The 57,671-nt window shown below is 74.0% G+C and carries 47 protein-coding genes (1 of these 47 running past the window's edge); 20 read left to right on the forward strand and 27 right to left on the reverse strand.

Annotated elements, in window-relative coordinates:
- Positions 1–177: 177 nt before the first annotated feature.
- Genes Mco01_RS27900 through Mco01_RS27930 form a run of 7 tightly spaced genes read left to right on the forward strand, consistent with a single transcriptional unit; the run spans position 178 to position 6,981 of the window.
- Complete coding sequence (locus Mco01_RS27900; RefSeq protein ID WP_204059841.1) at positions 178–1,329, forward strand: inositol-3-phosphate synthase; 1,152 nt, start codon at positions 178–180, stop codon at positions 1,327–1,329.
- Positions 1,326–2,174: an SCO3242 family prenyltransferase gene (locus Mco01_RS27905; protein ID WP_204059842.1), complete on the forward strand. Its 849-nt coding sequence runs from the start codon at positions 1,326–1,328 to the stop codon at positions 2,172–2,174. The genes Mco01_RS27900 and Mco01_RS27905 overlap by 4 nt, the downstream gene beginning before the upstream one ends.
- Positions 2,171–3,028, forward strand: coding sequence for a sugar phosphate isomerase/epimerase family protein (locus tag Mco01_RS27910; RefSeq protein WP_204059843.1), 858 nt, complete (start codon positions 2,171–2,173; stop codon positions 3,026–3,028). Before Mco01_RS27905 ends, Mco01_RS27910 begins: the two co-directional genes overlap by 4 nt.
- Positions 3,025–3,630, forward strand: coding sequence for an EboA domain-containing protein (locus Mco01_RS27915; RefSeq protein WP_204059844.1), 606 nt, complete (start codon positions 3,025–3,027; stop codon positions 3,628–3,630). Before Mco01_RS27910 ends, Mco01_RS27915 begins: the two co-directional genes overlap by 4 nt.
- Positions 3,630–4,481: a TatD family hydrolase gene (locus tag Mco01_RS27920; RefSeq protein WP_204059845.1), complete on the forward strand. Its 852-nt coding sequence runs from the start codon at positions 3,630–3,632 to the stop codon at positions 4,479–4,481. Before Mco01_RS27915 ends, Mco01_RS27920 begins: the two co-directional genes overlap by 1 nt.
- Positions 4,481–5,608, forward strand: a complete 1,128-nt coding sequence (eboE, locus tag Mco01_RS27925) for a metabolite traffic protein EboE (RefSeq protein WP_204059846.1) — start codon at positions 4,481–4,483, stop codon at positions 5,606–5,608. The genes Mco01_RS27920 and eboE overlap by 1 nt, the downstream gene beginning before the upstream one ends.
- The gene (locus tag Mco01_RS27930; protein ID WP_204059847.1) at positions 5,605–6,981 is read left to right on the forward strand and encodes an alkaline phosphatase family protein; all 1,377 of its coding nucleotides are present in this window, start codon (positions 5,605–5,607) and stop codon (positions 6,979–6,981) included. The genes eboE and Mco01_RS27930 overlap by 4 nt, the downstream gene beginning before the upstream one ends.
- 104 nt (positions 6,982–7,085) lie before the next feature.
- Here the strand turns inward: Mco01_RS27930 and Mco01_RS27935 are convergent, their stop codons facing one another.
- Together Mco01_RS27935 and ahcY are read right to left on the reverse strand one after the other, a co-directional pair.
- On the reverse strand, positions 7,086–8,315 hold the full coding sequence (locus Mco01_RS27935) for an adenosylhomocysteinase (RefSeq protein ID WP_204059962.1): 1,230 nt from the start codon (positions 8,313–8,315) through the stop codon (positions 7,086–7,088).
- Positions 8,316–8,413: 98 nt separating this feature from the next.
- Positions 8,414–9,841, reverse strand: coding sequence for an adenosylhomocysteinase (gene ahcY / locus Mco01_RS27940; RefSeq protein ID WP_204059848.1), 1,428 nt, complete (start codon positions 9,839–9,841; stop codon positions 8,414–8,416).
- A gap of 178 nt (positions 9,842–10,019) precedes the next feature.
- On the opposite strand from ahcY, the gene Mco01_RS27945 reads away from it, so the two are divergent.
- Both Mco01_RS27945 and Mco01_RS27950 read left to right on the forward strand, forming a co-directional pair.
- Positions 10,020–10,391 (forward strand): MerR family DNA-binding transcriptional regulator, encoded by a 372-nt coding sequence (locus tag Mco01_RS27945; RefSeq protein WP_036327946.1) that lies wholly within the window; start codon positions 10,020–10,022, stop codon positions 10,389–10,391.
- A 156-nt stretch (positions 10,392–10,547) separates the two neighbouring features.
- Positions 10,548–11,201, forward strand: coding sequence for a response regulator (locus Mco01_RS27950; RefSeq protein WP_204059849.1), 654 nt, complete (start codon positions 10,548–10,550; stop codon positions 11,199–11,201).
- Between the two features lie 12 nt (positions 11,202–11,213).
- On the opposite strand, the gene Mco01_RS27955 is transcribed toward Mco01_RS27950, so the two are convergent.
- The 7 genes from Mco01_RS27955 to Mco01_RS27985 form a co-directional block, all read right to left on the reverse strand.
- A complete protein-coding gene (locus tag Mco01_RS27955) occupies positions 11,214–12,839 on the reverse strand; it encodes a DUF6114 domain-containing protein (RefSeq protein ID WP_204059850.1) in 1,626 nt (541 codons plus the stop codon).
- A gap of 46 nt (positions 12,840–12,885) precedes the next feature.
- Complete coding sequence (locus Mco01_RS27960) at positions 12,886–13,482, reverse strand: DUF6230 family protein (protein WP_204059851.1); 597 nt, start codon at positions 13,480–13,482, stop codon at positions 12,886–12,888.
- Positions 13,483–13,630: 148 nt separating this feature from the next.
- Entirely contained in the window at positions 13,631–14,578 is a 948-nt protein-coding gene (locus tag Mco01_RS27965) for a cation diffusion facilitator family transporter (protein WP_204059852.1), read from the reverse strand.
- Between the two features lie 33 nt (positions 14,579–14,611).
- Complete coding sequence (locus tag Mco01_RS27970) at positions 14,612–15,757, reverse strand: SIS domain-containing protein (protein WP_204059853.1); 1,146 nt, start codon at positions 15,755–15,757, stop codon at positions 14,612–14,614.
- Positions 15,754–15,927 (reverse strand): Trm112 family protein, encoded by a 174-nt coding sequence (locus tag Mco01_RS27975; RefSeq protein ID WP_084369929.1) that lies wholly within the window; start codon positions 15,925–15,927, stop codon positions 15,754–15,756. Before Mco01_RS27975 ends, Mco01_RS27970 begins: the two co-directional genes overlap by 4 nt.
- A 3-nt stretch (positions 15,928–15,930) precedes the next feature.
- On the reverse strand, positions 15,931–17,292 hold the full coding sequence (locus Mco01_RS27980; RefSeq protein WP_204059854.1) for a phosphomannomutase/phosphoglucomutase: 1,362 nt from the start codon (positions 17,290–17,292) through the stop codon (positions 15,931–15,933).
- 92 nt (positions 17,293–17,384) lie between these two features.
- Positions 17,385–17,750: a DUF3499 domain-containing protein gene (locus Mco01_RS27985; RefSeq protein ID WP_036327959.1), complete on the reverse strand. Its 366-nt coding sequence runs from the start codon at positions 17,748–17,750 to the stop codon at positions 17,385–17,387.
- 165 nt (positions 17,751–17,915) lie between these two features.
- Between Mco01_RS27985 and Mco01_RS27990 the strand changes: the two genes are divergently transcribed.
- On the forward strand, positions 17,916–18,389 hold the full coding sequence (locus tag Mco01_RS27990; protein ID WP_372444994.1) for a metallopeptidase family protein: 474 nt from the start codon (positions 17,916–17,918) through the stop codon (positions 18,387–18,389).
- 11 nt (positions 18,390–18,400) lie between these two features.
- Here the strand turns inward: Mco01_RS27990 and Mco01_RS27995 are convergent, their stop codons facing one another.
- The 4 genes from Mco01_RS27995 to Mco01_RS28010 form a co-directional block, all read right to left on the reverse strand.
- Complete coding sequence (locus tag Mco01_RS27995; RefSeq protein WP_204059855.1) at positions 18,401–19,861, reverse strand: DUF5719 family protein; 1,461 nt, start codon at positions 19,859–19,861, stop codon at positions 18,401–18,403.
- Entirely contained in the window at positions 19,858–22,707 is a 2,850-nt protein-coding gene (locus Mco01_RS28000; RefSeq protein WP_204059856.1) for a glycosyltransferase family 2 protein, read from the reverse strand. Before Mco01_RS28000 ends, Mco01_RS27995 begins: the two co-directional genes overlap by 4 nt.
- Positions 22,708–22,944: 237 nt before the next feature.
- Positions 22,945–23,184 (reverse strand): WhiB family transcriptional regulator, encoded by a 240-nt coding sequence (locus Mco01_RS28005; RefSeq protein WP_198167393.1) that lies wholly within the window; start codon positions 23,182–23,184, stop codon positions 22,945–22,947.
- A gap of 206 nt (positions 23,185–23,390) precedes the next feature.
- On the reverse strand, positions 23,391–25,529 hold the full coding sequence (locus Mco01_RS28010; protein ID WP_204059857.1) for a hypothetical protein: 2,139 nt from the start codon (positions 25,527–25,529) through the stop codon (positions 23,391–23,393).
- Between the two features lie 173 nt (positions 25,530–25,702).
- Between Mco01_RS28010 and cofD the strand changes: the two genes are divergently transcribed.
- Together cofD and Mco01_RS28020 are read left to right on the forward strand one after the other, a co-directional pair.
- Positions 25,703–26,641 (forward strand): 2-phospho-L-lactate transferase, encoded by a 939-nt coding sequence (gene cofD, locus Mco01_RS28015; RefSeq protein ID WP_204059858.1) that lies wholly within the window; start codon positions 25,703–25,705, stop codon positions 26,639–26,641.
- A 93-nt stretch (positions 26,642–26,734) separates the two neighbouring features.
- Positions 26,735–28,018 carry a coenzyme F420-0:L-glutamate ligase gene (locus tag Mco01_RS28020; RefSeq protein WP_204059859.1) on the forward strand — a complete coding sequence of 428 codons (1,284 nt, stop codon included), beginning with the start codon at positions 26,735–26,737 and terminating at the stop codon, positions 28,016–28,018.
- A gap of 10 nt (positions 28,019–28,028) precedes the next feature.
- Here Mco01_RS28020 and Mco01_RS28025 read toward each other — a convergent pair whose 3' ends face one another.
- The 3 genes from Mco01_RS28025 to Mco01_RS28035 all read right to left on the reverse strand — a co-directional run bounded on the left by Mco01_RS28025 (position 28,029) and on the right by Mco01_RS28035 (position 31,233).
- Complete coding sequence (locus Mco01_RS28025; protein ID WP_204059860.1) at positions 28,029–29,780, reverse strand: substrate-binding and VWA domain-containing protein; 1,752 nt, start codon at positions 29,778–29,780, stop codon at positions 28,029–28,031.
- Between the two features lie 195 nt (positions 29,781–29,975).
- Positions 29,976–30,608 carry a DedA family protein gene (locus tag Mco01_RS28030; RefSeq protein ID WP_204059861.1) on the reverse strand — a complete coding sequence of 211 codons (633 nt, stop codon included), beginning with the start codon at positions 30,606–30,608 and terminating at the stop codon, positions 29,976–29,978.
- On the reverse strand, positions 30,601–31,233 hold the full coding sequence (locus tag Mco01_RS28035; protein ID WP_204059862.1) for a class I SAM-dependent methyltransferase: 633 nt from the start codon (positions 31,231–31,233) through the stop codon (positions 30,601–30,603). The genes Mco01_RS28030 and Mco01_RS28035 overlap by 8 nt, the downstream gene beginning before the upstream one ends.
- A gap of 135 nt (positions 31,234–31,368) precedes the next feature.
- On the opposite strand from Mco01_RS28035, the gene Mco01_RS28040 reads away from it, so the two are divergent.
- Positions 31,369–32,637, forward strand: a complete 1,269-nt coding sequence (locus Mco01_RS28040) for a sensor histidine kinase (protein ID WP_204059863.1) — start codon at positions 31,369–31,371, stop codon at positions 32,635–32,637.
- Positions 32,616–33,275, forward strand: a complete 660-nt coding sequence (locus Mco01_RS28045; RefSeq protein WP_204059864.1) for a response regulator transcription factor — start codon at positions 32,616–32,618, stop codon at positions 33,273–33,275. Before Mco01_RS28040 ends, Mco01_RS28045 begins: the two co-directional genes overlap by 22 nt.
- Before the next feature lie 6 nt (positions 33,276–33,281).
- Here Mco01_RS28045 and Mco01_RS28050 read toward each other — a convergent pair whose 3' ends face one another.
- From Mco01_RS28050 to Mco01_RS28075, 6 genes are all read right to left on the reverse strand, one after another.
- Positions 33,282–35,984, reverse strand: coding sequence for a bifunctional FO biosynthesis protein CofGH (locus Mco01_RS28050; protein ID WP_204059865.1), 2,703 nt, complete (start codon positions 35,982–35,984; stop codon positions 33,282–33,284).
- 51 nt (positions 35,985–36,035) lie between these two features.
- Entirely contained in the window at positions 36,036–37,013 is a 978-nt protein-coding gene (locus tag Mco01_RS28055) for a DNA-3-methyladenine glycosylase family protein (protein ID WP_204059866.1), read from the reverse strand.
- 67 nt (positions 37,014–37,080) lie between these two features.
- Entirely contained in the window at positions 37,081–38,181 is a 1,101-nt protein-coding gene (gene manB, locus Mco01_RS28060) for a mannose-1-phosphate guanylyltransferase (protein ID WP_204059867.1), read from the reverse strand.
- A gap of 14 nt (positions 38,182–38,195) precedes the next feature.
- Positions 38,196–39,323, reverse strand: coding sequence for a glycosyltransferase family 4 protein (locus Mco01_RS28065; RefSeq protein WP_204059868.1), 1,128 nt, complete (start codon positions 39,321–39,323; stop codon positions 38,196–38,198).
- A 276-nt stretch (positions 39,324–39,599) separates the two neighbouring features.
- Positions 39,600–40,526 (reverse strand): lysylphosphatidylglycerol synthase domain-containing protein, encoded by a 927-nt coding sequence (locus tag Mco01_RS28070; protein ID WP_204059869.1) that lies wholly within the window; start codon positions 40,524–40,526, stop codon positions 39,600–39,602.
- 49 nt (positions 40,527–40,575) lie between these two features.
- The gene (locus Mco01_RS28075; RefSeq protein WP_204059870.1) at positions 40,576–41,427 is read right to left on the reverse strand and encodes a class I SAM-dependent methyltransferase; all 852 of its coding nucleotides are present in this window, start codon (positions 41,425–41,427) and stop codon (positions 40,576–40,578) included.
- A gap of 147 nt (positions 41,428–41,574) precedes the next feature.
- On the opposite strand from Mco01_RS28075, the gene Mco01_RS28080 reads away from it, so the two are divergent.
- Positions 41,575–42,525, forward strand: a complete 951-nt coding sequence (locus tag Mco01_RS28080) for a lysylphosphatidylglycerol synthase domain-containing protein (RefSeq protein ID WP_204059871.1) — start codon at positions 41,575–41,577, stop codon at positions 42,523–42,525.
- Positions 42,526–42,546: 21 nt separating this feature from the next.
- Here the strand turns inward: Mco01_RS28080 and Mco01_RS28085 are convergent, their stop codons facing one another.
- From Mco01_RS28085 to Mco01_RS28095, 3 genes are read right to left on the reverse strand one after another with little or no spacing between them, the layout of a single operon-like run.
- Complete coding sequence (locus Mco01_RS28085) at positions 42,547–43,620, reverse strand: glycosyltransferase family 4 protein (protein ID WP_204059872.1); 1,074 nt, start codon at positions 43,618–43,620, stop codon at positions 42,547–42,549.
- Complete coding sequence (locus Mco01_RS28090; protein ID WP_204059873.1) at positions 43,617–44,549, reverse strand: glycosyltransferase family 2 protein; 933 nt, start codon at positions 44,547–44,549, stop codon at positions 43,617–43,619. The genes Mco01_RS28085 and Mco01_RS28090 overlap by 4 nt, the downstream gene beginning before the upstream one ends.
- 58 nt (positions 44,550–44,607) lie before the next feature.
- On the reverse strand, positions 44,608–46,917 hold the full coding sequence (locus Mco01_RS28095) for a hypothetical protein (protein ID WP_239103962.1): 2,310 nt from the start codon (positions 46,915–46,917) through the stop codon (positions 44,608–44,610).
- A gap of 198 nt (positions 46,918–47,115) precedes the next feature.
- Between Mco01_RS28095 and Mco01_RS28100 the strand changes: the two genes are divergently transcribed.
- From Mco01_RS28100 to Mco01_RS28115, 4 genes are all read left to right on the forward strand, one after another.
- The gene (locus tag Mco01_RS28100) at positions 47,116–48,705 is read left to right on the forward strand and encodes a hypothetical protein (RefSeq protein WP_239103963.1); all 1,590 of its coding nucleotides are present in this window, start codon (positions 47,116–47,118) and stop codon (positions 48,703–48,705) included.
- A gap of 238 nt (positions 48,706–48,943) precedes the next feature.
- A complete protein-coding gene (locus Mco01_RS28105; protein WP_204059874.1) occupies positions 48,944–50,992 on the forward strand; it encodes an LCP family protein in 2,049 nt (682 codons plus the stop codon).
- Positions 50,993–51,299: 307 nt separating this feature from the next.
- Positions 51,300–53,288, forward strand: coding sequence for an acyltransferase family protein (locus Mco01_RS28110; RefSeq protein WP_204059875.1), 1,989 nt, complete (start codon positions 51,300–51,302; stop codon positions 53,286–53,288).
- Positions 53,289–53,376: 88 nt separating this feature from the next.
- Positions 53,377–54,513 carry a glycosyltransferase family 4 protein gene (locus Mco01_RS28115; RefSeq protein WP_204059876.1) on the forward strand — a complete coding sequence of 379 codons (1,137 nt, stop codon included), beginning with the start codon at positions 53,377–53,379 and terminating at the stop codon, positions 54,511–54,513.
- A gap of 96 nt (positions 54,514–54,609) precedes the next feature.
- Here the strand turns inward: Mco01_RS28115 and Mco01_RS28120 are convergent, their stop codons facing one another.
- Positions 54,610–55,782 carry a glycosyltransferase gene (locus Mco01_RS28120; protein WP_204059877.1) on the reverse strand — a complete coding sequence of 391 codons (1,173 nt, stop codon included), beginning with the start codon at positions 55,780–55,782 and terminating at the stop codon, positions 54,610–54,612.
- Positions 55,783–56,280: 498 nt separating this feature from the next.
- Here Mco01_RS28120 and Mco01_RS28125 point away from each other — a divergent pair, with 498 nt between their 5' ends.
- Positions 56,281–57,033, forward strand: a complete 753-nt coding sequence (locus Mco01_RS28125; protein WP_204059878.1) for an acetoacetate decarboxylase family protein — start codon at positions 56,281–56,283, stop codon at positions 57,031–57,033.
- Positions 57,034–57,048: 15 nt separating this feature from the next.
- Here the strand turns inward: Mco01_RS28125 and Mco01_RS28130 are convergent, their stop codons facing one another.
- Positions 57,049–57,671 carry the 3' portion of a glycosyltransferase family 2 protein gene (locus tag Mco01_RS28130; RefSeq protein WP_036328022.1) on the reverse strand. 259 nt of this gene lie beyond the right edge of the window, so 623 of the gene's 882 nt are visible here — the last part of the coding sequence; its start codon lies off the right edge, out of view; its stop codon occupies positions 57,049–57,051.

A 57,671-nucleotide genomic window follows, 5' to 3' on the forward strand; every position in this document is an offset into this window, starting at 1 on the left:
AATAGCGCATCACGCCGGGCGGCGGCCCGCGACATGTCCGCACCATGCGCACCATGTCCACCGTGCCGCACGTGGCCGCACAGTGCGGCACCGTGGCCACACCGTGGCCGCCGCCCGCGAGATCTCACCCGCCATGAACACCCCGCCGTTCCGGCGGACGACCGTGAGAGGAGACAGATGAGTACGGGAGTATGGCTGATCGGAGCACGAGGATCGGTCGCGGTCACCAGCATGATCGGGGCGCTGGCGGTGCGGGCGGGCCTGGCCGAGCCGACCGGATGCGTCCTGGAGTCGCCCGAGCTGCACAGCGACGCCCTGCCCGGCATCGACGAGCTGGTTTTCGGCGGCCACGACATCTCCTCGATCCCCTTGGGGAAGAAGGCCGCCGCGCTGGGCGAGGCGGGAATCGTCCCGGCCCGGCTCGCCGCGGCCGTGCAGGACGCCCTGCTCGAGATCGAGCAGGACGTGCGGCCGCTGCCGGTCCGCGACACCCAAGCCGAGATCGCCGAGTCCATCGGCGCCGACCTGGACGGTTTCCGCCGGCGCCACCTCCTGGATCGAGTCGTCGTGATCAACGTCTCGACCACCGAACCGGCGCCTCGACCACACCCCGCCCACGCCGATCTCGACGCGTTGCGGGCCGCGCTGGACGGCCCGGACCCCGTCCTGCCGCCCAGCGCCCTGGCCGCCTACGCCGCCCTGCGCGCCGGCTGTCCGTACGTCGACTTCACGCCCTCCACCGGCGCCCGCCTGCCCGCCCTCGACGCCCTGGCCCGCGGGCAGGGACTGCCGTACGGCGGCCACGACGGCAAGACCGGCGAGACCCTGGTCAAGTCGGTGCTCGCGCCGATGTTCGCCCTGCGCAACCTGAAGGTGCGCACCTGGTCCGGCACCAACCTGCTGGGCGGTGGCGACGGAGCCAACCTGGCCGAGCCGGCGGCCAACGCGGCCAAGTCCGCCAGCAAACAGCGCGTGCTGCACGAGACGCTCGGTTACACCCCGCAGGGTGACACCCGGATCGACTTCGTCGAGGACCTCGACGACTTCAAGACCGCCTGGGACCTGATCACCTTCGAAGGCTTCCTCGGCACGCGCATGCGCATGGAGTTCACCTGGCACGGCTGCGACTCCGCCCTGGCCGCGCCGCTCGTCCTGGACCTGGCGCGGCTGACAGCGGCCGCTCACGCGGCCGGGCGTACGGGCCCGCTCACCGAGTTGGCCTTCTTCTTCAAGGACCCGCTTGGACAGGTGCCGCACGCACTGGCCGAGCAGTGGAAGGCGTTGCGCGACGCGGTCGCCGCGTTCGACGTGCGGAACACGCGGCGATGACGGCTCCGCGCGACCTGTTCGACCTGGTCCGGGCACCAGCGGCGCTGTCCGTCCCCGGCGATGTCGTCGCCGGGGCGGCCGCCGGAGGGGCGCTGGGCCGCCGCACCGCCGGTCTGGCCTGCTCCTCGATCTGCCTGTACTGGGCGGGGATGGCCGCCAACGACTGGGCCGATCGGCATCTCGACGCGGTGGAGCGCCCCGAGCGTCCCATCCCCTCAGGGCGGGTGTCCGCGAACCAGGCCCTCGGCACAGCGGCGGCGCTCACCGTCGCCGGCCTCGCCGTGGCCGGGCTCACGGGAGGCCGGCGTGCCCTGACGGTCGCCGCCCCTCTGGCCGCCGCCATCTGGGCATACGACCTGGCGGCCAAGTCCACGCCCGCCGGCCCGCTGACGATGGCGCTGTGCCGCGGCCTCGACGTGCTGCTGGGCGCCACTCCCGGTTCCTCCGCCGTCGCCGCGCTGCCTTCCGCCCTCACGATCGCCGCCCACACGTACCTGCTCACCGCGCTCTCGCACGGAGAGGTATCGGGCACCGACCCGCGCCTGCCGGCGGCGACCCTGGCAGGCACCGTCGCGCTCACCGCCGCCACCGTCCGCGGCAGTGCCGGTGCGGCGCAGCCGGCCCTCGCCGGCTGGTACGCCGCCCAGTTCGGGCTCCCCCAGGCGCGCGCCGTCGCCGACCCCTCGGCGATGCGTGTCCGTGAAGCGGTCAACGCGGGCATCGTCGGCCTGCCGGCCCTCCAAGGAGCCCTCGCCGCACGCGGCGGCGCCCCCCGCGTCGCCCTCGCCCTCGCCGCAGTGGTCCCGCTGGCCCGGCGCCTGGTCAGAAAGATCTCCGCGACATGAGGTTCGGCTACGGCACCAACGGCTTCGCCAATCACCGGTTGCCGGACGCCCTCGGCGTCATCGCCGACCTCGGCTACTCCGGAGTGGCCCTGACGCTCGACCACTCCCACCTCGATCCGTACGCCGACGGGCTGGGACCGCGGGTGGCGGAGATCGCCGACCGGCTGCGCACCCTCGATCTGGCGGTGGTCGTCGAGACAGGTGCGCGTTACCTGCTCGATCCGCGGCGCAAGCACGCCCCGACGCTGCTCGACGACGACCGGGACGTGCGGGTGGACTTCCTGTGCCGGGCCGTCGCGATCGCCGCCGATCTGGGCGCCGAGGCGATGTCGTTCTGGTCCGGCGTACGCCCGGACCGGATCGACCGGGCCACCGCCTGGAACCGGCTGGTCGACGGCTGCGGGCGAGTTCTCGACGCCGCTCGGCGCGCCGGTGTGCCGCTGGGGTTCGAACCGGAGCCCGGGATGCTCGTCGAGGCGATCGCGGACTGGCGGACGCTGCACGAGGCGCTCGGCGCGCCGGACGGCTTCGGCATCACCCTGGACATCGGGCACTGCCGCTGCAACGAGCCCGCTCCGGTGCCCGAGTGCGTCGCGACCGTCGCCGGCCACCTGGTCAACGTCCAGATCGACGACATGCGGCGGGGCGTGCACGAGCACCTGGAGTTCGGCGAAGGGGAGATCGACTTCCCGCCGGTGCTGCGCGCGCTCACCGACGCCGGCTACCGGGGCCTGATCTCGGTCGAGCTGCCCCGGCACTGCCACGCCGCGCCCGTCGTGGCCGCGCGTTCGATCGAGTTCCTGCGTGAAGCCGAGAAGGCGTCCAGGCGCGATGCCGAGGGGAGCACGAGGTGACGCCATTGGAGCGGCTGCGAGCCGCGCTGCGGGACACGCCGCAGGACGAATGGGTGGACGCCGCGCTCACGGCGGCGGCCGAGCGGCCCGAGACGATCCGCCGGTCCTTCGCAGCAGCCGGGCGGCGCGTCGGACGGGCGCCGCTGCCCGGCGTCCCCGGGTGGACGGCGGACGAGGCCGCCCGGGCGCTGCTGCTGGCCGCGCTGCCGGCGGACCGGGTGCCGGCCGAGACCGGCGAACTGTACCGCTACGGCGACGCCGACGAGAAGCGGGCCGTGCTCAAGGCCCTGCCGATGCTCGCCGTCGGTACAGCGGGGCTGCCGCTCCTGCACGACGCGATCCGCACGAACGACGCGCGCCTGCTGGCCGCCGCCCTCGGCCCGTACGCCCGCCACCTCGACCAGGCCGCCTGGCGGCAGGCGGTGCTCAAGTGCGTGTTCACGGGCGTCCCACTGTCCGCGGTCAACGGCCTGGGCGAGCGGGCCGACCATGAGCTGGCGGCCATGCTGGCCGCCTTCTCCGACGAGCGCGCGGCGGCGGGGCGTCCCATGCCCGCCGATGCCGCCGCCCTGCTCGACCGTTTGACCCGCGAGGAGGCTTGATGCGCATCTTCGACCCGCACATCCACATGACGTCGCGCACCACGGACGACTACGCGCGGATGGCCGCCGCCGGAGTCCGGGCCGTCGTGGAGCCCGCCTTCTGGCTGGGCCAGCCGCGCACCAACCCCGGCTCGTTCACCGACTACTTCGACTCCCTGATCGGCTGGGAGCCGTACCGGGCCGGCCAATTCGGTATCGTCCACCACGCCACCATCGCGCTGAACCCCAAGGAGGCGAACGACCCCCGCTGCCGGCCGGTGCTGGACCTGCTCCCGCGTTACCTGGACAAGGACCGCGTCGTCGCGGTCGGCGAGATCGGCTACGACTCGATGACCCCGGATGAGGACGACGCCTTCGAACGGCAACTCGCGCTGGCCCTCGAGTACGACCTGCCGGCGCTCGTGCACACCCCCCACCGCGACAAGGCCCACGGCACCCGGCGCACCCTGGAGGTCGTCGCCGCCTCCGGACTCGCGCCCGAGCGGGTCGCCGTCGACCATCTCAACGAGGTCACCGCCGACATCGTGCGCGACTCCGGATGCTGGATGGGCTTTTCCATCTATCCGGAGACGAAGATGTCACCGCCGCGCATGGTGGAGATCCTCCGCCGCCACGGCCTGGACCGGATGCTGGTCAACTCCGCCGCCGACTGGGGGATCTCCGACCCGCTCCTCACCCTGGAGACCGGCAGGGCGATGCTGGCCGCCGGATTCACCGACGACGACGTCGACCGGGTGCTGTGGCGCAACCCCGTGGAGTTCTACCGCCAATCCGGACGCCTCGACCTGACCGCCATCGGCTCGACCGAGCGCACGTTCGCCGGCAGCTCCATCAAGCGCGGCGGCAGCTGATGCGGCTGCGCCATCCGGCAGGAGAGCCGCTGCACCTCAGCTACTGCACCAACGTGCACGCGGCCGAAGACCTCGACGGCATCATCGCCCAGCTCGACACGTACGCGGTCCCGATCCGCGCCCGCCTCGGCACGGACGTCCTGGGACTCGGGCTCTGGCTGGCCGCACCCGTCGCCGCCGCCCTCGCCGCCGACCCCGCGCTCCGTGCCAGGCTCCGCCGGGAGCTGTCCGCACGGTGCCTGGAGGTGGTCACGCTCAACGGCTTCCCCTACCGCTCCTTCCAAGACCCGGTCGTCAAGCACGCCGTCTACCACCCCGACTGGACGACGAAGGACCGCCTCTCCTACACCCTCGACCTGGCACACGTCCTCGCGGACCTGCTGCCGGACGACGCGGCCCGAGGGTCCGTCTCGACGCTGCCGCTCGCCTGGCGGGACCCCTGGGACACCGGCATGGCCGACCTCGTCGCGCGAAGGCTCAGCCGGCTGGCCGACGGCCTGGCCGCCATCGAGTCGTCCACCGGGCGGGTCGTACGGGTGGGGTTCGAACCCGAACCGGGCTGCGTCGTGGAGAGCACCGGACAGGCCGTCGAACGGCTGGCCGGCGTCGACGGCGACCGGCTCGGCGTCTGCCTGGACCTCGCCCACCTGGCCTGCGCCTGGGAGAGGCCCGCCGACGCCCTGGAGGCACTGGAGCGAGCCGGCCTTCCCATCGTCAAGGTTCAGCTCTCCGCGGCACTGGAGACCGCGGACCCGGACCCCCTCCGCGCGTACGCGGAGCCGCGCTTCCTGCATCAGACGCGCAACGCCGCGGGCGACGCCGCGGACGACCTCGACGAGGCCTTCGCCCGGCGGCTTCCCGGGCCCTGGCGGGTCCACTACCACGTGCCTCTCCACGTCTCACCGGCAGCGCCGCTGACCACGACCATCCCGGTGATGCGTGAGGCGCTCGCGCAGCTCGTCGGCGGGCCGCGGCCGCTGTGCGACCACTTCGACGTGGAGACCTACACCTGGGGCGTCCTGCCACCCGCGCTGCGCCCGCAGACCCCTGAGCAGCTCGCCGCGGGCATCGCCGACGAGCTCGACTTCGCCCGTACCGAGCTGCGGGAGCTGGGAGTGAGCACATGACATCGTTGCTGGTCCTGGACGTGGTGGGGCTGACCCCCAGGCTGCTGGCGCACATGCCGCGGCTGCGGGCCGTCGCCGCGGACGGCTTCCAGGCGGAACTCGGGACCGTCCTGCCCGCTGTCACCTGTTCTGTGCAGTCGACGTTCCTCACCGGCGTTCCCCCGGCCGAACACGGCATCGTCGGCAACGGCTGGTACTTCCGCGACCTCGGCGAGGTCCTGCTGTGGCGTCAGCACAACGCGCTCGTCGGCGGAGAGAAGGTGTGGCAGGCCGCCCGCCGCGAGCGGCCCGGCCTCACGGTGGCGAACGTCTGCTGGTGGTACGCGATGGGCGCCGACGTCGACTGGACGGTCACGCCCCGGCCGATATACCACGCCGACGGGCGCAAGGAGCCCGACTGTTACACCGCCCCACCGGAGCTGCACGACGAGCTGACCCGGGCGCTGGGTGTCTTCCCTCTCTTCACCTACTGGGGCCCGGGAGCGGGCATCGCCTCGTCGGCCTGGATCTGCCGCGCGACCCAGCACGTCATGGCGGCGCACAACCCCGACCTGACGCTGGCCTACATCCCCCATCTCGACTACGACCTGCAGCGATACGGGCCGTCCGACCCGCGGTCAGCCGCGGCGGCCGCGGAGCTGGACAACGTGCTGGCGCCGCTGCTGGACGCCGCCGCGGGGCAGGGACGGACGGTGGTCGCCCTCTCTGAGTACGGCATCACCGATGTCTCCCGCCCCGTCGACGTCAACCGCGTGCTCCGCGCCGAAGGGTTCCTCCGGGTCCACACCCAGGCCGGCATGGAGTACCTCGACCCGTGGACCTCGCGCGCCTTCGCCGTCGCCGACCACCAGGTGGCGCACGTCTACATCTCCGACCCCGCCGACGTGCCGGCCGTGGCGAAGCTCTGCGCCGCCCTGCCCGGCGTCGCCGAGGTGCTCGACGACGGCGGAAAGAGAGCGAACGGCCTGGACCACCCCCGCTCCGGCGAACTGGTCCTGCTCGCCGAGCCCGACGCCTGGTTCACCTACTACTACTGGCTCGACGACGCCCGCGCGCCCGACTTCGCCCGCCTCGTCGAGATCCACCGCAAACCCGGCTACGACCCCGCTGAGCTCTTCTTCGACCCGGCGGACCCCGGCGCCGCCAAGCGCAGGGCCGGCGTGGCGCTGCTGCGCAAGAAGCTCGGCATGCGCTACCTCATGAACGTCGTCGGCCTCGACCAGGGCGCCCGCGCGGTACGCGGCTCTCACGGGGTGCTTCCCGCCGACCCCGCCGACGCTCCGGTGCTGCTCTGCTCCGACCCGTCCGCGGCCAGGGAACGATTCGAGGCCACGGACGTCAAGAACCTGCTCCTGCGCCTCGTACTGAAGTGATCACCATGTGACGCGGATGTTCGGCGGCGAGGATCTCCAGGCTCGTGCGGCGGCGCGACTCGCCCGTTCGCCGTTCCGCTCTGCCAGGTCTCGGCCCTGACCCGTCAGGAGCCGAGACGCCAGGAGTGCAGGTAGTCCTCCTGCTCGTCGGTGAGGGCGTCGATGTCGATCCCGGTGGCGGCGAGCTTGAGGCGGGCCACCTCGGCGTCGATGTCCGCCGGCACGTCGTACACGCCGGGTGTGAGGTTCGCCGACTCCGCCGCCAGCCACGTCACGGCGAGCGCCTGGGCCGAGAACGACATGTCCATGACGGCCGCCGGGTGGCCCTCCGCCGCGGTGAGGTTCACCAGCCGGCCCTCGGCCAGCAGCAGGAGCCGCCGGCCGTCCTGCAGGACGTACTCGTCGGTGTTGGGCCGGATGCCGAAGTGCGCCTCGCGGGCCATCTCCTCCAGCGCCCGGACGTCGATCTCCACGTCGAAGTGGCCGGCGTTGGCGAGGATCGCGCCGTCCTTCATCACGGCCAGGTGCTCGGCGCGGACGACGTCCCGGTTGCCGGTGACCGTGATGAACACGTCGCCGACCTCGGCGGCCGCGGCCATGGGCCGCACGTCGTACCCCTGCAGCGACGCGTCGAGCGCCTTGACCGGGTCGATCTCGGTGACGATCACGCGCGCGCCGAGGCCCTTGGCCCGCTCGGCCACGCCGCGGCCGCAGAAGCCGAAGCCCGCGACGACGACCGTGCGGCCGGCGAGCAGGACGTTCGTGGCCCGCATGATGCCGTCGAGGGTCGACTGGCCCGTGCCGTACCGGTTGTCGAACATCCGCTTCGTCCGGGTGTCGTTCACCGCGACCATCGGGAAGCGCAGCGCGTCCTCCGAGGCCATCTGGCGCAGGCGGATGATGCCGGTCGTGGTCTCCTCACAGCCGCCGGCCACGTCGCCGAGCAGCTCGACCCGTTCGGTGTGCAGGATGTTGACCAGGTCGCACCCGTCGTCGAGCACGATGTGCGGGCCGATGTCGAGCGCCTGGTGGATGTGCCGGTAGTAGGCGTCCTTGTCCACCCCGGCGCGGGCGTGCACCTCGATCCCGTACGACGCGAGGGCGGCGGCCACGTCGTCCTGCGTGGACAGCGGGTTGGAGGCGGCCAGGGCGATCTCGGCGCCGCCGGCCCGCAGCGCGCCCATGAGGACGGCGGTCTCGGCGGTCACGTGCAGGCAGGCCGCGATCCGCAGCCCGTCGAGCGGCCTGTCCTGGGCGAAGCCGGCCCCGATGGCCTCCAGGACCGGCATCGACCGGGCCGCCCACTCGATCCGCCGCTCCCCGGCCTCGACCATGTCGGAGACGACCACCCCGGCACCTCTCCCTCTTCCGTGCGCGTGGTCCCGCGGGACGCCCGGCGTGCGGACGCCCCACGGGATCGAGGAGGGGCCGGTCAGTAGCGGTAGTGGTCCGGCTTGTACGGGCCCTCGACGTCCACGCCGATGTACTCGGCCTGCTTCTTGGACAGCGTGGTCAGCTTGACGCCGAGCGCGTCCAGGTGCAGGCGGGCGACCTTCTCGTCCAGGTGCTTGGGCAGCACGTAGACGCCGATCGGGTACTCGTCGGTCTTGGTGAACAGCTCGATCTGGGCGATCACCTGGTTGGTGAACGAGTTCGACATGACGAACGACGGGTGGCCGGTGGCGCAGCCCAGGTTCATCAGGCGGCCCTCGGCGAGCACGATGATCGAGTGCCCGTCGGGGAAGACCCACTCGTCGACCTGGGGCTTGATGTTGTTCTTCACGATGCCGGGGATGCGGCCCAGGCCGGCCATGTCGATCTCGTTGTCGAAGTGGCCGATGTTGGAAACGATCGCCTGGTGCTTCATCTGCGCCATGTGCTCGGCGGTGATGATGCCGTAGTTGCCGGTGCTCGTGACGAAGATGTCCGCGATGCCGACGACGTCCTCCAGGGTGGTGACCTGGAAGCCGTCCATCGCCGCCTGGAGCGCGCAGATCGGGTCGATCTCGGTGACGATCACCCGGGCGCCCTGGCCGCGCAGCGCGTCGGCGCAGCCCTTGCCCACGTCGCCGTAGCCGCAGACCACGGCCACCTTGCCGCCGATCAGCACGTCGGTGGCGCGGTTGAGGCCGTCGATCACGGAGTGGCGGCAGCCGTACTTGTTGTCGAACTTCGACTTCGTCACCGAGTCGTTGACGTTGATGGCGGGGAAGAGCAGCTGGCCGTTCTTGTGCATCTCGTACAGGCGGTGCACACCGGTCGTGGTCTCCTCGGTGACGCCCTTGATGCTCTCGGCGACCCGGGTCCAGTGCTTGTCCTCGCCGACCGTGCGGCGGAGCGTGTCGAGGATGATGGCCCACTCCTCCGGGTCGTCCTCGCCCGCGGTCGGGACGGCGCCGGCCTTCTCGAACTCGGCGCCCTTGTGGACGAGCAGGGTGGCGTCGCCGCCGTCGTCGAGGATCATGTTGGGGCCGGAGCCGTCGGGCCAGCGGAGGGCCTGCTCGGTGCACCACCAGTACTCCTCAAGGGTCTCGCCCTTCCAGGCGAAGACCGGCACACCCTTGGGGTCGTCGGCCGTCCCGTCGGGGCCGACGACCACGGCCGCGGCCGCGTGGTCCTGGGTGGAAAAGATGTTGCAGCTGACCCACCGGACGTCGGCGCCGAGCGCGACCAGCGTCTCGATCAGCACGGCCGTCTGGATCGTCATGTGCAGCGAGCCCATGATCTTCGCGCCCCGGAGCGGCTGCGCGGCGGCGTATTCCTTCCGGGTCGCCATCAGGCCCGGCATCTCGTGCTCCGCGAGGCGGATCTCCTTGCGGCCGAAGTCCGCAAGGGCAAGGTCGGCGACCTTGAAGTCCATGAGAGTGTCCCTCCGTTGTCCGTCCCTGCGAGTTTAGGCGGCCCGGTCACCCCCATGCATTCGCCAGAGTGCGAACCTCACACAAGAATGTGAGAATCGCACACCAGAGGCTGCCGAGGGGCCTCTCGGGTGTCTAGCGTGAACGTCGTCGGCCCTCGCGGGCGGGGAAGGGGGGATCATGCGGATCACCGAGGCGGCCAGGCTGCTCGGCCTGTCCCCCCGCATGCTGCGCTACCGGGAGGCGCTCGGCCTGCTGCCGCCCGTGCGGGACCGGGGCGCCCATCGCCGGTTCGGCCCCGACGAGCTGGAGGCCGTCGGCCAGGCCATGGAGCTGGAGCGCCGCTTCGACGTCTCCCCCGCCGAGCTGGCCTTCGCGCTGCGGGCCCTGTCGGAGCCGGCCGTCGCCCAGGCCGTACGGGATCTGGGGGTGCGGATCGGCCGCATCCCGGCTCCCCGCAGGGCCCTGGACTTCGAGAAGGAGAAGGCCCTGCGCCTCCTCCGCCAGCGCTCGGGAGTCGCTCTCAGGAGTGACGACACCCGGCGGCGATAGCCCCGGCCCAGCCTCGTCCCCCTCCGGCGACCACGGCGACGGGCCCGGCCATGGCGTCATCGGGATGCGGGAACGGGCGACGGCCCTCGGCGGCTGGTTCACCGCGGGCGGGGGCCCGGCCGGCGGCTTCCTCGTCCGGGCGGGGCTGCCCACCGGATGACGGTCATCAGGGTCCTCGTGGCCGACGACCAGCCGGTGGTGCTCAGGGGTTTCACCGCCGTCCTCGCCGCCCAGCCCGACATGGCCGTCGTGGGCGCGGCCGCCGACGGCGCGCAGGCCGTACGGCTCGCGCAGGCCGAGCGCCCTGATGTCGCCGTCCTCGACGTCCGCATGCCGGGCGTGAACGGCATCGAGGCCGCCCGCGCCGTCACCGGCCTCGGCGTCAGAGCCCTCATGATCACGACCTTCGACCTCGACGCGTACGTGTACGACGCCCTTCTCGCGGGCGCGAGCGGGTTCCTCCTCAAGGACGTCCGGGCCGGGGACCTCGCCGAGGCCGTCCGGATCGTCGCCCGCGGAGAGGCGCTGCTCGCCCCCACGGTGACCCGGCGGCTGATCGCCGAGTTCACCCGGCGCCGGGCCGCTCCGCCCCTGCCGTCCCTGACGCCGCGGGAGTCGGAGGTGCTCCGCCTGATCGCGCGCGGGCTGTCGAACGCGGAGATCGCCGAGACCCTCGTGGTGAGCGAGCACACCGTGAAGACCCACGTCGCCCGGCTGCTGGCGAAGCTGGGCCTGCGCGACCGGACGCAGGCCGTCATCCACGCCTACGAGACGGGTCTGGTGCGGATCGGCGAGGCGGACGGCCCCTGACCCCGGACCCGCTCAGGACCCCACGACGAGGTGCAGGTCGTCGGCGCGCAGCGAGTCCGCGCTCACGTACGGCTGCTCGCTGACGATGTCGGTCATCGTGACCGGGACGTTCAGGGACGGCAGCAGCCTGAGCGCACGCACGATCACGTTCGGGTTGTCGGCCGTGAACACCTGCGGGAGGCCGAGGAGCTTGCCCGTCATCCTGGTCGTGTAGATCACCACGTCGCCCTCGAACGTGAACGTCCTGCCGGTGAGGGTCGTGCCGCCCATCGTCTGCTGCGGCTGGTCGAGCACGGCCCGGTCCATGGTGAACCGCAGCATCTTGACCGAGCCCGTGGCGGTGGGCATCTCCACGACACCGTGGAACTTCATGCCGGTCATCGTGAGCGAGGGCGCCCGGACCGCGGCCGGCTCGGTCGCCACCATGGGTGTGGAGCCCGTCCCGCCCGGCCCGGATCCGGAGGTCCCGCCGGACGGGCTGGGCGAGGGGGACGCCGCGCCGGGGAGGAGGGCCGGTGGCGGGCTCCCGGCAAGCGTGTCGCCGAGCCCGTCGAGGATCCCCGGAACGGACGGCAGCGAGGGCAGCACCGTCGGAAGCGCGGTCGGCAGGACGGTGGCGCCCGCGTGACGCGGTTCGGCGGCCGTGCCGGCCTGCGCCTGCCGCCCCCAGGTGTTCGCCACGGCCAGCAGGACGGCGGGCAGGACGGCGACGGCCAGCGCCCTCCCGGCCGTTCCCGTCCCGCCAGGGCGTCCGCACCCCGCTCGCGTCGCCTCGCCGGAGACCGGGCCGCGGCGCTCGCCGTGCCGGCCGGGGTCCGGCTCGCCCCGCTCCAGGTCGGCACCCCCGCGCCGACCGGACTCGGGTTCCCTCCGCTCCAGGTCGGGACGCCCGTGCCGGCCGGGGTCCGGCTCGCCGGAGACGGGATCGTCACGCTCGGGCTCCGGCCGGCCGTGACGGCCGGACTCAGGCCGCGTCGCTCCTCCGCCGGAGCCCGGGAGCGCGCCGGGCGAGGCGGGAGCGGGCCGCGGTGGGCCGGGGTCGCCGGCGGCCGGGTGACCGCCTTCCGGGTCGTCGCCCTCGCCCGGGTCGTCCCCGCCCGCGCGGTCGCCCTGCGGCGCGGCCTCGCGGACGCGGCCGATGAGGACGCGGGGGGCCTCCCCGGCCCGGTCGCCCGGGGACGGCTCGCGGGGCGGCGCGTCCAGCCGCTCCTCGCCGCTCACCACCCGGCGGTCGGTGAAGGTCATGCCGGTCTGCGGGAAGCCGCCGGGGGCCGGCTCCGCCGCCGGGGCGCCCTCGCCCACCGGCGTCCAGGCCGCCGCCAGCGCGCCCCCGACGAGGCCGAGGAGCATGCCGACGAGGAAGCCGCCCAGGTTGGCGTACACGAACGAGGCGATGGACACGAGCACGGCGACCACGCCGAGGAACACCCGCTGCCCGGGCTGCAGCCACAGCAGCAGGCCGAGGATGATCAGCAGGAGCGAGATCAGGTACGTCGCGCCGACCGTGCCCGACTGAATCACCAGTGGCAGCGCCCGGGTCGCGAACGGGATGCTGAGGAGCTCCAGCCCGGCCAGGAGCGTGAGAAGCCCGCCCCAGAACGGCCGGGTGCGCCGCCAGGATCGTGCCGCGTCGCTCACGAGCGCCCGCCTTCCCTGCCGCCGTGCCGCGGAGCGCGCACCGGCATCAGAAGCACTCGTGCTCGCCGGGCTCGACCCCGAGCTTGAGGCCGGGCAGCTTGAAGGTGGCGGCGTTCACCGACCAGGAGACCTGACGGAAGTCCTTGATCGACACCGCGGTGGCCTGCTGGCCGAACATCCCGCTCGCGCCCGTGCCGCCCGGCACCTGGTCGAGCGTGCTCGCGTCGCGGCCGGCCTCGATGTCGGTGAAGGTCGCGTTGCCCTCGATCTGGGAGGCGTCGACGATCATGTTCTCGGCCGTCACGGGGACCTTGCCGGTGCCCGCGGTGATCCGGATCGTCACCGCGCCGACCGGCGACTTCACGAGCACCGTCTGACACATGTTCGTCAAGGTGGCGTGGCGGATGCCGGACACCGCGACCGGGATCTTCTGGCCCTTCTTGTTCTCGACGAGGCTGCCGTACTGGACGAACCCCTCGCCCTTGAGCGTGTCCGCGGAGACCTTGAAGGTGTCGCCCGAGACCACGAACGACGCGCCGATGGCCCCCTCGGCGGTGGCGCCGACGAGCACGGACGCCACGGCGAGCGCCGGGACGAAGAAGAGCGCGAAGCGCTTCCATCGGACGCGTCCCTGCTCGACCATGGGTGACCTCCGTGGGTGCTGACTCTGGAATGTAAAGGTAAAGTTACCCACGGGTACCGCTGTGACTGAAGTGACAGCGCATCACATTTCAATCACAGCGCGCGATGTGTTAGGGCGGCCGTAAACCGCTATTCGGACTGCGCCGAGGTCAGGCGCCCGTACGGCTGTCCGCGGAGGCGGCGGCGTCGGCCCGGTAGAGGTCGGGCTCCAGGTAGATCACCCTGGCCATCGGGACGGCCTCGCGGATGCGGCGCTCGGCCTCGTCGATCCCACGGGCCACCTGGCCGGCCGTGTCGTCGTGGTCGACGGCGATCTTCGCGGCGACCAGGAGCTCCTCCGGGCCGAGGTGCAGCGTGCGCATGTGGATGACCCGGCTCACCTCGGGGGCGTTCTCCAGCGCCGCGCAGATCTTCTCCTCGACCTCGGGCGTCGCGCTCTCGCCGATGAGCAGCGACTTGGTCTCCACGGCGAGCACGATGGCGATGGCCGCGAGCAGCAGGCCGATCACGAGGCTGCCCACGCCGTCCCACATGCCGTTGCCGGTGACGACGGCCATCGTCACGCCGAACAGCGCGAAGACGAGGCCGAGCAGGGCGCCGAAGTCCTCCAGCAGCACGACGGGGAGCTCAGGGGCCTTGGCGCGGCGGATGAACGACACCCAGGAGTGATCGCCCTTGGTCTCCCGCGACTCCTTGATGGCCGTCCGGAAGGAGAACCCCTCCGCGACGATCGCGAAGACCAGGACGGCGAAGGCCCAGACGGGCGACTCGACCGGCTGCGGGTCGGCGATCTTGTGCCATCCCTCGTATAGGGAGAACAGGGCGCCGATCGTGAACAGCACCACGGCCACGACGAACGCGTAGAAGTACCGCTCCCGGCCGTACCCGAAGGGGTGCTTGCGCGTGCTGCGCCGGGCGGCCCGCTTGCCGCCCAGCATCAACAGGGCCTGGTTGCCGGAGTCCGCCACCGAGTGCACGGACTCGGCGAGCATCGACGACGACCCGGTGAAGAGGAATGCGACGAACTTCGACACCGCGATCGCCAGGTTGGCGCCCAGGGCCGCCAGGATCGCCTTGCTACCGCCACCCGCACTCACGTACTGCTCCTCATCACTCGGCCAAAGGTGATCCTATGGGGAAATTCTGGCCGCGAGTTCGGTGACGGCCGGCACCGCGGCCGGGTCGATGCCGTATCCCAGCGCCAGGTAGACGGTCGCGTAGTCGCCCAGGCCCACGAGCGTGGCCAGCCGCTCCAGCGGGTGCGCGCCGTCCGCGACGATCTCCGACACCGGTACGTCGCGGTCCTCGGCGAGCCGGACGGCGGCGACCCGCCGCCGGGTGACCTGCGGATGCTCCTCGACGTCCCGCAGCAGGACCAGCCGCAGCCGCGCGCCCCCGCCGGGCTCGTCGGAGAACGGGTCGGCGAACAGGTCCCGCCCCGCCAGCGGGCCGTCGAGCGCCGCGAGCTGGTTGTGGGTGACCTCGGGGATCTGCCCCCAGACGGCCGGATACTTGGCGTTCTCGTTCAGCTGGCAGCTCAGCCGGTACGCCGCGGCGGCGGCGACCGGGGAGACGCCCCAGATCATCGGGATGCTGCCGGCCAGCTCCATCGCGAGCGTCTTACCCGGGTTGATGAACGACTCACTGGACGGGCGGCACCGGTGGGCGATGTCCTCCAGGACCGTGGCCACCACCTCGACCACGTCCTCGCCGGCCTCGACCAGCCCCATCCCCGCGGCCGCCACGATCAGCGGGATCGCGAGACCCCACATCGTGACCCTGGTCTGCCCGGCGGCCCCCGAGACCGGCACGTACCGGCCGCCCGCCTGGGTGACGAGCGCCGCGAGCGGGGTGTCCGGCCGGCCGACGCCGAGCACGGCGCAGCCGCGGCGGGCGGCCTCGGTGGCGACGGCGATGGTCTCCTCCGTCGTCCCCGAGCGCGAGACGGCGATCATCAGGTCGGCTGCGCCGATCCAGCCGGGGAGGCGGTAGCCGCGGACCGTGACGATCGGCAGCGGGACGCCGTTGCCGCAGACGGCGTCGAGGATCTCGCCGGCGACGCCGGCCGCGCCCATCCCGGCGACGACGATCGCCCGCGGCCGGCGCTCGCGGCCCAGTGCCGCGACGCCCGCCTCGACGGCCGACCGGTACGCGGTGCGCACCTGGGCGGCCGAGGAGGCCACGGTCCGCAGCATGCCAGAGGGATCGGCCTCGGCCAGGTACACCTGGTCGTCGAGCCGGTCCGGGTCGAACCGCGCCCCCGGGGCGGCGGTCATGCCTTGCGGGCCTCGTCGACGAGGAGCACCGGGATGTCGTCGCGCACGGGGTAGACCAGGCCGCACGCCTCGTTGGTGCAGGCGAGCTCGTCGGCGTCGGCCTCCGCGCGGAGCGGGGACTTGCACGCCGGGCACGCCAGGATGTCCAGCAGCCAGTCGTCGATCTTCACTCGTCAGCTCCTTACGACGGAGAGGACCTCGTCGCGGATCGCGGCCGTCCTCTCCTCGTCGGCCGCCTCGGCGTTGAGCCGCAGCAGCGGCTCCGTGTTGGAGGGGCGCAGGTTGAACCACCAGTCCGGACCGCTGACGGTCAGGCCGTCCAGCTCGTCGAAGGTAACACCCTCCCGGCCCGTGAACGCCTCCCGGACCCGGGCGAGGGCCCCCGCCTGGTCGTCCACCCTGCTGTTGACCTCGCCGGAGGAGGCGTAGCGCGAGTACCGCGACAGGACCTCCGACAGCGGCCGGTCCTGCTCGCCGAGAGCCGCGAGGACGTGCAGGGCGGCCAGCATCCCCGAGTCGGCGAACCAGAAGTCGCGGAAGTAGTAGTGGGCCGAGTGCTCGCCCCCGAAGACCGCGCCGGTCTTGGCCATCTCCGCCTTGATGAACGAGTGGCCGACGCGGGTGCGGACCGGCACGCCGCCGTGCTCGGACACGATCTCCGGCACGCCCTTGCTGGTGATCAGGTTGTGGATGACCGCGGCGCCCGGGTGCTTGGCCAGCTCCCGCACGGCGACCAGGGCGGTGATCGTGGACGGCGAGACGGACTCGCCCCGCTCGTCGATCACCCAGCAGCGGTCGGCGTCGCCGTCGAAGGCGATCCCGATGTCCGCGCCCCGGTCGACGACGGCCTTCTGCAGGTCGCGCAGGTTCTCCGGCTCGATCGGGTTGGCCTCGTGGTTGGGGAAGCTGCCGTCCAGCTCGAAGTACAGCGCGGTGAGCTCGACGGGCAGGCCCTTGAAGACCTCGGGGACGGTGTAGCCGCCCATGCCGTTGCCGGCGTCGACGACCACCTTGAGCGGCCGGATGCCCGACAGGTCGACCAGCGTCTTGAGGTGGGCGGCGTAGCCCTCCAGCAGGTTGCGCTCGCTCACCGTGCCCGGCCGGTCGGCGGCGCCGTCGTCCAGGCCGCGCTCCAGCAGCTCGGCGGCGCGGTCGCGGACCTCCAGCAGGCCGGTGTCGGTGCCGACCGGCACCGCCCCGGCGCGGCACATCTTCATGCCGTTGTACTTGGCGGGGTTGTGGCTGGCGGTGAACATCACGCCGGGCAGGTCGAGGCTGCCGCTCGCGTAGTAGAGCATGTCGGTCGAGCCGAGCCCCGCGTTGACGACGTCGGCCCCGCGGGAGGTGGCCCCGCGCGCGAAGGCCGCGGAGAGCGGGCCGGAGGAGGTCCGCATGTCGTGCGCCATCACCACCGACTTCGCGCCCGTCACCTCCACGAAGGCCGCCCCCACGGCCTGGGCGATCTCCTCGCTGAGCTCGTCCGGCACGACGCCCCGCACGTCGTACGCCTTGAAGATCCTGGTGAGGTCGGCCACTGCACGCCCCTAAAAAGTCGTAAGTCTTCGCACCTGAGCCTATAGCGCCTGATTGCCCACACAGCGGGCGTCCCAACGTGGTGCGGGCGAACTCACCGCTCCCGGTTGGGCTGGGCCGACTTCAGCACCCGGAGGTGGCCGCGCCTGCCCACCTCGACCGCCTGGCCGACGGGCTCGCCGGCGGCGGGCGTGGGACGGGCGGCCTCGCGGACGGCGTTGGCGAGCGCCTCGAGGTCGTCGCCGCTCGGGGACACGGCCTCCGACGGAAGGCGCACGACCTCCCAGCCCCTGGGCGCCGTGAGCCGTTCCGCGTGCTCCGCGCACAGGTCGTAACAGTGCGGCTCGACGTACGTCGCCAGGGGGCCGAGAACGGCGGTCGAGTCGGCGTAGACATACGTGAGTGTGAAGACGGCAGGCTGCCTGCAGGCGGTACGGGAACAGCTGCGGACGGGGCTCACGGAGGGACCGTATCCGGTCCGCGTTCACATTGCCACCACCCGGCGGCTGTTATCGAGCGTGTCGCCACAATTGGGCGATCTCAGATGTCGCACCGGGATAACCGGCAAAGCGGACACGGGGCGCACGGTCCACCGCCGTCCGGGCGCGCGCTCTAAGCTGGCTGCGTGAGCGATCGGAGCGAGCCCGGCGGCGGGCCGGACCCCAAGCGGCGGGTGCGCCGACGTGATCGGCACGGCCGCGGCATGCGCGGCCCCCTCGCCCCCGCGCACGTGCCGATCGCCAAGTCGCGGGGAGAGCGGTTCGACGACCTGGTGCTCGACGCCGTCGACCGGCTCAAGCCCCGCTGGGGGACGCAGCTCGCCTCGGTGGAGTTCGCGGTGGAGGAGGTCCCTCCCGCGAGCGAGCTGATGGACGGCCCGGCCCGGCTCGCCTCCGAGCCGATCCCGCTCGGACGGGCGGAGTCGGCGGCCGGGGACGACCCGGCGGCCGTGGTGCTGTACCGGCGCCCTCTCGAGGCCCGCGCCCGCGACCGCGACCAGCTCGGCACGCTCGTCTTCGACGTCGTCGTGGAGCAGGTGGCCAGCCTCCTCGGCCTCACCCCCGAGACGATCGACCCCGGCTACGACGACCGCCACTGACCCCCGGCGGGTCAGGGCAGGACGGCCCCCGGGGAGTCGGCGGTGGGCGGGACGAGGGCCCAGATCCGGGCCACGGCCAGGGGCTGCGCCGTGAGCATCTCGCCGTCCGGGGTGGGCTCGTCGACGACCCGGCCGCCGTACACGGGCCCGGAGCCCGGCTGGGGCTGGACGACGACGCTGAACGAGGCTCCGCCGGGCGGCGGGGTGAGCGTGAGCTCCCGCGTGCGCGCGGCCGGCAGCTTCACCTCGACCGGCGCGGGAGGCGTGCCGTCGGCGGGCAGCAGCTGAACGCGGACGGTGGCGGCCGTGAAGGGCGCCGACAGCACGAGCCGGGAGACCTGCTTCTTGGCCGACCGGCCGTCGGCCACCACGCTGCCGAGGTCGATCGAGGGAGCGCCGGCAGTGAACGCGACGTCCTGGCTGGAGCCCGTGCCGGTGATCTTCAGCCCGGCCACGATCGGCACGTCGGCCGTCAGCACGAGGGCCGCCGCCTGGCCGCTCACGCCGGTGGTCAGGTCGAACGTGGCCGTCGACCCGGCTGGGACCTCGACCGTCTCCTTGTTCTTCAGCGCGTACGAGCCGTCCTTGAGCACGGCCTTCACCTGGACGACCGTGTCCTGCTCGCCCGGCGCGGTCACGTACAGCTCGCGCGGGCCCGCGATGCCGGGGATGCCGGGGACGACGACCCGGGTGGCCGGCGGGGCGGCGGCGGGGATCCAGTCGACGCCGAGGCCCTTGCCGTACACCGCCTTCACGGCGGCGGCCACGCGGCCGCTCCCCGTGCTCACCTCCAGGGCCATGACCAGCGGCGAGGGCGCGAGGTCGCGCAGGTTGACGACGCGGGACTCCCCCGGCTGGAGGATCATGCCGTTGCCGCGCTCGCTGAGCACGGGCCCCTCGCCGGAGTAGACCATGAACGTGACGTCGGCGGGGGCGGCGTCGGCGTTCGTCAGGTAGAGCGTCATCTCGGCCGCGGCGGGGCCCGGACCGACGAACCAGGCGTCGTTGCCCGGCTCGACGCACCGGACTCCGGCCAGCCCGCGCTGCGTCCCGGACTTCTCGCGCGCGGTCTGCGACGCCTCCAGACCGGCGGCCATGGAGCCGGTGGCGGCGACCGCGAGCGGCCCGCCTCCGGCCGGGACCTCCCGCTGCCAGAGCCGGCCGGGACGCTGGATCACGCCGAGCGGGGCCTGCGGCTTGGCGGGCTTGCCGTTCTTGCCGGTGGGGGGCGCGACCGCGCCCAGGGTGGCGGCGCCCGGCCCCTGCGCGCCGGAGGGGGTGATCACGCTGACGCGGGTGCCGCTCGGGGACGGGCACACCGTGGTGACCGACTCGACGGGCGCCTTGAGAGGCGTGGCCGCGGCGCGGGCGACCGGAGCGGGCCGGGTGGCGAAGGCCACGCCGTACAGGGCGCCGATCGCCACCAGCACGAGCGCGAGCAGGCCGAAGCGGTTCTCGACGATCTTCCTCATGCCGGCACCCGGTCCTCCTTGGAACGGCGGCGGCCGCGGGGCGCGGCCTCCACCGGGACGTCCGCGTAGTCCTCCTCCGGCTCACCGGTACGGGCGCCGGGCGAGGCCAGGACCAGCATGAGGACGAGCAGCGCGCCCTGGGCCCACAGCCAGATCCGGTGCGTGGACCCCTTGACCGCGGGCGGCGGGGCCACCGTGACCTGGCCGCCCATCCGCCACAGCCCGCCGCTGTCGGACAGGCTCATCCGGACCAGGGCCGGGTCGGAGTCGAGCGAGCGGCGCAGGGCCGGGTCCACCGGGCCGGGGACGCTGACGAAGGCCACGCCCATCGAGGCGAGGGTCTGGGTGTGCGTGCCGCCCCCGCCGGAGGCGAGCCCGGCGACCGCCGCGCCCAGGCCGTGGCCGGCGTCCGCCGGGGACGCCAGGTCGGACTCCCCGATCAGGGGCGCCCGCCCGCGCAGCAGCGTGTACGACACCCGGCCGTCCTTGGGGCGCAGCAGCAGCGTCGCCTCGCCGTGAGCCGACCCGAGCGCGGCCAGCATCGGCATGGGGTCGGGCACCCCGCGTTCCAGCGGGCCGCCCGCGCCCCTGGCGACCCAGAAGCCGGCGGCGGCCAGCGGGGTGGCGAACGCGACCACGACGATCAGCAGGACGCCCAGGCGCCGCAGCCGGCCGCCCGCGCGGAACTCGGCGATCCGGTGGGCGGGGTGCGCGGCGGCCACCAGCAGCCCGGTGGCGGCGAACGCCATCGGGACGCCGGGCCAGGCCGGGCCGCCGCCGGCCGTCATCCTGCTCACCACGGTGGCGACGAGCACGCCGAAGAGCATGACGCCCCAGCCGACCGCGACCACCATCTGGTGGCGGCGCAGCAGGAGCGCGGCCAGGGCCACCGCGACCAGCCCGGCCGTCACCCAGAACGGCGGCAGGCCGGGCCCGCCGGGGCTGAGCATGAGCAGGGATTGGGCGGCGAGGCGGGGGTCGGCCGGCGAGGTGTCGTGCAGGCCCGACTCCAGGAGGATCCGCCCCGGGTCGCGGACGATCCCGGCCAGCCACGGCAGCAGCAGGACGATAGGCGTGCCGAGGCCGATGGCGAGCGACCTGGTGACGCCGCGGCGCACCCCGGCGAACGACACGGCGGCGAGGGCGCCCAGGATCGCCACGAGCACGTAGACCAGGGGGACGAAGGCCGTGCCCACGGTCAGCAGCAGGCCGAAGCCCCAGGCCGCGCGGCGCGAACCGGCCGTGATCCGGGTGGCCAGCGCGGCGTAGACCGGCAGCAGGACGAAGACGATGGCCGTGCCCAGCCGCCCGGACGCGACCGCGCCGGTCGCGACCGGCAGCAGCGCGTACGTCGCGGCCAGCCAGACCCGGGCGGGCACGTAGGGGATCATCCGCTTGGTCGCGGCGTACGCCGAGAACCCGGCCAGCGGCACGCAGCCGAGCAGGAGCACGGACACGGCCAGCCAGGTCTTGCCCAGGAAGACCGTCGACAGCGCCGCGAGCACCGCCACGTACGGCGGCGCCCAGGCGTCGGAGCCGAGCCCGGCGGTGTGGTGGTCCTCGACGTAGAGCCGCCACAGGTCGGACGCCCCGCCCGTCACCGGGACCAGCGCGCCGCCGCCGAGCAGGCCGCCGGTCAGCAGCGACCGCTCGGCCACCAGCGTCACGGCGGCGAGGGCGAGGCACAGGACCACGCCGGGGCTGGAGAAGAGCCGCTGGACGACGCCGGAGTCGGTCAGCAGCTCGTCGCCGTCGTCCTCGGCGGAGTCGTCGCTCGCCGCGGCGTGATGCCGCCCGGCCGAGTCGACGGGACCGGCGCCCGCGAGGAAGCCCTGCACCATGTCGGCCAGCCGCCGGAACGCCGCCCCCGGCGGGGTGAGCAGCCGCTGCACCGCCGGGTAGCCCTGTTTCCTCCCGTTCCTGCGCGCCTTGCGGGCCCGGCGCAGCCGTCCGGGATGGGCGAGCACCGAGCCGAGCGCGGCCATCTCGTCGAGCGCGTTGGCGGGCTGCTTGGCCAGCAGGAACAGCACGGTCCTGACGAAGGAGCCGGTGACGTTGCGCACGATCGACCGGAGCAGCGCCCAGAACGGCAGGTTGGCCATGATGACGAACAGCGCGTTGCGCCGGTCGAGCCGCCGGGGGTGCTCGTCGCTGGTCGCGATGCGGCGGCGCCGCCGCGCGGACGCCTCGGCGTGCCAGGCGACGGCGTCGCTCACGCTCAGCACCCGGTGCCCGGCGACCCGGGCCCGCCAGCACAGGTCGAGGTCGTCGCGGAACAGCGGAAGGGCGGTGTCGAGGCCGGACAACTGGTCCCAGACGTCGCGGCGGATCAGCATGCCCGCGGTCGAGACCGACAGCACGTCGTGGACCCCGTCGTGCTGGCCCTGGTCGTACTCCCTGGGCTCAAGCCCGGTGTCGCGGCGCCCGGACCTGCTGACGGTCACGCCGATCTCCAGCAGCACGCGGCGGTCGAGCCAGTCGCGCAGCTTGGGGCCGAGGACGGCGGCCTTCGGGTCCTGGTCGGCGGCCCACAACAGGGCCTGGAGTGCCTCGGCGTCGGGGGCGCAGTCGTCGTGGAGCAGCCAGATCCACTCGGTGCCCTGGGCGGCCGGCAGGCGCCCCAGCGCCTCGTGCACGGCCTCCCCGAACCCTGTCGACCGCGACAGGCTGAGGACGTTGTGCTGCCCGAACGCCTCGCTCAGGATGCGTCCGCTGCCGTCCCTGCTGCCGTTGTCGACGCCGACGACGCGGTCGAGCGGCCGGGTCTGGCGCAGGACCGCCGCCAGCGTCTCCTTGAGCCAGCGTGCGCCGTCGTGCGCGACGACGATCGCGGTGACCGAGTGCACGTCGAGTCCTTGAGGGGTCCGTTCAGCAGAGCGCGGACCACGATACGGCACCCCGGACTCGCCCGATCACACGCGAGCCAAACCGGTGTACCTCCGCGGCACACCCGCGCCGCCGGCTGGAACGGGCCATCCCCTGGGGCACCGGGAGGAGTGCCTCAGGGACGACGCCGCGACCGCGGCCACGGCCGACCCACGTAAAGCGACGGGGCCACGCGCCCCGCGTGGCCCCGTCCCGGCTCAAACGGCCTGACGCTTGATCCTGCGCCTTTCCCGTTCCGACAGCCCACCCCAGATGCCGAACCGCTCATCGTGTTCCAGCGCGTACTCGAGGCACTCGGCCCGCACTTCACACGACCGGCACACCTTCTTGGCTTCCCTGGTGGAGCCGCCCTTCTCCGGAAAGAACGCCTCCGGGTCGGTCTGGGCGCACAGCGCGCGCTCCTGCCACCCGAGATCCTCGCCGAGCGCCTGTGCCATGACCAGATCGGTCACTGCACACCTCCCTGTCGCTCGTCCGCCCACTATGGAGCCCCCCATGAACGCCTCCCCCGTACCCACCCTGCGGGAGGCGTAACAACATGCCTGTAATTACACGCGCGTGGCGCGTGCGGCGTCAAGCGGCATAGCGATACCCGGGGAAAGACCTGCTCGCCCCGGTTCGTACGCCCCGATCTTCGGTCCTATCAGCGTTCGGAACCATACCAAGGCAGGTTCGGCTCGGTTCCGCGGCCTGCCTGTTCCGTGCCGGAACCTTCCTCATACTTTGCCTGCGACCGGTCGGGGGTGTAGATCGCGGTGGGGTCGATCGGCTCCTCCCGCCTGCCCGGGTCGCCGAGCGGGTCGCCGCGGTAGCCGGCCGGGTCGAAGCGCAGGGTCTGGTCGGCCGCCGGCTCGGCCGCCGGCTGCTGGTACGGCGCGGCCGGCTGCTGGGGGTGGCCGAGGGGGTTGTCGTAGTACTCCGGGTAGTCCTGGGGGCCGGTCGGGAGGTCGGGCGGGGCCGGCCTCTGGTAGCTCTGCGCCTGCTGGTAGGCCTGCGCGAGCTGCTGCTCCCGCGGGTCGGCCGAGCCCTCGTAGGCGGGCGGGGCCTCGTACGAGGGCTGCTCGTACCCGGGCGAGGCCGGGGCCGGGTCGGCGGCGTGCCGCGCGAACTGCGAGCCGGAGTAGCCCGCGAACGGCGTGCCCTGCTGCCCCCCGTACGACTGGCCCTGCTCGTACGGCCGCTCCTGGGGGGCGGCGGGCAGCCCGTAGGAGTCGGAGTAGCCCTGACCGCCGAGGGCGTCGCCGGCGGACGGGAAGCCGTGGTCGTCCTGGCCCCCGGCGGGCGTCCGGCCGTACCCGGCCGCCTCGGGGTGCTGGCCCGCGTAGCCGTACTGGTCGAACACCGGGCCCTGCGGAGGCTGGGAGTACCCGCCGGGCTGCGGGGCCGGGGCGGGCTGAGCCTGCTGCTCCTGCCCGTAGGACCCGGCGGGCCGGTCCCCGTACGAGGGGCCGGCGTAGGGGTCGGAGTAGTGGGCGCCGGTCGGGAAGTCCTGCTGCGCCGGCCGGCCCGGGTCGGACGGCCAGGAGGGCTGCTGACCCTGCGGCTGGCCGCCCTGGGCCTGCTGGCCCGGCTGGCCGGCGGGCGCCGCCTGCGGGAACGAGGGCTGGGTGCCGTAGGCGTCCGCGTGCGCGGGGGCCGCCCCGTACTGCCCGTACGGGTCCTGCGCGTGGTCCTGCCCGAAGGCGCCCTGCGGCCTGTCCTGGGCGAACTGGTCCTGGCCGAAGCCCTGCGGCCGGTCCTGGGTGTAGGGGTCCTGGGAGCGGTCCTGGCCGTACTGCTGCTCGCCCGAGGGCGGAAGCTGGGGGAACGACGGGACCGGCGAGGGCGCCTGCCCCGGGACGCCGTGGGCGCCCGGCCGGTCGCCCGCGGCCTGACCGTTCACACCCTGGCCGTTGACGGCCTGACCGTTCACACCCTGACCGTTCACGGCCTGCGCGGGGGCACCCTGCCCGTTCTGGCTCCGCGCGCCGAGGTCCTGGCCGTTCACGCCCTGGGCGAACCCCTGGGGGCCCTGGCCCGCCTGCGCGGGCTGCGGGACCTGGCCACCCGGCTGCCCATGCGGGTCGCCGTGATCGCGGCCCTGCTCGTAGGGCTGACCCTGCTCGTAGGGCTGCGCCTGGTCGAACTGCCCGCCCGGACGGCCGGGGCCGCCCTGAGCCGTCTGCGGGACCGGCTGGCCCTGCGGCCCGGCGAAGGGCGGGCCGATGAAGCCCTGCTCGCCGTACGGGCGGTTCTGCGCCTGGCCGTACTGCTGGCCGTCGCCGTAGCCGGGGGCGAGGGCCGGCGCGTACGGCTGCGGCTGGTGGGCCTGCCCGCCGAAGAACCCCTCGTTCTGCTCGCGCCGCCGCTGCAGGCCGCCCGCCGCGTTCAGGGCGAAGACGGCGGCGACGGCGACCAGGGCCGTCACGGGGATCCCGGTGACGAGGTTCTCGAACCGGTCGCGGAACGCGGGCAGATCCCCCACGAGGACGCCGAACAGGCTGATCACGGAGAAGACGAAGCCGAGCGCCAGCGCCCCGGCCGAGCCGAGCGCGATGAGGCGGGCCCGGGGGGTCGGGTCGCCGAATCGGGTCACGAGCACCACCGCGCCGACCGCGAGGGCGGTCGTCACCGGGGACGCCAGCGCGTGGAGGCCGTTCACGGAGCGGACGCCGAAGGAGGCGCCGCCCGTCGAGGTGCCGAGGAGCAGCCGGGCGATGCCCACGAGTATGCCGGTGACCACCACCGTGAGCATGATCCACGCGCCCGGCTCCCGTAGCCGGGTCGTATCGACCTTGAGCACAGCTACCCCCATTGGTCCAAACGGCACTCGGGGAAGTTTTGCACATGCCCGACTTCGGTGTCGGCAGACCCTGGAACCCCACAAGTGGTGCGGACCCCTGCTATCAGGGCGTACGGCGCCTTTCCGGGGTGGGCGTTCGCGGTGCGCGGACGGCCCGGTGGAAGACTGGCCGCATGCGCATCGTGTCCCTCGCCGGCGGAATCGGCGGCGCCCGCTTTCTCCGAGGCCTCAAGGCCGCCGCCCCCGACGCCGAGATCACCGTCATCGGGAACACCGGAGACGACATCACCCTTTTCGGCCTCCGGGTCTGCCCCGATCTCGACACCGTGATGTACACCCTCGGCGGTGGCATCAACGAGGACCAGGGGTGGGGCCGGGCGGATGAAACGTTCACGGTCAAGGAGGAACTGGCCGCCTACGGCATGGAGCCGCAGTGGTTCGGCCTGGGGGACCGCGACTTCGCCACCCACATCATCCGGACGCAGATGCTGGCGGCCGGCTACCCGCTCTCGCAGGTGACCGAGGCCCTGTGCGACCGCTGGCGGCCGGGCGTGCGGCTGCTGCCGATGTCCGACGACCGGACCGAGACCCACGTGGTGATCTCGGACGCCGAGGGCAGGCGGGCCGTCCACTTCCAGGAGTGGTGGGTGCGGCTGCGGGCGTCCGTCCCCGCCGAGCAGATCCTCCTGGTCGGCGCCGAGGACGCCGCGCCCGCCCCGGGCGTGCTCCAGGCCGTCGGGGACGCGGACGTGGTGATCCTGCCGCCGTCGAACCCGGTCGTCAGCATCGGCACGATCCTGCAGATCCCCGGCATCCGGGCGGCGCTCGAGGGCAAGACAGTCGTGGGCGTGTCCCCCATCATCGGCGGCGCCCCGGTGCGCGGCATGGCCGACGCGTGCCTGACCGCGATCGGCGTCGAGACCAGCGCCCAGGCCGTGCTGGAGCTGTACGGCTCCGGCCTGCTCGACGGCTGGCTGGTGGCGGAGGAGGACAAGGGCGTGGCGCTGGACGGCGTCGCGGTCGAGGCCAGGCCGCTGCTCATGGACTCCCCCGAGGCCACCAGGGAGATCGCGGCGGCCGCGCTCGCCCTGGCCCTCTCGCTGTCCCGCTGACCGCCCCCCGGCAGGCTGACCCCGGCCGACCGCCGCCGACCACCGCTGCCAGCCGCCGCCGACCGCCCTGAAGACCGCACACCGAGGAGACCAGTGCCTCACATCACCATCACCGGCGTCCCCGGGCTGCCCGAGGTCGGGGCCGGGGACGACATCGCCCGTCTCGTCGCCGAGGCGGCGCCGGACCTGCGGGACGGCGACGTCCTCGTCGTCACCTCGAAGATCGTGAGCAAGGCCGAGGGCCGCCTGCGACGCGGCGACGACCGCACGGCGGCGATCCGGGAGGAGACGGCCCGCGTGGTCGCGCGGCGCGGCGACACCGTGATCGCGCAGACCCGGCACGGCTTCGTGATGGCCGCGGCCGGGGTGGACGCCTCCAACACCGAGCCTGGGACGGTCCTGCTGCTGCCCGAGGACCCCGACCGTTCGGCCAGGGAGATCCGCCGCGGGCTGCGCGAGCGCCTCGGGGCGCGGGTCGGGGTGATCGTCTCCGACACGTTCGGCCGTCCCTGGCGGCACGGGCTCACCGACGTGGCTCTCGGCGCGGCCGGTGTGCGGGTCGTGGACGACCTGCGCGGACGTGCCGACGCGTACGGCAACCCGCTGAACGCCACCGTCACGGCGCTCGCCGACGAGATCGCGGCCGCGGGCGAGCTGGTCAAGGGCAAGCTGTCGGGCGTCCCGGTGGCCCTCCTGCGCGGCCTGGAGGGCCTGGTCACCGAGGAGGACGGGCCGGGCGCCCGCGTCCTGGTCCGCCCCGCGGACGAGGACATGTTCCGGTACGGCTCGGCCGACGTCGTCTTCGCCCGCCGCACGATCCGGGAGTTCTCCGCCGAGCCGGTCGACCCGGCGGCCGTGCGGCGCGCGGTGGCCGCGGCCGTCGCCGCGCCCGCGCCCCACCACACGACGCCCTGGCGGTTCGTGCTGGTGGAGTCGCCGCAGATGCGCACGGCCCTGCTGGACGCGATGCGGGACGCCTGGATCGAGGACCTGCGCTCGGACGGCTTCTCCGAGCAGTCGATCGCCCGCCGGATCAGGCGGGGGGATGTGCTTCGGAACGCCCCGTACCTCGCCGTGCCCTGCCTGGTCATGGACGGCTCGCACACCTACCGCGACGAGCGCAGGAACGCCGCCGAGCGGGAGATGTTCGTGGTCGCCACCGGGGCGGGCGTGCAGAACTTCCTCGTCCAGCTCGCGGTGGAGGGGCTCGGCTCGGCCTGGGTGTCGTCCACGATGTTCTGCCGGGACGTGGTCCGCAAGGTCCTCGACCTGCCCGCGAACTGGGACCCGATGGGCGCGGTCGCCGTCGGCCACGCCGCCGCGCCGCCGCGGGACCGGCCGGGCCGCGACCCGGGCGACTTCCTCCTCACCCGCTGACCAGCCGGGGTCAGGGGCGCGGGCAGGTGGGGTGGCACAGCCGCCGGGCCAGCGCGGACAGGAACACGTCGATGATCTGCCCGGGCTCCTGGGCCACGTACAGCTGGCCGTTGGTGACCGAGACGATCTCGTCGAGCGCCTGCCGGTCCGCGCCCTTGCCGAAGGCCACCACGATGATCTGCACGGGCTTGTCCGGGTTCCACTCCGAGCGCAGCGCCTCGACGAGCTTCTCCCTGGTGATGCCCTCGCCGTCGTCCCTGCCCGCCGTGAGCAGGAGCAGCGAGTTGCTCATCAGGGGGTCGTAGCCCTTGGAGACCGAGCGGAAGCCCGCGAGGATCGAGTCGTACAGGGAGCTGCTCCTGCCGGTGAGCGGCTTGATCCCGTCGGCCACCCGGTAGAGGGCGGTCCTGCGGATCTCCTGCCCGCTGCCGGGCTTGGTGATCGGGCCCAGGCTGACCAGCTCGCGCTGGTCCCTGCCGTCCGTGAGGTCCCTGGCGAACTCCCACAGGCCCATGTCGGTCTCGTTCGGGAACAGCTGGAGGCCGAGTTTGGCGGCCTGGACGGCGACGTCGAGGCGGGTCTGGCCGCCCGCCCTGATCGGCTCGGCCGTCTCCTTGGAGACGTCGGCGAGGACGAGGATGCGGCTCGGCGGCGCGAGCCTGCTCCACGCCTCCAGCGCCTCGTCGATCACCTCGGGCGTGATGGACGGCCGGGGCCGCGGCTCCTCCGTCGGGATGTCGTCGCCCACCGCGAACGGCGGCTCCTTGCCGTCCGCCGTGCGGAAGCCGGCGTGCCGCACGGACTCCTGGACCGCCGGCGTCCGCAGGTACGACGCGAACATCCGGGAGGCGGCGGCCCTGTCCGGGTCCGACGCGGTCACCACGTACGGGTAGTCGAGCTCGATCGTCCCCTCCTTGGGCTGGAGGGCCGTGATCGGCTCGACGGCCACGTCGCGGTTGTGCTCCCACACCGACTGCTCGGGGACGATCGCGACCGGCCGCGCCCAGAAGCCGGGCGCGTCGACGGCCGACAGCATGCTCCGGTAGTCGGGCGCCGACCCCGACTGGGCCATCCGCACGAACGCCGTGAGGTCCTTGTTCGCCTTCTCGCCCGTCCCGACGATGTCCCGGGCCGCGGCGACGGTCGCGATGCCCGCCCCCGAGACCGAGGGGTCGGGGATGCGCACGACGTCGGGCTCGTGGTCCGTGGGCTGCAGCCGTCCCCGTACGGTGGCGGGGAAGACCATGTCCCAGCTCATGGCCGTCCCCCCGGCCGCGAACCGCTGCGCGAGCGACCTGCGGGTGGCGAACACGAGCGGGGAGGTCGCCACCACGGTCTCGTCGGCCGCGATGTCCTGGGCGCCCTGCTTGCGGGCCAGCCGCACCCACACCGAGGAGTCGGCGATCCATCCGTCCGGGCGGTCGGGCAGGACGCCGGCCCGGTCGCCGATCAGCGTCCGCAGCACCGGCGCCGGGGGCTGCTCGACCACCTGCACCTGGACGCACCGGCCCTCCACACCCGCGCCGGAGGCGTTGAACCTCTCGGCCGCCTCCATGGCGGGCGGCGCGATGTCCACGGCCGCCGCGACGTCGACGAGCACGGGATCCCGGGAGGAACACGTTCCTCCGGTCCGGGTGGCGAACAGGTAGACCCCTCCGGCGACGATCGCCACCACCGTGACGACGGCGACGACGCTGCGCCGCCTGGCCTGCCGACGGCGCCGCTCGGCGGTGGAGGCGGCGCGGTGACGACCGTAGGGCACGGTGCGGGTCCTTCCCGGTTCATGTCGCGAACGGCTTCGGGGGCAGGTCAGGGTCCGGCGCGAAACGGTCACGCGTCCGCCGCACAGAGTGACGATTCTGCCCACCGGCACCACCCACGGCGCAAGTGTGTCGAACCGGAATATATAGAACTTGTTATATCTCGCTGTCGAGATCCCCGATCTCGGCGGACGGCGTCAGACCGGCGCCCCGCAGCGGCCCGGCCCGGCGGGCGGGCCGTCCTCCCCCGCGCCGCCCCGGCTCCTCACGTACACGACGACGAGGACCAGCGCCACGGCCACCGGGCCGGCGACGGCGAGGTGCCCGGTCACCGCCTCGACGAGGTCGGGGGCCGACCGGCTGAGCGTCACCAGGGTCGCCGCCCACGCCGCCGCCGTCGGCACGCCGACCCGGGCGAACGTCCGGTACGGCATGCCCGCCCAGCCCGAGAGCCGGGGGACGAGCGTGCGGGCGCTGCCGATCCACTGGCCGCCCGCCACGGCCCAGGCGCCGTGCCGGTCCACCATGCGCCGGGCCCGCGCCCACGCGGACGGCGCGAACCGGTCCGCCAGGCGGTGGATGGAGGCCGCGCCCCTGCGCCTGCGGCCCTGGGCGTACGACAGGTGCGTACCGGCGATCTCGGCCGCCACGGCCACGGCGATCGTCCAGGCGAGCGGCAGCACGTCCACGCGGGTGAGGTAGCCGAGGGCCACGAGAACGGTGGTCCCCGGCAGGACGACCCCGGCGAGCGTCCCGGCCTCGGCGACGATCAGCAGCCCCGCCACCAGGAGCAGAAGGGGCGCGGGAAGCTGCCCGAGCAGGTCAGACATGGCCGACCGGCCTCCGGCACACGTAGGCGAGGCCGGGCGGGACGTTGCGCCAGACCGGCCCCGTGGTCAGCACCTCGTCGAAGGCGGCCCGCAGGCGCCCGCGGAACCGGCGCGCCCGGGCGAGGGGCACCGCGTGCAGGTACGTCACGGTCGTGAACGCCCCCGAGGGCCGCAGCACCCGGCCGATCTCGCCGAGGACGGCCTCCTGCCGGTCCTCGGGGAACAGCGACCACGGCAGCGTGCTGACCACGGCGTCGGCCCGGTCGATCCCGCGTGCCGCCAGCAGCGCGCCGAGCCGGGCCGCGTCACCCTGGATCACGTCGAGCCAGGGCCGGGCGCGGTTCAGGTGCGTCACCATGCCCGGGTCGATCTCCACCGCGACCTGCCGGGAGCCGGGGGCGAGCCGCCGCCGGATGGCCTCGCTGATCGCGCCGGTGCCGGGGCCGAGCTCGACGACCACGGCGGCGGCGGTCGTCGGCACCACGGCGGTGAGCGCCCGCGCCAGCGCGGGCGAGCTCGGGGCGACCGCCCCCACGACCCCCTGCCGGCGCAGCGCCACGGCCGCGAACGCCCTGAGGTCAGAGGCGGCGTCCCGTCCCGGTCTGTGCTGGACTGTCTCGTTCATGTGACCAATCAGATCGGCCCGGGGCAGGTGCCCGCCAGGAGCCGCGGGCTACTCGTGGGGGTATGCCCAGCCCTACCTCCACAGGTGGCCCGGGCCGTCTTCGGCCCGCCGGCGCCGGGCCGTAGGGTCGGTGGGGTGCGCCCACACAGCGCCTGGCAGGCCGTCGTCCGGCGTGACCTGCTGGCGACCTCCCTGCCCTGGCGCGCCCTCGCCTACCTGGTGACGGGCGCGGCCGTCGGCGTGGTCGTGCTGGTGCTCCTGATCGCCTCGCTGGCCGCGTCCGCCCTGCTCACGCTCGTCCTGGTGGGCGTCCCGCTGCTGGCGGCGCCGGTGCTCGGGGCCGTCCCGCTGGGCGCGCTCGAACGGCGGCGGCTGCGGATCATGGACGCCGAGGCCGCCCCGAGCCCGCACCGTCCCGCCGGCCCCGGCGCCCGGGCCTGGCTGGCGACGCGCCTGCGGGAGCAGGCCACCTGGCGGGCCCTCGCCTACGCGGTCCTGCTGGCCGTCGTGCTCGGTCCGATCGAGCTGATCGCCGTGACGTACGGCCTGGTGGTCCCGCTCGTGATGATCGGCGCCCCGATCAGCGTGGCGGAGGCCGGCCCGCTCGTCCTGATGAAGTTCTGGCCGCTCGACACGTTCACCGAGGCCTTCGCCGCGGCGATCCTGGGGGTCCTGGTGCTCGTGCTGGCCGCCTATCCGATCACCGCCCTCGCCACCGCCCACGCCGCGCTGGCCCGGCTGCTGCTCACGCCCACCCGGGCCGAGTCCGGCGAGCGGCTCGCCGAGCTCACCCGCTCCCGCAGCCGCCTCGTGGAGGCGTTCGAGGCCGAGCGGCGCCGCATCGAGCGCGACCTGCACGACGGGGCGCAGCAGCGCCTCGTCGCGCTGACCATGACGCTCGGCCTGGCCAGGGTCTCCGGCGGCGACGAGTCCGCCGCGCTCGTGGCCCGGGCGCACGAGGAGGCGAAGCTCGCGCTCGCGGAGATCCGCGACCTCATCCGCGGCATCCACCCGCGGATCCTCGTCGACAGGGGGCTGCCGGCCGCGGTCGCGGAGCTGGCCGACCGGTCGCCGGTCCCGGTCGAGGTCGACGTGGACGTGCCCCGCCGGCTGCCCGGCGTCGTGGAGTCCATCGCGTACTTCGTCGTGAGCGAGGCCCTGGCCAACGTGGCCAAGCACAGCCGGGCCGAGCGGGCCTGGGTGCGCGGACGGCTCGACGGCCCGCTGCTCGCGGTGGAGGTCGGGGACGACGGCGTGGGCGGGGCCGACGCCTCCGCCGGCACCGGGCTCGCCGGCCTCGCCGACCGCGTGTCGGTGCTCGACGGCCGGCTGACGCTGTCGAGCCCGGTGGGCGGCCCCACCCTGCTGCGCGCGGAGATCGAATGCCCGCCGACCGCTCCCTGACCGTCGTCGTCGCCGAGGACGGCGTGCTGCTCCGCGAGGGGCTGGCCACGCTGCTGGCCCGGTTCGGCCACCGGGTCGTGGCGTCGGTGGGCGACGCCGAGACGCTGCTGGCCGCGGTCGAGGAGCACGTCCCCGACGTCGTCCTCACCGACGTGCGGATGCCGCCCGGCTTCTCCGACGAGGGGCTGCGGGCCGCGGTGGCGCTGCGGGCCGCCCACCCGGGCCTCGCCGTGCTGGTGCTGAGCCAGTACGTCGAGCAGACCTACGCGGCCGAGCTGCTCGACTCCGGCGACGGCACCGGCGTGGGCTACCTCCTCAAGGACCGGGTCGGCGACGTCGAGGAGTTCGTGGACGCGCTGACCACGGTCGCGGGCGGCGGCACCGTCGTCGACCCTGAGGTCGTCCGCCAGCTCCTGCGCCGCCGCCGCGACCCGCTGCGGCGGCTCAGCCCGAGAGAGCGGGAGGTCCTCGCCCTGATGGCCGAGGGCAGGTCGAACAACGCGATCGCCCGGGCGCTGGTGGTGTCCGAGGCCGCCGTCGGCAAGCACATCGGCAACATCCTGGCCAAGCTCGACCTGCCGCCGGACGAGGACGCCCACCGCCGCGTCCTCGCCGTCGTCACCTTCCTGCGGGGCTGAGCCCCTTCACGAGAGCAGCGGCACCGTCCTGCGCACGCTCCGGCAGACGCCGTCGCTGCGCTCGGCCGCGGCCAGCCGCTCAGGGCTCGGCGTGCCGTACGAGGTGGTGCGCTGGCGCAGCGGACGGCCGGTGGGGGCGACCATCGCGGCGATCTCGCCGATGGTCTTGTACGACCCGTTCTCCGAGCCGGCCATCCGGCTGATCGTCTCCTCCATCAGCGTGCCGCCGAGGTCGTTGACGCCGCCCTGGAGGACGTCCCGGCACAGGTCGTCGCGGAGCTTGACCCAGGAGCACTGGATGTTGCCGATCGCGCCGTGCAGCATGATCCGGGCGAGGGCGTGGACGGCCCGGTTCTCCCGGGCGGTGGGCCCGGGACGGGCGATGCCCGCCAGGTAGATCGGCGCGCTGTGGTGCACGAACGGCAGCAGCACGAACTCGCTGAACCCGCCCGTCTCCTCCTGGATCGACCGGATCAGCCGGATGTGCCGCACCCAGTGCTCGTGGGTGTCGACGTGGCCGTACATCATGGTCGAGGTCGTCGGGATGCCGAGGCGGTGGGCCGTGGTGATCACCTCGACCCACTCGCGGGTGGGGAGCTTGCCCTTGGTCAGCACCCACCGGACGTCGTCGTCGAGGATCTCGGCGGCCGTGCCGGGCAGCGAGTCGAGGCCGGCCTCGCGGGCGGCCTGCAGCCATTCGGCGACCGACAGGTTCGTCCGGCTCGCGCCGTTGATGACCTCCATCGGCGAGAACGCGTGGACGTGCATCTCCGGGCAGCGCTCCTTGACGGCCCTGGCGATGTCGAAGTACGCGGTGCCCGGCAGGTCGGGGTGGATGCCGCCCTGCATGCACACCTCGGTCGCCCCGGCCTCCCACGCCTCCTGCGCCCGGTCGGCGACCTCCGACAGCGACAGCGTGTAGGCGTCGGCGTCGGTGCGCCGCTGGGCGAAGGCGCAGAACCGGCAGCCGGTGTAGCAGACGTTGGTGAAGTTGATGTTCCGGTTGACCACGTAGGTCACCTCGTCGCCCGCGACCTCCCGGCGCAGCCCGTCGGCGATGCGGGCGAGCTCGTCCAGCCCGGCGTCGTCGGCTCCCGCGCCGGTGGGGTCGCCCGCGAGCCCCAGCAGGGCCAGGGCCTGGTCGTCGGTCAGCCGGGCCGGGTCGGTCTCGGCCTGCCGGAGGGCCTCCCGCACCGCGCCGTCCACGCCGCCCGTACGGGTCGGCTGGGGCAGCCGGTCGCGCAGGGCCTCCCAGTCGCCGTACACGCTGTCGAAGTCGTCGCGCCGGTCGGCGCTGCGGCCCTCGGCGTCGACGGCGGTGTGCAGGTCGGACCGGCCGCTGGTGGCGAGCCCGGCGAACCCGCCGTCCGGCTCCTGCCAGGGGCGGCCCTCGGGCACCGCCCCCTCGCGGGCCAGCCCGGTCTCCGGGTCGGCGAGCGCGGCCACGTGCCCGGAGAGCCGTGGGTCGAGCCAGGGCTCGCCGGCGAGGACGTACTCGGGGTAGATCGTCAGCCGCTCGCGCAGCTCGAAGCCGGTGGCGGCGGTGCGGGCCGCGAGGTCGTCGATCTGCGGCCAGGGGCGTTCCGGGTTGACGTGATCGGGCGTGAGCGGGGAGACGCCGCCCCAGTCGTCGATCCCGGCGCGGACCATGAGGGCGTGCTCGTCGCCGATGAGGTTGGGCGGCGCCTGGATCCGCACCTTCGGGCCGAGGACGAGCCGGGCCACGGCGATGGTGGCCGCGAGCTCCTGGAGGTCGGCGTCCGGCATGCCGCGCATGGCGGTGTCGGGCTTGGCGCGGAAGTTCTGGACGATCACCTCCTGGATCCCGCCGTACTCCCGGGCGACCCGGCGGATCGCGAAGATCGACTCGGCCCGGTCCTCGATGGTCTCGCCGATGCCGATGAGGATGCCGGTGGTGAACGGCACGTTCGACCGTCCGGCGTCCTCCAGCACCCGCAGCCGTACGGCCGGGTCCTTGTCCGGGGAGCCGTGGTGCGGCTGCCCCTTCTCGGTGAACAGCCGCTCGGAGGTGGTCTCCAGCATCATCCCCATCGAGGGCGCGACCGGCTTGAGCCGCTGGAGGTCCCGCCAGGTCATCACCCCGGGGTTGAGGTGCGGGAGCAGCCCGGTCTCCTCCAGCACCCGGATCGCCATCGCCCGGACGTACGACAGCGTGTCGTCGTAGCCGTGCGCGTCGAGCCACTCGCGAGCCTGGTGCCACCGGTCCTCCGGCCGGTCGCCGAGCGTGAACAGGGCCTCCTTGCAGCCCATGGCGGCGCCCTGACGGGCGATCTCCAGCACCTCGTCGGGGGACAGGAACGCGGCGGGCAGCTTGTGGGGCGCGGTGGCGAACGTGCAGTAGCCGCACCGGTCCCGGCACAGCCGGGTCAGCGGGATGAACACCTTGCGGCTGTAGGTGATGACGCCCGGCCTGCCGGCGGCGGCCAGCCCGGCGTCGCGCACCCGCGACGCGTGCGCCAGCAGCGCGTCGAGGTCGTCGCCGCGGGCCCGCAGCAGGATCGCCGCCTCGGCGGGGTCGAGGGTCTTGCCGTCCCGTGCGCGGGCCAGCGCGCGCCGCGTCCCACTGCTGGAGGAGCCGCCGGGGGAACCGCCGGAGGAGGGCGCGGGCCGGGGGTCCTCCGCAGGGGACGGGCCGGTACGGGTGGTGTGATCGGCGCTGTTGCTGTTCGGGGCCTGCTCTGCCGTCATAGGCGCACCCTACGGCCACCAGGGTACGGCGAACGCACCCAGCCCCCCGGGTCAGAAGGACCGGTAGTCCCTGGCCGGCATACGGGGGCCCCGGGCGGGCGGGCGCATGCCGGTGAGCTCGATCAGCCGGACCACCCGGTGCCGGTGGCCCCGGAACGGTTCGAGGAGCTCCAGCATGCCCGCGTCGTCGGTCTTGCGGCCGGTCAGCGCCCAGCCCACGATGCTCGGAAGGTGGTAGTCGCCCACGCTGGGCGCGTCCGGGTCGCCGTGGGCCCGCTGGCGCACCTCGGCCGAGGTCCACACCCCGATGCCGGGGAGCGCCCGCAGGAGCCGATCGGCCTCGGCCGACCTGCCCCCGCCACCCGTGGCCTCCAACTTGTCGGCGTGGCGGGCGGCGTTGACGATCGTCCTCGCCCGCACGGCCTCCGCGCCGGCCCGGTGCCAGTCCCAGGAGGGGACGCGCATCCAGACCTCGGGCGGCGGCGTCACGAGCATCCCGGAGGGCGCCGGTCCCGGCGCGGGCTCCCCGTACGTCCGCAGCAGCCACTTCCACGCCCGCCAGGCCTCCCGGCCGACGACCTTCTGCTCCAGCACGGCCGGCACCAGCGCCTCGAACACCCGGAGCGTCCGCCCGATGCGCAGGCCCGGGCTGCGGGCCGCGATCCCGGCCACGAACGCCGCCGTACGGGCCGTGGCGGGGTCGGAGCGGCTCCCGGCTAAGCCGGACAGCAGGCGGGCGAAGCCGTCCACGTCGTCGTCGGCGCCCAGGAGGGCCGGCAGCTGCTCCAGCAGCCAGCCCGCGCCGGGTCCCCAGGCCTGGCCGCGCACCTCCCCGCCGTTCTCGGTGACGCGCAGGGTCGCGGGGCCGTCGGGAGTGCGGGAGGTGCGCCAGACCGCCCCGTCCGGCGTGCGGCGCCAGGCGGGGTCGCCTCCGCCGCGCCGGTGCGGCGACAGCGTCAACGTCAGGTCGAGCGGGGCGGACGGACGCCACCTGCGCTCGCCCGCGCCCACCACGCCTATCACGGTCATCCCGGTCGCCTCCCCCACCCAGTGTGCCGCGTGCCGGCCGCGCCCCGCACCGAGCGGGCGCGACGGGTCACACGTCGCTGGAGAAGCGGACCGAGCACTCGGGGAGCCGGACGCCGGGCCAGACGCGCACGCCGGACATGAGCTCGTTGCCGGGCCCGATCTGCGCCTCGTCGCCGACGACCACCTGCCGCAGCACGGCGCCCGCGGCGACCCTCGCCCCGGTGCCGACGACGGAGTCGACCACGGTGGCGCCGGACGCGACCACGCAGTCGTCCGCCAGCACGCTGCCGCGCACGCTGGCGCCGGCCTCGACCGTGGCCCGCCTGCCGACGACCGTCCCGCCGGTCACCTTCGCCTCCGGGGACACCACGGCGCCGTCCATGAGGAGGAACTCCCCGGCCGGGCCGGGCAGGGCGGGCGAGTCGAGCCGGCCGAGCACGAGGTCGGCCGAGCCCTGCACGAACGCGGCCGGCGTGCCGACGTCCAGCCAGTACGACGAGTCGGCGAAGCCCAGGACGAGCTCGCCCGCCTCGATGAGGGACGGGAAGGTCTCCCGCTCGACCGACACCACCTGGCCCGCCGGGATCGTGTCGATGACCGAGCGCTGGAACACGTAGCAGCCGGCGTTGATCCGGTTGGTGACCGGGTTGGCCATCTTCTCGAGGAACGCGGTGACCCGGCCGTCCGCGCCGGTCGGCACGCAGCCGAACCGCGACGCGTCCGCCACCTCCGTCAGGTGGAGGGTCACGGCCGCGCCCCGGGACACGTGCAGGCCGACCTGGGCGGCGATGTCGTGGCCCGACAGGATGTCGCCGTTGAGCACGAGCACCGGCGACTCGGGCGGGCAGGTCAGGGCCGCGGCCGCGTTGCGGATGGCGCCTCCGGTGCCGAGGGGGGTCTCCTCGGTCATGTACACGATCTCGAGCCCGAGGTCCGACCCGTCGCCGAAGACCTCGGTGAACATCGACGCGCGGTAGGAGGTGGCGAACACCACCCGCCGCACGCCGTGCGCCCGCGCCTTCGCGAGCTGATGGGCGAGGAAGGGAACCCCCGCGGTCGGCAGCAGCGGCTTCGGCGTGCGCAGCGTCAACGGCCGCAGCCGGGTGCCCTGTCCCCCCACGAGGAGGATCGCCTCGAGGTCCGGCGAACGCAAAGAAGTCTCCCTCACAGCGCGAGGGTAGCCTAGCCCTCCACCGCGCGGCGGTACGACGCGAGATGGGCCTCCGCCGAGTGGCGCCAGGTGAACTCCTGCGACCGGGCGACCCCGGCGGCCGCCAGTTCCTTGCGCCGTTCCGGCGCCTCCAGGAGATCGCGCAGCGTCCGCCCGATGCTGTCCGCGTCCGGCTCGGTGTAGGCCACGGCGTCCCCGCCCACCTCGGGCAGCGACGTCCGGTGCGTGGTCAGCACGGGGGCGCCGCAGGCCATGGCCTCCAGCACGGGCAGCCCGAAGCCCTCGCAGCGGGACGGGAAGGCCACGACGAGCGCACCGCCGAGGAAGCCCGGCAGGTCGGCGAACGGCAGGTAGCCGGGGCGGACGACCCGGACCCGCGACGGCAGCCCGGCCACGGCCTCCTGGACCTCCTCCTCCCAGGCCGCGACGCCGGCGAGCACCAGCGCGGGAGGGGCGGCGAGGTGCCCCACGGCCTGGCCGAAGCCGCGGATCAGGTTGGGCACGTTCTTGCGGGGCTCGATCGCCCCCAGATAGGCGACGTACCCGAGGCCGTGCAGGCCGACGCGCCCGGCCACCCGGCGGACGTCCCGCTCGGACGGCGGGTGGAACAGCAGGTGGTCGACCCCGTGGTGGGCGACGTCGATCCTCGCCGGGTCGGCCCCGAGCACGCGGACGAGCTCCTCCCGGGTGGCCCGGGACGGCACGATCACCCGGTTGGCGTGGCGGACGGCCGTGCGGGTGGCGGAGCGGAAGAACGAGGCCTTGGCCGGGTCGTGCTGGTCGGGGTCGGTGAAGGCGGTGAGGTCGTGCACGGTGGCGACGGTGGGCAGGCCGGAGCCGAGGGGGATCGAGTAGAAGGGGGCGTGGACGACGTCGGCGCCGACCTGCCGGGCGAGCACGGGGAGGCCGGTCTGCTCCCAGACCAGCCGCTTGCTCCGGTTGGTGATGGCCGGCGGGCCGGAGACGATCCTGGCCGTGGGGGCCAGCTTGGCGTACCTCTCGGCGTCCGCCCGCTGGCAGACCAGCGCGAGATCGGCGCCCGCCTCGTGCAGGGCGGCGACCAGTCCGTCGACATACCTGATCAGGGCGCCGCGGTCGGCGGGTACGGCGGCCGCGTCGACGAGCACTCGGGGTGTCAAACAGATCGCTCCCCTCGGTGAGGCCCGCCCCGCGGGGGTCTCCCGCGAGCGACCTCGGTGGTCCGGCGGTCATCCGGCGAGGGGGCTTGAGGGGGCTCGCGCGCCGGTGTGCGGCGTCCTCCCCCGGGGCTCCCTCACCTTCACTCTATTCCGGGCGTCCCCCGAAACGTGAGCGATATCACATGCCGGACGTCTGTCCGTCATACGGATTTAGCGGCGATTGCACGGAAATGACTGACAGCCCGGCGGCTTGCGCGACCGTGCCGCGATCCCCGGTCATCCCCGGTCCGCGGTCTCCCGGGGTGCGGTCACCGCGCCGCGGCTGGCGAGCCCGGCCGCTCCGGCGCAGACGAGGTCGCCGACCGACACGATCAACCGGGAGCACAGGGCCGCGGCGATGGCCGCGGGACGGTCGAGCACCGGGGCCAGCGCCGCCACCATGGCGACCTCGCGGACGCCGGCGCCCGCCGGGGCGATCACCACGAGGAAGCCCAGGCACCACGCCAGCGCGAACGCCCCGAAGCTCAAAACCACGGCGGACGGCCCGGCGCCGCCCAGCCCGTGGACGATCAGCGCGAGGTGCGCGCCGTACGCGGCCCAGCCGGCGAGGGCCCAGCCGGTGGCGGCGAGCACGCCGCGGCGGGTGAGCGGCCGCTCCAGCGGGGGCTTGCGGATCCTGCGCAGCCCGAAGCCGATGACGCCGTTCACCACGGCCGGGTGGAGGGCCACGGCGAGCACCGGGATGAGCAGGAGCAGCCAGGCGTACCGGGCGACCGACTCCCCCGCCAGCACCGGCAGCGTGACGGCGCCCACGAGCAGCCCGCTGGCCAGGTAGACGGGGTAGGTCAGGAAGAACGCGGCGGCGCTGCGCGCCCGGGGGATCCCGTGGTCGCGGCCCATCTCCATCTGGGCCAGCACCGGCCACAGCGACCCGGGGATGTACTTGCCGAGCTGGCCCACGAAGAAGATCTTGGCGGCGTCGGGGAGCGCCAGCGGCGACCCGAGATCGGCGAGCAGGGCCCGCCACATCATCATGCCTGCGCAGAGCGCGGCCAGGACCGCGAGCAGCGAGCCGCCCAGTTCGGCCCACGACAGCCGGGCGAAGCCCGCCGACACGGCGGACCACTGCCCGGCCACCGCCCAGACCCCGAAGCCGAGCGCGACGAGCAGGAACAGCCACCGGACGGCCCTGCGCCGGGTCACGCCGGCCCCTCCTGCCGTGCCGGTCCCCCCGCGCACGCCACGGCGGGCCTCACGGGGTCCGGACCGGCTCGGGCGGCTGCGGGAGCGGCCCGCCGAGCGGACGGCGCGGGCTCTTGCTGGCGACCCACAGGTATGTGGGGACGACGGGCAGCAGCGCGCGGAGCGCGGCGCGGGGCGCCTTCTCCAGGGTGCCCTTGGCCGCCCGGCCCACGGTCCCCGGGAACAGCTCGCTCCCGGCGAAGCGCTCGGGCGAGGCCAGCACGGGGAACGTGTAGTCCCAGACGTGGAACCCCGACAGCATGCGGCGCAGCCCGGCCCGCGTGCGGAAGCGCTCGTAGTAGTTGTCGGCCCGGCCGAACGCCCGCACGTACCGGTCGGCCGCCGCGGGCGGCAGGTAGGACAGGAACGGCAGCTTGTAGTGCGGCTCCACCACGCCGAGCCGGTTGCCCAGCCCCAGGTAGAGGACGCCGTCGTCGGACAGCACCCGGCGCATGTCCCGGACCACGGCGTCGGGGTCGACCACGTGCTCGTAGATGTGGTTGAACACGAGCACGTCCACCGAGCCGTCCGGGAACGGCAGGGCCTCGCCGTCCGCGCAGACGAACCGCACCCGCTCGCCGAACCGCCCGGCCGCCTTCCTGAGCCCGGGGACGTCGATGTCGAGGCCGAAGGTGCGCTCCGCCCCCGCGACCGCAAGCTCGTCGGCGATGAACCCGGCCGAGCACCCGACGTCGGCCACCGTCAGGCCCGCGAGCACCTCGCCCGCGGGCGCGTCCTGCCGCCCCAGGAAATGCGCGAGCACGGCGATGATCTTCGCGGCCTTGCGGCGGCGCTTCTCCTCGTCGAGCATCGCGGCCTGGAACTCGGAGTACTCCAGCTGCGCGGCGCGCTCCCCGCTCACCGGTCGATCACCGCTTCCGTGCCTGCTCTCGGATCCACGGTGCCCAACAGTACCTTCGCCGGGCAGGCCCCCGTCTCCGATCATGCGTACGCAAAGGCCCGGCGGGGACCCTACCGATCGGTAGCTTCCAGGCCCTACTCTTGGGCGATGCCTCGCCTCTCGCCGGGCCTGCCGCTGGGCCGCCTGCGCTCCAGCCCGCTCCTGCGGGTCCTGCTCGCCCTGCTCGCCCTCGGCTTCCTGGTGTTCGGCCTGGGCCGCAACTGGCAGCAGACCTCGGCCGCGCTGGCCCAGCTGTCGTGGTGGTCGCTCGGGGTCGCGTTCCTGTCGGTTCTGGCCGGGCTCGGGCTCATGCTGGTGGCCTGGCGCGACATCCTCGCCGGCCTCGGCTCCCCGCTGCCGCTGCGGGTGGCCGCACGGGTGCTGTTCGTGGGACAGCTCGGCAAGTACATCCCCGGGTCGGTCTGGGCGTTCGCCGCGATGATCGAGCTGGCCCGCGACCACGGCGCGCCCCCGCGGCGGACGTTCAGCGCCACCGCCCTGGGGCTGGTGACCTCGCTCGGCTGCGCGCTGGCCCTCGCCGCGGCCACGCTGTCGGGGGAGCTCGCCCGGCAGGCGTGGTACCTGCTCGCGCTGATCCCGCTCATCCTCGTCGGCCTCCACCCCCGGATGATGACCTGGGGCCTCAACCTCGCCCTCCGGATCGCCGGCAAGGAGCCGCTCGACCGGGTCCTGAGCGGGACCGACATGGCCAGGGCGGCGGCCTGGACGATGGCCGGCTGGCTCGTCTACGGCGTGCACCTGTGGGTGCTCGTCGGCGGCCTGCGGCCGGGCGGCCCGTCCCTCTACGCGGTGGCCGCCGGGGCGTACGCGCTGGCCTGGGCCACCGGCATCCTCACCGTCGTGGTGCCGGCCGGCATCGGCGTGCGCGAGGGGGCGATGGTCATCGCGCTCGCCCCCGTGCTGGACGCCCCCCGGGCCCTGGTCGTGGCGGTGGTCTCCCGGGTGCTGTTCACGCTCGCGGACGCCGCGTGGGCGGGCGTCGGCTTCCTGGTGGCGCGGACCGTCCCGGCCCGCGTCCCCGAGCCCGACCCGGCCTGACGGGACCGCCCGCCGGGGGTCTCACGCCTCCAGGAGGGCGTCCAGGTACGCCGCCCAGTGCGGCTCGGGGTCGACCGGGCGCACCCCGGCCCGCAGCCGCGCGGGCGTCCCCTGCTCGTAGAAGCGTTTGATCGCGTCGGCCAGCGCGCCGGTCGAGCCGGGCTCCACCAGCAGCCCGTCCACACCGTCGGCCACGTTGTCGGCGAGCGCGCCCACCCGGGTCGCGATCACCGGAACGCCGTGCTCGTGGCCGAGCCACACGTTCTGGCTGGCCGTGGCCGAGCGGTACGGCAACACGAGGGCGTCCGCCCGCGCGAACAGCCCCGGCACCTCCTCCGCCGCCACGTATCCCGGGCGCAGCTCCACCCGGCCGTCCAGGCCCAGCTCCGCGACGAGTGCCCGGGTCTCCTCCAGGCCGCCCCAGAACTCCCCCGCGACCGTCAGGCCCACGTCCGGCACCTGGGCGAGCGCCCGGAGCAGCAGGTCGAGCCCCTTGTACGGGCGCACGATGCCGAAGAACAGCAGCCTGCCGTACGGCTCGGCGGCGGCGGAGGCGGCGGAGGGGCGCGCGGGCAGATGCGGGGCGAGGGCGGCCACCCGCACCGGGGCGCCGGTGAGCCCGGCGGCGAGCCCGGCCTGCTCCTGGGAGTGGACGAGCACCCCGTCGACGCGCCGGAGCAGGGCCCGCATCAGCGGGGCGTCGTACGGCTTGCGCTCGTGCGGCAGCACGTTGTGGCACAGCGCGACCACCCGGGTGCGGCGGCGCAGGCCGGCCAGGATGCCGAGGTAGGCAGGCACCTGCACCGGGCTGAGCACGGCGAGCACGACGAGGTCGGCCTCCCGCAGCCGCCGGCCGCAGCGGACCCACCCGTCGGGCCGCCGCCAGTCGAGGTCGCGCCGGGTGCCCGGGTACGGCTCGCCCTCGGGGCTGTCGATCGTCTGCTGCCCGGGATAGAGGAACGACGGGTACTGCGCCCGCCACGACTCGATCACCACGTCGTGCCCGCGGGCCCGCAGGCGGTGCGCCAGCTCCGTGGTGTGCTGCGCCCCGCCGCCCTTGTACGGGTACGTCGGGCCGACGAGCGCGATCCTCACGAATCGCCCCGCGAACGCACGATCAGGTCGGCCAGCAGCGCCACCGCCCCGATCAGCATGCCGGACAGGAAGGTCACGATGGTGTTGCTGGTCAGGTAGAACCCGTACCTGACCACGTCGTACACGCCCTTGACGAGGCCGATGCCGACGAGCCAGAGCGCGGGCGGCATGAGGACCTTGAGCGGGTTGAAGTACATGACCATCCGCAGCACCTGCAGGATGTAGCGGTAGGCGTCGGAGACGAAGTTGAACTTCGACTTCCCGGCCCGCTTCGAATACTCGATCGGCAGGTAGTAGACGTCGTGCTGGTTCGACATGAACGCCAGCGTGATCGTCGTGACGCAGGAGAAGCCGGGAGGCAGCAGCCGCAGGTACGGCCGCGCCACCGACGCGCGGAAGGCCCGCAGGCCCGAGTTGAGGTCCGGGATCTTCTGCCCGGCCAGCCGCTCGGCGACCTTCCTGATGAACCACTTGGCCGGCACCCGGAGGAACTTGTGCGAGCCCTCCTCGGTGGTGCGGGCGCCCACGACCTGGTCGACCGTCTGGTCCTTCTCCAGGATCTGGACCAGCTCGGGGATCCGCTCGTTGGGATAGCTCATGTCGGCGTCGGTCCACACGACGATCTCGCCGCGGGCCTCCTGGCTCCCGATCCGCCGTACGGTGCCCGAGCCGCCGTTGCGGTGGAACGCCCTGATCCGCATGTTGGGGAACCGCGGCGCGGCCTCCTGCAACCGGGCGAGCGTCTGGTCGGTGGAGCAGTCGTCCACCGCCACCAGCTCGTAGGTGTAGCCGCTCGCGTCCATGGCCGCGCAGATGCGCTCGACCTCATCGATGACGTGGTCCTGCTCGTTGTAACACGGCAGGACGATCGTCACGTACGGATTCTCTGCGGGAGTCACGGCGCTTCCAGAGGTCTCGGGCGTGGTCACGTCCGGTTAGGGTACTCTGCCCCGCCAAATCGCGGCCTCACTTCCACGGGCCGGAAAGCTAACGGGCGACGGCCATCCAGACGTCGATGCTGAGGGACCAGGTGCCGTTCGGCGGGTCGGCGAGGGACCGCTCGTCCTGCCGCGTGCGCAGCTTCACCACGCGCACGGGCGCGCCGTACGGCGCGAGCTGCCGGGGGTCGGCCGCGAGCAGGACGGGCACGCGGCCGGTCCGGCGGACGGCGGCGACGAGCCGCACGACGTCGGCGGGGAGCGGCACGTCGCTCCCCGTGCGGTAGGCGACGCGGGCCGCCGGCACGCCGCACTCGCCCCGCACGAGCTGGGTGGCCCGGTCACCCGTCACGCGTTCGGCCATCAGCACGGACGCGTTCCGTGGGAGGGCGTCGCACAGGCCGGCCACGGCCGCCGCCTCCCCCCGGTTGACCGGCGTGAACGCGGTCCCGATCGAGGTGATCACGGCCGGGACGACGAGCAGCAGGGCGCCCGCCGCGACCGCCGCCCGGGTGGGCCGCCCGCGTCGCCGCAGCCGCTCACGCATCAGGCTCAGCCCCCAGGTCGCGAGCAGGACGAGCCCCGGGATCACGATGGGCACGAGCCGCCGGGACGCCCACGGATGGTCGGGCGTGATCGCCGGACGCCACAGCGTCGTCACCGTCGTCCAGCCGATGATCGCCAGCGGCAGCAGCCAGGCGAAGTCCCTTCCGCGGGCGAGCCGGCGCGCGAGCACGGCCGCCGCGACCGTGGCCAGCACCACCACGGGAACGCCGACGTACCAGATCACCCAGTAGAGGGAGTGCTCGTAGTACAGCCGGGCCGGGTCGACCGGCAGGTGGTCGGCGATCTGCGTCTTCTTGATGAAGTCCGCCGTCAGCCTGTCGTCCGGCGTGACGGCCACGCGGGTGACCGTCTGCACCCAGGGCCGTACGGCCAGGGCGGCCATGACGAGCACGACCAGGGCCGCGGCCACGTCGGGCAGCCTCCGCGCGCGGGCGCGCGCGGCGGCCGGGAGACGCCCGATCCGGGCGGCGGCCAGGGGCGCGAGGGCCGTCCCGGCGGCCGTCAGCACGAGCACGGCGGCGCAGATGGCGAGCAGGGGCGTGAGCGAGCCCGACAGATAGGAGAGGTACGGCCGGGAGAGGAGGTAGCCGCCGGCCAGCCCCCAGGCGGCCCCGGCCGCGAGGCCGGCCAGTAAGGGCAGGCCCAGCCGCCCGTCAGGGAAGACCCGGCCGCCGCGCCCCGGGACGCCGGACGCCTCCGTCCCGGGACCGCCGTCCTCGGAGGAACCGGACGCCCCCGGAACGCCGTCCTCGGAGAGGCCGGACGCGCCTCGACCGCCGTCCTCCGCCGCACCGGACGGCTCCTCCGCCGCCCCCGCGCGCGTCCGGGAGACGCGGTCGAGGGCGATCAGGACGCCGGCGAAGACGAGCACGGGCAGCACGTCGCGCAGGCCGTCGATGCGCACGAGCAGGGCCAGACCGAACGCCAGCCCGGCGAGCCCGGCGGACGCCCGGGCGCCGCCCGTCTGGGCCGTGCGCGCGGCTCCGAGGAGACCGCGCAGACCGCGCAGACCGCGCAGGCCGTGCGGGCCTCGCGCGCCCCGCAGGGGCAGGGGGGCCACGGCGTGCGGCCCGGCGGGCAGGAAGCCGACCCCGAGCAGGGCCGCCCGGAGCCGGGACCGGGCGTCGAGCAGCAGGTTGAGCCCGCCGAACACCAGGATCAGCGAGGGGATCTCGCTGAACGTGGTCCGCGACGTGTACAGCACGGGCAGGCTGACCGCGAAGACGAGCGCCGCGAGGACGGCCCAGCGCGGACCGGCCAGGCGCGCCGCGGTCCCGCCGAAGGTGAGGACGGCGAGGGCCCCCAGCACGGGCGGCACGAGCAGCAGGCCGGGGACGCCGGCGAGCCACTCGCCGATCGCGTGGAGCATGGGCGGCCCGGGCATGAACTGGGGGACGATCCCGCCGTCGGCGGCGTAGAAGCCCATGCTGTCGAAGCGCAGCGCGGGATCGGGGCCGCCGAAGTCGCCGGTGGGGATCGGCAGGGAGCCGTGCCGGGCCAGCCAGACGGCGTACTGCGCGTAGGTGGACGGGTCGCGGCGGACGATCAGCTGCTCGCCGTGGAGGAACCCGTTGAAGACGCCGGACGCGACCGCGACGGCGGCCAGCCCGCCCGTCTGCAGCGCGGTCGCCTCCACGGTCTCCGGCAGGCGCCGCAGTCCGTACACGCACAGCGCGACCGCGAGCCCGCCGCCGAGGAGGACCATGGGCAGAGGCCGGAACCAGCCGAGCAGCAGCAGCGGCAGCCCGGCGAGCAGCCACCCGCTGAGGGCGAGCACGGGCACGGCGGACACGACGGCGAGCACCCTGCCCGCCGACGGCGCGGAGGCCCGCCAGGAGAGACGGCGGAATCTGTCAGTAGGAATAGGCCGAGCGTATCCGTCCGGACCGCCGATCGCGGGCTTCACCCGCCCGCCTGTGGATCACGCGTCGCGGGGGCGGCGACGCCGCCGGAACCCGGTAGCGTACGCCGGGAGCAGCAGGGGGGCCGAGTGAGAGTGTCGGACATCCGGGGCGGCCCGTCCCGGGCCGGCGGGGGCGCGGGCCCGGGCGCGGCGGGCACCGGGCCGCGGCGGCTGCTCGCGGGCGTGCCGCCGTGGGCCCGCCGCCACCGGTGGTTCCTGGGGGTCTTCGGGCTGGGGACGCTCCTGCGGCTGGTGGCCGTGGCCGGCTACCGGCCGGCGCTCTGGTTCCCCGACTCGTACACGTACGTGGTCACGGCCATGCGTCCCCGGCCCGATCTCGTGCGGCCGGCGGGATACTCGATGTTCCTGCGGCTGCTGGAGCCGTTCCACAGCTTCGCCCTGGTCGTGGTGGCGCAGCACGTCCTCGGGCTGCTCACCGGCGCGATGGTCTACGCGGCCGCGCGCCGCGGGGGCGCGGCGGCCTGGGCCGCCGTCCTGGCGTCGGCGCCCGTGCTCCTCGACGCCTATCAGGTCGAGCTTGAGCACCTGCTGGTCTCCGACCCGCTGTTCGGGTTCCTCGTGACGGCGGCCGTGTGGGCCTCGCTGCGGCGGCCGGTGTCGGGGCCGCGCGCGGTGGCGCTCGGGGTGCTCCTCGCCGCCGCCACCCTCACCCGCACGGTCGGCCTGCCGCTCGTCGCCGTGTTCGCGGCCTTCCTCGTGTGGCGGGCCCTGCGCGACGGGCATACCGGGTGGCGGGGGCCCGCGCGGCGGGCGGGGCTGCTCCTGCTGGCGGCGCTGGTGCCGCTCGGGGCCTACGCGGGCTGGTTCTACGCCACCTATCAGCGGATCGGCCTCATCGGCTCGAACGGGGTGTTCCTCTACGCGCGGACGATGTCCTTCGCCGACTGCGGGGTGATGCGGCCGCCCGCGGACCTGCGGGTGCTGTGCGACCCGCGCCCCCCGTCTGCGCGGCCGGCCTCCCAGGAGTACATCTGGAGCTTCGACTCCCCCCTCGTCCGCCTGCCCGGCATCACGTTCACCCCGGAGACCGACTCGCTGGCCATGCGGTTCGCCTCGCTGGCCATCCGCAGCCAGCCGCTCGACTACGCCGCCTCGGCGCTCACCGAGCTGGGACGGTCGTTCGTCTGGACCCGGCCCGTCTACCCGGACCCGGCCACGTACGGCTACTACGAGTTCCCCCGCACGCCTCCGCCGCCCCCGGGCCGCCATCCGGCGGTCGTGGGCACCCGGTTCGCCGAGCGGTACGAGCAGGGCCCCCTCACGGTCGGCGTCGCCGAGCCGTACGCCGGGATGCTGCGGGCCTACCAGCGCGTGGCGTTCCTGCCCGGGACGCTGCTGCTCGCGGTGCTGCTCGTGCCGCCGTCGGCCGCCGCGGCCCGCCTCCTCGCGCGCCGGAGACAGGCGGGTGGCGGTCTCCGGGGGCTCGTCCGGTGGGAAGCGCGCGGCGCCCCCCGAGGGACCGTGCCGCCGGCCGGCCGGTGGGGGCTCCCCTGGACGGCCGCCTGGACGCTGCTGCTCGTGCCCCCGGCGACGGCCCAGTTCGACTACCGGTATGTGCTTCCCGTCGTGCCGCTGGCCTGTCTCGCCGCGGCTCTGGCCGTCGGGCCGGCGAACCCGCTGAACCGGCTCCAAGAAAAGAATGTAAAGCTCAAGTAATACGCATACCCTGAAATGTCCGGGTTTTAGTATGCTCTGCCGCTGGATCATCGGGGGTGCGGCGGCGCTGAGCGCGGTCCGGATCCCACCATTAGCGGCCCTCGCCGCGCCCACGTGACCTAATCTCGTGTGCGCGTCAGGCGGTCGCCAGGCAAGGAGGGCACGTGTGCGAGCGAGGCTCTGACCTGTCCCGCCGTTCGCCCGCCCGACCGGCGGTCCTCCCCGCGAAGGACGCCCGGTGAGCGAGCGCAGGCGCGTCTCCTCCCGCGACCGGGGACCCACGCCGGCCGACCAGAAGGTCTGGGGTCCCGCCGACAGTCGCGGCGGCTACGGAGACACCCGCGCCGGCGGGTACGGCGACACCCGCCCGGGCACGTACGGGGACGCCCGTTCCGGCTCCTACGGCGACCCGTTCGACGCCGCCACCGGGCGCCGCAGGGCGGGCCAGGGGCACGACGGCCCCGGGCAACCGCCCGCCGCGCCCTCCCGGGAGCCCCGCCGTCAGCGCCCGCCGCGCGAGGAACCCCACGAGTTCGCCCCCGGCGTCCCCGACGAGGGACGCTCCCGGCGCCGCGGCCGTTCCGAGGCCCACGCCGACACCCGCCTCCACCCCGCGGCCGACGACGAGTTCTCGGCCGAGGAGCCGTCGCGGCGCCGCCGGCGCAGGCGCGACGACGACGAGCAGGGCTACGACACGCGCCAGGCCGCCGGGTACGACGCGGTCTACCCCGACGACTACAACGGGCCCACCGCTCCGCGCAGGATGGCGGGCGGCGACGGGTACGACCCGCCCGAGGACCCGCCGCGACGGCGGCGCGGCGGCGGGGGCGCCTCCCGGGGGCTGGGAGTGGCCGGCTGGATCAGCGTGGTGATGACCTGCGTCCTGGTGATCGGGACGCTCACGGCCTACAAGTTCTACCGGGACACGATCGGCCTGTTCAACCGGACCCGCTCCACCGACGACCTGGACAAGAACCGGCCCGTCAACGCGACGGGCGCGATCAACGTGCTGCTCGTCGGCTCCGACAGCCGGGCCGGGGCCAACAAGAAGTACGGCCAGCACCTCGTGAACGACGGCGAGCGCACCGACACGATCATGTTGCTGCACGTGTCGCCCAACCGGGACGGCGCCACGCTGCTGAGCTTCCCGCGCGACTCGATGGTCATGATCCCCAGCTGCAGGAACGCGCAGAACGTGACCGTCGCCCCGCACATGGGCATGATCAACTCAGCCTTCTCGGACGGCGGGATGATCTGCACCCGGCGGACGATCGAGAACCTCACGAACATCCCCATCGACCACTTCGTGAAGGTCGACTTCACCGGCTTCAAGAACATCGTGAACGCCCTGGGCGGCATCCAGATCTGCCTCCCGCAGGCCGTGAACGACAAGCAGTCCAAGCTCAACCTCACGGCGGGCAAGCACCTGGTGAAGGGCGAGGAGGCCCTTGCCTACGTCCGCCTGCGGCACGGGCTCGGCGACGGCAGCGACATCGCCCGCATCAAGCGCCAGCAGGTGTTCATCTCGCAGGTCGTGAAGAAGGCCACCAGCACGGCGCTGCTCACCGACGTGGGCAGACTGCGGGAGTTCATCACCGCGGCCGCCCAGTCGGTGACGATGGACGACGGCCTCAACACGGAGACGCTCCTGCAGATCGCGACGAGCGCGTCGAAGCTGAGCGCCAAGGGCTTCAAGGCCACCACGGTCCCCTGGGAGCCGTACGCGGCCGACCACAACCGCGTCCAGTGGAAGCAGCCGGACGCCACCAACCTGTTCAACGCGATCCGGAGCGACACCGAGGTCACGCCGACGGCCGCGCCGACCCCGTCGGGCTCGGCGAGCGCCAAGCCGAGCGCGCCCACCGTCACCAAGCCGCAGCAGGTCAAGGTGGAGGTGTTCAACGGCACCAACACGCCGGGCCGCGGCCGGGAGGTGGCCGAGGCGCTGGCCGCCCAGGGCTTCAAGGTCGTCGGCGTCGGCGACGCCCGCAAGCCGGACGGCACCGACCAGCCCAAGACGATGGTCCGCTACACCGGCCAGGGCTGGGACTACGCGAAGGTCGTGACCGGCAAGCTGCTGACCGCGGTCACCCCCGGCACGGGCAAGGTCGCCTCCGGCGTCGTGACGCCGTTCACGCCGGCCTCGCCGCCGCCGGACGCGCCCAAGGGCCGCGTGCCAGGGCCGACCATCCAGCTCGTCGTCGGGACCGACTGGCAGGGCGTCCGGGTCCCCCTCCAGGTGGGCGACAACGCCGTCACCTCCGACACGAACATCTGTTCAAGCTGACCCGCCGGCACGTCACGGGCCGGGGCTCCTCGCAGGAGGGCCCCGGCCCGTTCCATGTCGGCCTGGCCCGGGTTTTACTCATGATCCCAACTGGTGTCACATCGGTTACGTTTGGTCCCGCTGGCGACATTCGTTCACGGGGACGTTAGGGTGGGTGATCTGGCGAACGCGCCCTGTTCGCCCGTTCGGGCTGATGCGCCGGGGCGCCTTCGCTAGTGTCCGAAGAGGACCCGGCAGCGGATCGCGACGCGTCGCGAGACGCGGCCGTCCCCCCGAGCCTCCGAACAGATAGCTGAGCGTTTCCCTCGTGAGTGACACCCGCCATCACCCTCCGGTTCCCGTCCCGCGGCCAGGCGTCACCCCCGATCCCGACGCCGACGCGGACGCCGAAGAGGCGCCCACCGGTGTGATCGGTCGCGTGACGGGCGAGTGGCCGCCGCCGGGCGCCGACGCCGGGACGGCCGGGGGCCACCCGTCCGTGGCCCGCGAGGGCGCGGCCGGCGCGTCCCACGGCGTCCCCGGAACCGGCGAGAGCGGCACGGGCCCCGCCCCCGGCGACGCCGCCTCGGCGGCCGACGCCGCGGCGCGGCACGAGAAGCCGCCCCTTCCCGTACGGCAGCCCCGCAGGCGGGGAGCCGGCGGCCTGGGCAAGGCGCCGGAGAACGCTCCCACCCCTGAGGGGTTCGACTACTTCGGCTCCTCCGGCGGGCAGCGGCCCCCGGCGGACCCCACGCGTCCCCGGTCCGCCGCCTTCGACGCGGCCGGCCCCTTCGCCCAGCGCGACGCCGTCGACAGGCCCGGTGTCCCGGAGGAGCCCGCGGGCCCCGAGCGGCGCGGCGCCTTCGACCGGTCGCGCGCCTTCGGCGAGCCAGGCGCCGGGGACGTCCCGGGCGGCCCCCTCGCCGGGGGCCCGCGCACCGGCGCCTCGCCCCTGCCCTCCCGCCCCCGCCGGGACCGCCCGGGACCGCAGGCCGTCCCGGACGCCGCGGCGTTCCAGGACGGTCCCGCGCCGGCCGCCCCGCCGATGGAGTGGCCCGGGGCCGACGGCCCGGCCGGGGCGCCCGGCCGCTGGGACCCCTGGCGGCGGGACGAGGCCCCCGGGGAGGCCGAGGCGTTCGAGGGCCCGGCCGTGCGGCCGATGCCGCTGCCGGCGTGGGCCGAGGTCCCGGCACGCCCGCCGGCCGACCCGTTCGCCGAGCCCGTCCCCGGGCAGGCCAGGACGGAGGACCCCGGCCAGTGGGACCGGCCGGAGACCGAGGCGGAGCCCCAGCCCCGGGCCAAGCGGCCGCGCGACCCGTACCTGGACAACGCGAAGTTCCTCCTGATCGCCCTGGTGCCGATCGGGCACTCGCTCGTCCCGACGCTCGCGGCCGACTCGGCGCGGGCGGCGTACCTGTTCATCTACGTCTTCCACATGCCGCTGTTCGTGATGATCAGCGGCTACCTGTCCAGGAACTTCTGGAACTCCAACGCGAAGACCAACAAGCTGGTCGACACGTTCCTCGTGCCGTACGTCGTCGTCGAGGTCGGGTACGCCGCGCTCCGCTACGCCCTCGGGCAGAAGTGGAGCATCACGATCACCGACCCGGCCTGGCTGAACTGGTACCTGCTGGCCCTGCTGTTCTGGCGGCTGTCCACGCCCGTGTGGAAGCGGATGCGCTTCCCGTTCCTCATCTCGGTCGCGGTGTACCTGTTCGCCGGCTTCTCCGAGCTCAGCGGCGACTTCAGCATGGACCGGTTCTTCGGCCTGATGCCGTTCTTCGTCCTCGGACTGGTGATCAGGCCGGGGCTGTTCGACTTCCTCAAGCGGCGCTGGGTGATGGTCCTGTCGGCCCTCGTGCTGATCGGCGCGGCGGTGACCGCCGTCTACCTGGTGAAGAACTACTCGGTCAAACTCGGCCCGATCTACTACAAGAACAGCTACAAGGACCTCCACCTGGTCTGGTGGAAGGGCATGGCCCTGCGGGTCGCCCTCCTCGGCGCGGCGCTCGCGATGTCGGCGGCCGTGATGTCGCTGGTGCCCAAGGGCCAGACGTGGTTCTCCGACCTCGGCACCCGGACGCTGTACTGCTACCTCCTGCACGGCGTGCCGGTGCTGATCGCCAAGGAGATGGGCTGGCTGAGCGTGCCCTGGCTGTACGGCCCGCTGGGCGTGGCCGCGATCGCGAGCGCCTGTTTCGCGCTGGCGATCGTGCTGTGCATGCCGATCACGCGGACGCTCTTCAAGTGGCTGCTCGAACCCCGGCTGTCCTGGCTCTACCGCCGCCCGAGCGACCCGGCCAAGCAGGCGGCGTAACGGCGGCGTCCCGGAAGTTCAGCGGCTATTCGGTGGCCATTCACCGGAGGCATCCGGGCATTTCGGACCGAGCGGCGAGCCTCCCTCTATGAGGGTATGTGTCGGCACGATCGTCCATCATCCAGAGGACGCGCGGATCACGCACCGGCAGATCCGGGCGCTGCTCGACGCAGGACACGAGGTGACCTTCGTCGCGCCGTTCACCCACTGCAACGTGACGCCGCAGCAGGAGGTCCGGGCGATCGACGTGCCCCGGGCGGTGGGCCTGCACCGCGCCCGGGCGCTCAGGGCAGCCAGGTCCGCCCTGCGCAGGGGCGCGAAGGACGCCGACCTGCTGCTCGTGCACGACATCGAGCTGCTGCTCGCCCTCCCCCACAAGCGCCCGCCGACCGTCTGGGACATCCACGAGGACACGGCCGGCGCCCTGGAGGCCAAGGCGTACCTCCCCGAGGGCCTGCGCGGCGTCCTCCCGCCGCTGATCCGGGCGATGGAGGGCCGCGCCGAGCGGCGGCTGCACCTGATCCTGGCCGAGGAGTCCTACCGCGACCGGTTCGAGGGCGACCACCCGGTCGTGCCCAACCACACGTACGTCCCGCGGACCCCGCCCCCGCCGCCCGGCGACAACCGGATCGTGTACGTCGGCCACATCTCCGAGGCCAGGGGCGCGGTCGAGATGGTGCGGCTGGCCCGCCGGCTCAAGCCGTACGGCATCCGGCTCGACCTCATCGGTCCCGCCGACGCCGACGTCCGGCCGCTGCTGCGGGACGCCCAGCGGGAGGGGCTGCTCGACTGGTTCGGGTACGTGCCCAACCGGCACGCGCTGCGCATGGCGGAGGGCGCCCTGGCGGGGCTGTCGCTGCTGCACGACGTGCCCAACTACCGGGAGTCCACCCCGACCAAGGTGATCGAGTACATGGCGCGCGGGATCCCGGTCGTCACCACCCCGCTGAACAGGGCCGCCTCGCTGGTCGGTCGGGTCGGCTGCGGGACCGTCGTGCCGTTCGGCGAGGTCGACGACGTGGTGGAGGCCGCCGCCCAGGCGGTGCTGCGGCTGCGGCAGGACCACGAGCGGCGGGCGGCCATGGGCTCGCGCGGTTACACGGAGGCGCTGAACCACTTCGACTGGCCGGCTCAGGCCGCCGAGTTCGTCGGCCTGCTGGAGCGCTGGGCCGAGGCGCCCGCGCGGGTCGCCGCGGTCCGCGCCGGCCGCGCCGTCGCCGTCTAGCGCCGCTCACACCCCGGACGACGTGGCGGACGGCCGGGAGCTCGCCCTTCCGCGCGGCTCCGGCGCCCCGTCACGTCGATGCCGTCCCTTCGGCCCTCACTCCGCGAACAGGCGCTCCCGCGCCCGTCGCGGCCTCGCCCCGCGCATCTCCCCGTGCAGGTCCCGGTACAGGTCGTCGAACCACTCGGCGGTGCCCTCCAGGTCGACCTGTCGCGAGGTGGCCAGCGCGCCTGCGCGGAGCCGGCGGTGCACGCCCGGCTCGGCCGCGCACACGATGCCGGCGGCCAGCGCGGCGGCCGACCCGGGCTCGGTGAGGATCCCGTTGCCCCCCGAGACGACCAGCTCGGGCACCTCGCCGACGTCGGTCGAGACGACCGGCACCCCGGCCGCGAGCGCCTCCATCACCACCACGGGCAGCCCCTCGCAGTCGGAGGCGAGCACCAGCAGGTCGGCTGCTGCGACGAGCCTGCGCGCGTCGGGCACGGGCCCGAGCACCCGGACCCGGTCCGCCAGTCCCCGGCGGCACACGTCGCGGGCCGTGTCCTCCAGCAGCGGCCCGCCCCCGGCGAGGAGGAACACCGTGTCCCGGCGCTCTGCGAGCACCTGCGCGGCGGCCTGGACGAGCATCCGATGGTTCTTCCACGGGTGGAAGCCCGCCACGCAGGCCACGACGAAGGCGCCGCGCGGCACGCCGAACTCCCGCCGTACGGCCGGGGCGCGGGCGGCCCAGAACCGCTGCACCTCGACGTCGACGCCGTGCAGGCGGGTCAGCAGGCGGCGCGCACCCCTCACGGACGGGGCCCGGGCCACCAGCGACGACACCGCGACCGTGCGGTCGTCGAGCCGGCGGGTCAGCCGGTCGAGCAGCGCGACACCCGCGGCGGTCACCCGGTCGATCGGCCGCGTCGCCGTGCGATAGGCATGGTGCACGGTGGAGACCAGGGCCGGGCGTCTGCGCGCCAGCCGGACGGCGGGGCGGAGCACGATGGCCGGGACCGGCGAGTGCACGTTGACCACGTCCGGACCGAGGCGGCGAACGGCGCGGATCAGCCGGGCGTAGACGAGTGCCCGAGGCCCGGGCTGCACGTTCACCACCCGGATCCCGGAGTCGAGCAGCCGCCCGGCGAGCCGGTCGGCGAAGGCGCCCAGGCACACCACGGTGTAGGAGGCGTTCGCCCCCGGCGTTCGGCTCAGCCGTTCGACGAGAAGCGTCTCGACGCCGCTCGCGTCGAGGGTCTTCACGACCTCGCAGACGCGCGGACCGCTCATCGCGCGCTCCCCGCCGTCAGCGGGGCCCGCCGGCAGGTCCCCGCCGCCCGGCCGGCCGCGGAGGATGAACGGTTTCCGAGTCGCCGGCCGGTGTCCTCGTCGCCAGCGAGCACGATCATGTCGCTGCTCATTCCCGCCCCCAACTGCGCTCGTCATGAAGAGAAGAACATGCCGGCGGTGCCGTTCACGTTTTCGAGAGGTCCGGAGAGTCGGGGCGAAACAGACCAACCGGGCACGCGCCATCCGAGGCAGCCGTACCGCGGCGGCCATGTCCCGACCCGGTGAGGCCGGTGGACAGAGGGCGTTCGCCCGCCCTCGGCGGGAGGTCGATCACGGAGTGGTAGGCGGTCCGGAAATGTTTCCCCGGGCCGCCTCCCGCCGGGGCGGAGCGAATCGGCGGCCGGGCCGGCTGCGCGAGGCGCGGCGAACCGGGCCTCGTCCACAGCCCGACCGCGGGTACGGCTGTCGCCCGGCCGCCCGGCTTGCTGTACTGGAGTCATGGCAAGCCACCTCATCCAGGGACGCCGGGTCGAGACGCCCGTCCGGGTGCGTGACGCGTCGATGGGCACGGCCATGTACCTCGTCCGGGCGGACGCCGCCCGGGCGGTCCTCGCGTACTCGGGGATGGACGTGACCGAGGTGCTGCCCGGCAAGGCCGTCTGCACGCTGGTCTTCGTGCGCTACCGCGACTCCGACCTCGGCGACTACGGCGAGTTCGGGGTCGGCTTCCTCGTCCGGCCGCCCGGGGCCGGACCGGCGCCCCGGCGGGGTCCGCTGGCCGGCCTGAAGGACGTGCGCCGGTCGGGCTCGGGGGTCTTCGTCCACTGGCTGCCGGTCGACCAGGGGTTCACGCTGGAGGCGGGGCGCGACATCTGGGGGTTCCCGAAGGAGCTGGCCGACATCGACGTCCGGCTGGCCACGCCCTACAAGCGGTGCGTCCTGCGCAAGGACGGACGGCTCGTCATCGACCTGCTGATCCGGCCCGGGATCCCGCTCGGCTCGCCGCGGCTGCCGGGCGGCGCGGCGCCCGACGCGTACACCCGCCTGGAGGGCCTGACCCGGCGCGTCCCGTGGACGGCCCGGCCGCGTGGGGTCCGCTGGCGGCCGGGCGGGGCGCTGATCCGGCTGGGCAACCACCCGGTGGCCAAGGAGCTCAGCGAGCTGGGACTGCCCAAACGCGCCCTGATGACGGCCACGGCCGGTCACCTGGCCATGGCGTTCGAGGAGGCCGAGGAGGTGCGGGAGGCGTGAGGGCGCGTGCGCGGGTCAGACGATGGGCGGGCGGCCGAGGCGGAGCATGCGCCAGGCGGTGCGCCAGGCCATCGGCCGGCGCTCGCCGGCCGGCTCGCGCAGTCCCTCCCCGAACCCCCGGAACCACGCCCTGAGCGCGGGCTTCGACCGCTCCCGGGCGAGCGTGAGCACGACCCAGTTGAGCAGGTACAGCACGGCGAGGGGCCAGGGCAGGTTGCGGCGGGCCAGCCACACCCGGTTGCGGGCGTTGAGCCGGTAGAAGTCCGAGTGACGGGTCGGCAGCACCAGCGGGTGGTACATGACGGTCTCGGCGTCGTACTCGATGCGGTAGCCCTCGCCGAGCAGCCGCCAGGCCAGGTCGGTCTCCTCGTGAGCGTAGAAGAAACGCTCGGGCAAGCCGCCGACCTGCAGGAACGCGGACTTGCGGATCGCGCAGGCGCCGCCGAGGAACGTCGTCACCGGCGACGAGCGCTCGGGGTCGCCGGCGCGCAGACGCGGCACGTGCCGGCGCTGCACCGAGCCGCCCTCGGGGTCCATGACCCGGAAGGAGATCACGGCCAGGTCGGGCTCGTGGGCGAACCGGTCGCGCACGTGGGCGGCCACCTTGGGGTTGGCGTACCAGCCGTCGTCGTCCAGGA

Origin of the sequence: Microbispora corallina, assembly GCF_016863035.1 — a bacterium.
In the GTDB taxonomy this organism is placed as follows: Bacteria; Actinomycetota; Actinomycetes; order Streptosporangiales; family Streptosporangiaceae; genus Microbispora; species Microbispora corallina.

Bases quoted from the DNA above. Each gene is read 5' to 3' on its own strand.
- Mco01_RS27900 (WP_204059841.1), top strand. From the start codon at position 178: ATGAGTACGGGAGTATGGCTGATCGGAGCACGAGGATCGGTCGCGGTC.
- Mco01_RS27905 (WP_204059842.1), top strand. From the start codon at position 1,326: ATGACGGCTCCGCGCGACCTGTTCGACCTGGTCCGGGCACCAGCGGCG.
- Mco01_RS27910 (WP_204059843.1), top strand. From the start codon at position 2,171: ATGAGGTTCGGCTACGGCACCAACGGCTTCGCCAATCACCGGTTGCCG.
- Mco01_RS27920 (WP_204059845.1), top strand. From the start codon at position 3,630: ATGCGCATCTTCGACCCGCACATCCACATGACGTCGCGCACCACGGAC.
- eboE (WP_204059846.1), top strand. From the start codon at position 4,481: ATGCGGCTGCGCCATCCGGCAGGAGAGCCGCTGCACCTCAGCTACTGC.
- Mco01_RS27930 (WP_204059847.1), top strand. From the start codon at position 5,605: ATGACATCGTTGCTGGTCCTGGACGTGGTGGGGCTGACCCCCAGGCTG.
- Mco01_RS27935 (WP_204059962.1), bottom strand. From the start codon at position 8,315: ATGGTCGAGGCCGGGGAGCGGCGGATCGAGTGGGCGGCCCGGTCGATG.
- ahcY (WP_204059848.1), bottom strand. From the start codon at position 9,841: ATGGACTTCAAGGTCGCCGACCTTGCCCTTGCGGACTTCGGCCGCAAG.
- Mco01_RS27945 (WP_036327946.1), top strand. From the start codon at position 10,020: ATGCGGATCACCGAGGCGGCCAGGCTGCTCGGCCTGTCCCCCCGCATG.
- Mco01_RS27950 (WP_204059849.1), top strand. From the start codon at position 10,548: ATGACGGTCATCAGGGTCCTCGTGGCCGACGACCAGCCGGTGGTGCTC.
- Mco01_RS27960 (WP_204059851.1), bottom strand. From the start codon at position 13,482: ATGGTCGAGCAGGGACGCGTCCGATGGAAGCGCTTCGCGCTCTTCTTC.
- Mco01_RS27970 (WP_204059853.1), bottom strand. From the start codon at position 15,757: ATGACCGCCGCCCCGGGGGCGCGGTTCGACCCGGACCGGCTCGACGAC.
- Mco01_RS27995 (WP_204059855.1), bottom strand. From the start codon at position 19,861: ATGAGGAAGATCGTCGAGAACCGCTTCGGCCTGCTCGCGCTCGTGCTG.
- Mco01_RS28005 (WP_198167393.1), bottom strand. From the start codon at position 23,184: ATGGCACAGGCGCTCGGCGAGGATCTCGGGTGGCAGGAGCGCGCGCTG.
- cofD (WP_204059858.1), top strand. From the start codon at position 25,703: ATGCGCATCGTGTCCCTCGCCGGCGGAATCGGCGGCGCCCGCTTTCTC.
- Mco01_RS28030 (WP_204059861.1), bottom strand. From the start codon at position 30,608: ATGTCTGACCTGCTCGGGCAGCTTCCCGCGCCCCTTCTGCTCCTGGTG.
- Mco01_RS28035 (WP_204059862.1), bottom strand. From the start codon at position 31,233: ATGAACGAGACAGTCCAGCACAGACCGGGACGGGACGCCGCCTCTGAC.
- Mco01_RS28045 (WP_204059864.1), top strand. From the start codon at position 32,616: ATGCCCGCCGACCGCTCCCTGACCGTCGTCGTCGCCGAGGACGGCGTG.
- Mco01_RS28050 (WP_204059865.1), bottom strand. From the start codon at position 35,984: ATGACGGCAGAGCAGGCCCCGAACAGCAACAGCGCCGATCACACCACC.
- Mco01_RS28055 (WP_204059866.1), bottom strand. From the start codon at position 37,013: ATGACCGTGATAGGCGTGGTGGGCGCGGGCGAGCGCAGGTGGCGTCCG.
- Mco01_RS28080 (WP_204059871.1), top strand. From the start codon at position 41,575: ATGCCTCGCCTCTCGCCGGGCCTGCCGCTGGGCCGCCTGCGCTCCAGC.
- Mco01_RS28115 (WP_204059876.1), top strand. From the start codon at position 53,377: ATGAGGGTATGTGTCGGCACGATCGTCCATCATCCAGAGGACGCGCGG.
- Mco01_RS28120 (WP_204059877.1), bottom strand. From the start codon at position 55,782: ATGAGCGGTCCGCGCGTCTGCGAGGTCGTGAAGACCCTCGACGCGAGC.
- Mco01_RS28125 (WP_204059878.1), top strand. From the start codon at position 56,281: ATGGCAAGCCACCTCATCCAGGGACGCCGGGTCGAGACGCCCGTCCGG.